Annotated in this window: 52 protein-coding genes and 1 tRNA gene (2 of these 53 only partly in view); 33 read left to right on the plus strand and 20 right to left on the minus strand. The window is 64.3% G+C overall.

The genetic code is table 11. The annotated features are described in order from the left end of the window. The 3 genes from HD842_RS04850 to HD842_RS04860 all read left to right on the plus strand — a co-directional run. Window positions 1–546 carry the 3' portion of a polysaccharide pyruvyl transferase family protein gene (locus tag HD842_RS04850; protein WP_183551654.1) on the plus strand. 396 nt of this gene lie to the left of the window's left edge, so the window shows 546 of its 942 coding nt (coding positions 397–942); its start codon lies off the left edge, out of view; it ends in the stop codon at window positions 544–546. 33 nt (window positions 547–579) lie between these two features. Continuing rightward, window positions 580–2,709 carry a two-component system response regulator gene (locus tag HD842_RS04855; protein ID WP_183551657.1) on the plus strand — a complete coding sequence of 710 codons (2,130 nt, stop codon included), beginning with the start codon at window positions 580–582 and terminating at the stop codon, window positions 2,707–2,709. Between the two features lie 95 nt (window positions 2,710–2,804). Next, on the plus strand, window positions 2,805–3,509 hold the full coding sequence (locus HD842_RS04860; protein WP_183551659.1) for a hypothetical protein: 705 nt from the start codon (window positions 2,805–2,807) through the stop codon (window positions 3,507–3,509). 39 nt (window positions 3,510–3,548) lie between these two features. Here HD842_RS04860 and HD842_RS04865 read toward each other — a convergent pair whose 3' ends face one another. The 8 genes from HD842_RS04865 to HD842_RS04900 form a co-directional block, all read right to left on the minus strand. Next, window positions 3,549–5,252, minus strand: a complete 1,704-nt coding sequence (locus HD842_RS04865; protein ID WP_183551660.1) for a diguanylate cyclase — start codon at window positions 5,250–5,252, stop codon at window positions 3,549–3,551. A gap of 343 nt (window positions 5,253–5,595) precedes the next feature. Next, the gene (locus HD842_RS04870; RefSeq protein ID WP_183551663.1) at window positions 5,596–6,270 is read right to left on the minus strand and encodes a DUF6624 domain-containing protein; all 675 of its coding nucleotides are present in this window, start codon (window positions 6,268–6,270) and stop codon (window positions 5,596–5,598) included. 74 nt (window positions 6,271–6,344) lie between these two features. Further along, window positions 6,345–6,764: a hypothetical protein gene (locus HD842_RS04875; RefSeq protein WP_183551666.1), complete on the minus strand. Its 420-nt coding sequence runs from the start codon at window positions 6,762–6,764 to the stop codon at window positions 6,345–6,347. 189 nt (window positions 6,765–6,953) lie between these two features. Next, window positions 6,954–7,430, minus strand: a complete 477-nt coding sequence (locus HD842_RS04880) for an SH3 domain-containing protein (RefSeq protein ID WP_183551669.1) — start codon at window positions 7,428–7,430, stop codon at window positions 6,954–6,956. Window positions 7,431–7,437: 7 nt separating this feature from the next. Further along, a complete protein-coding gene (locus HD842_RS04885) occupies window positions 7,438–9,003 on the minus strand; it encodes a hypothetical protein (protein WP_183551672.1) in 1,566 nt (521 codons plus the stop codon). Further along, complete coding sequence (locus HD842_RS04890) at window positions 8,964–11,324, minus strand: FtsW/RodA/SpoVE family cell cycle protein (RefSeq protein WP_183551675.1); 2,361 nt, start codon at window positions 11,322–11,324, stop codon at window positions 8,964–8,966. Before HD842_RS04890 ends, HD842_RS04885 begins: the two co-directional genes overlap by 40 nt. Further along, window positions 11,321–12,283 (minus strand): protein kinase domain-containing protein, encoded by a 963-nt coding sequence (locus HD842_RS04895; RefSeq protein WP_183551678.1) that lies wholly within the window; start codon window positions 12,281–12,283, stop codon window positions 11,321–11,323. Before HD842_RS04895 ends, HD842_RS04890 begins: the two co-directional genes overlap by 4 nt. A 271-nt stretch (window positions 12,284–12,554) precedes the next feature. Continuing rightward, the gene (locus HD842_RS04900) at window positions 12,555–13,046 is read right to left on the minus strand and encodes a glycine zipper 2TM domain-containing protein (RefSeq protein WP_183551681.1); all 492 of its coding nucleotides are present in this window, start codon (window positions 13,044–13,046) and stop codon (window positions 12,555–12,557) included. Window positions 13,047–13,243: 197 nt separating this feature from the next. Here HD842_RS04900 and HD842_RS04905 point away from each other — a divergent pair, with 197 nt between their 5' ends. Then, a complete protein-coding gene (locus tag HD842_RS04905) occupies window positions 13,244–14,380 on the plus strand; it encodes a metallophosphoesterase (RefSeq protein WP_183551684.1) in 1,137 nt (378 codons plus the stop codon). Window positions 14,381–14,480: 100 nt separating this feature from the next. Next, window positions 14,481–15,926: a M20/M25/M40 family metallo-hydrolase gene (locus HD842_RS04910; protein WP_183551687.1), complete on the plus strand. Its 1,446-nt coding sequence runs from the start codon at window positions 14,481–14,483 to the stop codon at window positions 15,924–15,926. A gap of 42 nt (window positions 15,927–15,968) precedes the next feature. Here the strand turns inward: HD842_RS04910 and HD842_RS04915 are convergent, their stop codons facing one another. Both HD842_RS04915 and HD842_RS04920 read right to left on the minus strand, forming a co-directional pair. Continuing rightward, window positions 15,969–16,340 carry a DUF1566 domain-containing protein gene (locus tag HD842_RS04915; protein WP_183551690.1) on the minus strand — a complete coding sequence of 124 codons (372 nt, stop codon included), beginning with the start codon at window positions 16,338–16,340 and terminating at the stop codon, window positions 15,969–15,971. A gap of 135 nt (window positions 16,341–16,475) precedes the next feature. Then, complete coding sequence (locus tag HD842_RS04920; protein WP_183551693.1) at window positions 16,476–17,153, minus strand: SOS response-associated peptidase; 678 nt, start codon at window positions 17,151–17,153, stop codon at window positions 16,476–16,478. Between the two features lie 130 nt (window positions 17,154–17,283). Between HD842_RS04920 and HD842_RS04925 the strand changes: the two genes are divergently transcribed. Together HD842_RS04925 and HD842_RS04930 are read left to right on the plus strand one after the other, a co-directional pair. Further along, window positions 17,284–17,691, plus strand: a complete 408-nt coding sequence (locus tag HD842_RS04925; RefSeq protein WP_183551696.1) for a hypothetical protein — start codon at window positions 17,284–17,286, stop codon at window positions 17,689–17,691. A gap of 16 nt (window positions 17,692–17,707) precedes the next feature. Then, entirely contained in the window at window positions 17,708–17,917 is a 210-nt protein-coding gene (locus HD842_RS04930) for a hypothetical protein (RefSeq protein ID WP_183551699.1), read from the plus strand. A 58-nt stretch (window positions 17,918–17,975) separates the two neighbouring features. Here HD842_RS04930 and paoC (HD842_RS04935) read toward each other — a convergent pair whose 3' ends face one another. The 4 genes from paoC (HD842_RS04935) to paoA all read right to left on the minus strand — a co-directional run bounded on the left by paoC (HD842_RS04935) (window position 17,976) and on the right by paoA (window position 24,134). Next, complete coding sequence (gene paoC, locus HD842_RS04935; protein WP_183551702.1) at window positions 17,976–20,177, minus strand: aldehyde oxidoreductase molybdenum-binding subunit PaoC; 2,202 nt, start codon at window positions 20,175–20,177, stop codon at window positions 17,976–17,978. 148 nt (window positions 20,178–20,325) lie between these two features. Further along, complete coding sequence (paoC, locus tag HD842_RS04940; RefSeq protein WP_183551704.1) at window positions 20,326–22,533, minus strand: aldehyde oxidoreductase molybdenum-binding subunit PaoC; 2,208 nt, start codon at window positions 22,531–22,533, stop codon at window positions 20,326–20,328. Window positions 22,534–22,536: 3 nt separating this feature from the next. Then, window positions 22,537–23,490 (minus strand): FAD binding domain-containing protein, encoded by a 954-nt coding sequence (locus tag HD842_RS04945; RefSeq protein ID WP_183551707.1) that lies wholly within the window; start codon window positions 23,488–23,490, stop codon window positions 22,537–22,539. Continuing rightward, complete coding sequence (gene paoA / locus HD842_RS04950) at window positions 23,487–24,134, minus strand: aldehyde dehydrogenase iron-sulfur subunit PaoA (RefSeq protein ID WP_183551712.1); 648 nt, start codon at window positions 24,132–24,134, stop codon at window positions 23,487–23,489. Before paoA ends, HD842_RS04945 begins: the two co-directional genes overlap by 4 nt. Before the next feature lie 247 nt (window positions 24,135–24,381). Between paoA and HD842_RS04955 the strand changes: the two genes are divergently transcribed. The 18 genes from HD842_RS04955 (at window position 24,382) to HD842_RS05040 (ending at window position 44,659) form a co-directional block, all read left to right on the plus strand. Then, a tRNA-Leu gene (locus tag HD842_RS04955) sits at window positions 24,382–24,466 on the plus strand. Window positions 24,467–24,661: 195 nt separating this feature from the next. Further along, window positions 24,662–25,453: a hypothetical protein gene (locus tag HD842_RS04960; RefSeq protein WP_183553612.1), complete on the plus strand. Its 792-nt coding sequence runs from the start codon at window positions 24,662–24,664 to the stop codon at window positions 25,451–25,453. Between the two features lie 30 nt (window positions 25,454–25,483). After that, the gene (locus HD842_RS04965) at window positions 25,484–27,748 is read left to right on the plus strand and encodes a penicillin acylase family protein (RefSeq protein ID WP_183551715.1); all 2,265 of its coding nucleotides are present in this window, start codon (window positions 25,484–25,486) and stop codon (window positions 27,746–27,748) included. Window positions 27,749–27,839: 91 nt separating this feature from the next. Next, a complete protein-coding gene (locus HD842_RS04970; RefSeq protein WP_183551718.1) occupies window positions 27,840–28,391 on the plus strand; it encodes a thymidine kinase in 552 nt (183 codons plus the stop codon). A 4-nt stretch (window positions 28,392–28,395) separates the two neighbouring features. Beyond that, window positions 28,396–28,986, plus strand: a complete 591-nt coding sequence (locus HD842_RS04975; protein WP_229424596.1) for a hypothetical protein — start codon at window positions 28,396–28,398, stop codon at window positions 28,984–28,986. Window positions 28,987–29,167: 181 nt separating this feature from the next. Then, on the plus strand, window positions 29,168–31,519 hold the full coding sequence (locus tag HD842_RS04980) for a carboxy terminal-processing peptidase (protein ID WP_183551720.1): 2,352 nt from the start codon (window positions 29,168–29,170) through the stop codon (window positions 31,517–31,519). Window positions 31,520–31,877: 358 nt separating this feature from the next. Then, the gene (locus HD842_RS04985) at window positions 31,878–32,621 is read left to right on the plus strand and encodes a PEP-CTERM sorting domain-containing protein (protein WP_183551723.1); all 744 of its coding nucleotides are present in this window, start codon (window positions 31,878–31,880) and stop codon (window positions 32,619–32,621) included. Window positions 32,622–32,886: 265 nt separating this feature from the next. Continuing rightward, entirely contained in the window at window positions 32,887–34,590 is a 1,704-nt protein-coding gene (locus tag HD842_RS04990) for a GspE/PulE family protein (protein WP_183551726.1), read from the plus strand. A gap of 18 nt (window positions 34,591–34,608) precedes the next feature. Continuing rightward, a complete protein-coding gene (locus tag HD842_RS04995; RefSeq protein WP_183551729.1) occupies window positions 34,609–35,856 on the plus strand; it encodes a type II secretion system F family protein in 1,248 nt (415 codons plus the stop codon). A gap of 271 nt (window positions 35,857–36,127) precedes the next feature. Further along, a complete protein-coding gene (locus tag HD842_RS24350) occupies window positions 36,128–36,586 on the plus strand; it encodes a type II secretion system protein (protein ID WP_183551732.1) in 459 nt (152 codons plus the stop codon). Between the two features lie 187 nt (window positions 36,587–36,773). Next, window positions 36,774–37,706: an agglutinin biogenesis protein MshI gene (locus HD842_RS05005; RefSeq protein WP_183551735.1), complete on the plus strand. Its 933-nt coding sequence runs from the start codon at window positions 36,774–36,776 to the stop codon at window positions 37,704–37,706. Next, a complete protein-coding gene (locus tag HD842_RS05010) occupies window positions 37,703–38,362 on the plus strand; it encodes a hypothetical protein (RefSeq protein WP_183551738.1) in 660 nt (219 codons plus the stop codon). Before HD842_RS05005 ends, HD842_RS05010 begins: the two co-directional genes overlap by 4 nt. Continuing rightward, window positions 38,359–39,063 (plus strand): hypothetical protein, encoded by a 705-nt coding sequence (locus HD842_RS05015; RefSeq protein WP_221290128.1) that lies wholly within the window; start codon window positions 38,359–38,361, stop codon window positions 39,061–39,063. The genes HD842_RS05010 and HD842_RS05015 overlap by 4 nt, the downstream gene beginning before the upstream one ends. Next, on the plus strand, window positions 39,060–39,410 hold the full coding sequence (locus HD842_RS05020) for a hypothetical protein (protein WP_370660786.1): 351 nt from the start codon (window positions 39,060–39,062) through the stop codon (window positions 39,408–39,410). Before HD842_RS05015 ends, HD842_RS05020 begins: the two co-directional genes overlap by 4 nt. Window positions 39,411–39,431: 21 nt before the next feature. Beyond that, window positions 39,432–41,267, plus strand: coding sequence for a pilus (MSHA type) biogenesis protein MshL (gene mshL / locus HD842_RS05025; RefSeq protein WP_229424597.1), 1,836 nt, complete (start codon window positions 39,432–39,434; stop codon window positions 41,265–41,267). Further along, entirely contained in the window at window positions 41,267–42,157 is an 891-nt protein-coding gene (locus tag HD842_RS05030) for an ExeA family protein (RefSeq protein ID WP_183551746.1), read from the plus strand. Before mshL ends, HD842_RS05030 begins: the two co-directional genes overlap by 1 nt. Then, window positions 42,154–43,218 carry a tetratricopeptide repeat protein gene (locus HD842_RS05035; RefSeq protein ID WP_183551749.1) on the plus strand — a complete coding sequence of 355 codons (1,065 nt, stop codon included), beginning with the start codon at window positions 42,154–42,156 and terminating at the stop codon, window positions 43,216–43,218. The genes HD842_RS05030 and HD842_RS05035 overlap by 4 nt, the downstream gene beginning before the upstream one ends. A 109-nt stretch (window positions 43,219–43,327) precedes the next feature. Beyond that, window positions 43,328–44,659 (plus strand): hemolysin family protein, encoded by a 1,332-nt coding sequence (locus tag HD842_RS05040; protein ID WP_183551752.1) that lies wholly within the window; start codon window positions 43,328–43,330, stop codon window positions 44,657–44,659. 7 nt (window positions 44,660–44,666) lie between these two features. Here the strand turns inward: HD842_RS05040 and HD842_RS05045 are convergent, their stop codons facing one another. Both HD842_RS05045 and HD842_RS05050 read right to left on the minus strand, forming a co-directional pair. Beyond that, window positions 44,667–45,824, minus strand: coding sequence for a pyridoxal phosphate-dependent aminotransferase (locus HD842_RS05045; protein ID WP_183551757.1), 1,158 nt, complete (start codon window positions 45,822–45,824; stop codon window positions 44,667–44,669). Window positions 45,825–45,860: 36 nt separating this feature from the next. Further along, window positions 45,861–46,328, minus strand: a complete 468-nt coding sequence (locus tag HD842_RS05050; RefSeq protein ID WP_183551760.1) for a putative toxin-antitoxin system toxin component, PIN family — start codon at window positions 46,326–46,328, stop codon at window positions 45,861–45,863. A 36-nt stretch (window positions 46,329–46,364) separates the two neighbouring features. Between HD842_RS05050 and yaaA the strand changes: the two genes are divergently transcribed. Beyond that, window positions 46,365–47,144, plus strand: coding sequence for a peroxide stress protein YaaA (gene yaaA / locus HD842_RS05055; RefSeq protein ID WP_183551763.1), 780 nt, complete (start codon window positions 46,365–46,367; stop codon window positions 47,142–47,144). Between the two features lie 101 nt (window positions 47,145–47,245). Here the strand turns inward: yaaA and HD842_RS05060 are convergent, their stop codons facing one another. Further along, window positions 47,246–48,085: an outer membrane protein assembly factor BamD gene (locus tag HD842_RS05060; RefSeq protein WP_183551766.1), complete on the minus strand. Its 840-nt coding sequence runs from the start codon at window positions 48,083–48,085 to the stop codon at window positions 47,246–47,248. 65 nt (window positions 48,086–48,150) lie between these two features. Between HD842_RS05060 and HD842_RS05065 the strand changes: the two genes are divergently transcribed. Further along, the gene (locus tag HD842_RS05065; RefSeq protein ID WP_183551769.1) at window positions 48,151–49,248 is read left to right on the plus strand and encodes an RluA family pseudouridine synthase; all 1,098 of its coding nucleotides are present in this window, start codon (window positions 48,151–48,153) and stop codon (window positions 49,246–49,248) included. Next, a complete protein-coding gene (gene pgeF, locus HD842_RS05070) occupies window positions 49,245–50,030 on the plus strand; it encodes a peptidoglycan editing factor PgeF (protein ID WP_183551772.1) in 786 nt (261 codons plus the stop codon). Before HD842_RS05065 ends, pgeF begins: the two co-directional genes overlap by 4 nt. Window positions 50,031–50,054: 24 nt before the next feature. Here the strand turns inward: pgeF and HD842_RS05075 are convergent, their stop codons facing one another. Next, window positions 50,055–50,300: a hypothetical protein gene (locus tag HD842_RS05075; RefSeq protein ID WP_183551775.1), complete on the minus strand. Its 246-nt coding sequence runs from the start codon at window positions 50,298–50,300 to the stop codon at window positions 50,055–50,057. A gap of 61 nt (window positions 50,301–50,361) precedes the next feature. Here HD842_RS05075 and phaC point away from each other — a divergent pair, with 61 nt between their 5' ends. From phaC to HD842_RS05095, 4 genes are all read left to right on the plus strand, one after another. Then, a complete protein-coding gene (gene phaC / locus HD842_RS05080; RefSeq protein ID WP_183551778.1) occupies window positions 50,362–52,122 on the plus strand; it encodes a class I poly(R)-hydroxyalkanoic acid synthase in 1,761 nt (586 codons plus the stop codon). Window positions 52,123–52,326: 204 nt separating this feature from the next. Beyond that, window positions 52,327–52,893, plus strand: coding sequence for a polyhydroxyalkanoate synthesis repressor PhaR (phaR, locus tag HD842_RS05085; protein ID WP_183551781.1), 567 nt, complete (start codon window positions 52,327–52,329; stop codon window positions 52,891–52,893). A 174-nt stretch (window positions 52,894–53,067) separates the two neighbouring features. Beyond that, window positions 53,068–54,429: a 30S ribosomal protein S12 methylthiotransferase RimO gene (gene rimO / locus HD842_RS05090; protein WP_183553620.1), complete on the plus strand. Its 1,362-nt coding sequence runs from the start codon at window positions 53,068–53,070 to the stop codon at window positions 54,427–54,429. 12 nt (window positions 54,430–54,441) lie between these two features. Continuing rightward, complete coding sequence (locus HD842_RS05095; protein WP_183551784.1) at window positions 54,442–55,602, plus strand: cystathionine beta-lyase; 1,161 nt, start codon at window positions 54,442–54,444, stop codon at window positions 55,600–55,602. 30 nt (window positions 55,603–55,632) lie between these two features. On the opposite strand, the gene HD842_RS05100 is transcribed toward HD842_RS05095, so the two are convergent. Then, window positions 55,633–55,995 carry a DUF4870 family protein gene (locus HD842_RS05100; protein ID WP_183551787.1) on the minus strand — a complete coding sequence of 121 codons (363 nt, stop codon included), beginning with the start codon at window positions 55,993–55,995 and terminating at the stop codon, window positions 55,633–55,635. 75 nt (window positions 55,996–56,070) lie between these two features. Continuing rightward, window positions 56,071–56,508, minus strand: coding sequence for a thioredoxin TrxC (trxC, locus tag HD842_RS05105; protein ID WP_183551790.1), 438 nt, complete (start codon window positions 56,506–56,508; stop codon window positions 56,071–56,073). Between the two features lie 143 nt (window positions 56,509–56,651). Here trxC and HD842_RS05110 point away from each other — a divergent pair, with 143 nt between their 5' ends. Further along, window positions 56,652–57,190: the 5' portion of a DUF72 domain-containing protein gene (locus tag HD842_RS05110; protein ID WP_229424598.1), read on the plus strand. Its footprint extends 268 nt past the window's final position; only the first 539 of its 807 coding nucleotides appear in the window; the start codon lies at window positions 56,652–56,654; its stop codon lies off the right edge, out of view.

Raw genomic sequence — 57,190 nt, forward strand, 5'->3', positions numbered from 1 at the left:
CGCCATGCCGATGTCCACATTTTTGTGCGAGATAAAGCGTCGCAGCAGATTGCGAATCGATTTTCCGAGAATGTGTATCTGGCGCCCGATATGGCGCATCACCTGTATCCGATTGCGAGCAGCGGCAAGGCCAGCGGCGTGCTGCGCATCGAGCGCGTGGACACGGAAAAGCCGGTCGTGCCGGCGTCGCTGAAGGATGCGCAATTCGATACCCGAACCGACTGGATCGAGGTCGTGGGCAAGGATAAGCGATTGATCGATTTTGCCTGGCGCATCCAGGCGGCCTTTATCAAGCGCGGCTGGCAAACCTGCAAGAAGCTGATCGGGCCGTGGTACTGGATACCGGTCGCGCAGCGCTTTTCGTCCAGGGCCGTGGCGCTGTTCGCGCGCCATGACCATATCGTCACCGACCGCCTGCACGGCCACATCCTGGCGTGCCTGATGGACAAGCACCACACCGTGATCGACAACAGTTACGGCAAGAATTCCACATACATCGACGAATGGACCGCCCACAGCGATCTGGTGCGACTGGTGAAGGTCTGATCGCATGCCCGTTTTTTCCAAGGATAGTACCTCATGAGCACCTCCGCCCCGACTGTCCTGATCGTCGACGATGAAGCCAAGAGCCGCGACCGGCTGGCCTGCCTGCTGGCGCCCGGCGGTTACGAGACGACGAGCGCTGCCAGCGGCGAAGAGGCATTGTCCTCGGTCGCATCCGAAGCGCCAGACCTGATCCTGATTGCGCAGACGATGCCGGGCATCGACGGCTGCCAGGTGGCCAGCATCCTCAAGGCCGATCCGGCGACCGAAAATATCCCGATCATCATGGTCACCGGCGTGGAGGATACCGGCATGCGCCAGGCGGGACTGGAGGCGGGGGCCGAGGAATTTTTGAGCAAACCGGTCGATCCCACGGAGCTCGGACTGCGGGTGCGCAATCTGCTGCGCCTGAAGGATATGGGCGATCTGGAAGACCAGGTGCTCGTGCTTGAGCAGAAAATCGCTGCCCGCACCGCCGACCTGCTGCGCTTTCGCACGGCGATGAATGCGACGCCAGACGCCCTCATGCTGGTCAGCCGCGACACGATGCGCTTCGTCGAAGTCAACGACACCACCTGCGCCATGCTGGGCTACACGCGCGCCGAGATGCTGAGCCTGGGCCCGGTGGCGCTGGGCGCGGCGACCCACGACGAACTGGAGGCGATGTTCGAGCCCACGCCGGGTGGCCGGATCAAGCCGAGGCTGAGCGAGGTCACGCTGCACTGCAAGGATGGCGGGGTGGTGGATGTTGAAATCCACCGCCAGGCCCTGTTGTCCGGGAATGACTGGATCATCGTCAGCGTGGTGCGCGACATCACCGAGCGCCGGGTCGCGCAGCAAATCCTGCAGTACCAGGCCAGCCATGACGTGCTGACCGGGCTGCCCAACCGCGCCTGGTTCTACGAAGCGCTTCACGGCACGGTCCGGGCAACGCACAGCGCCAGTCCCAGTGTGGCGGTGGTGTTTCTGGACCTGGATCGCTTCAAGAACGTCAACGACACGCTCGGTCACGCCATGGGCGACGAATTGCTGGTGCAGTTCAGCGCGCGCCTGGCCACCTGCGTGGGCGAACGCGACACCGTTGCGCGCCTGGGCGGCGACGAATTCGGCCTGATCCTGATGCTCGACCAGGACCCGGCGCACGCCGCCACCGTGGCCGGCCGCATCGCCGAGGTGCTGTATCCGCCGTTTAACCTGCGCGGCTTCGAGGTGATCGTCACGGCCAGCGTGGGCATCACGGTCCATCCGCAGGATGGCGCCGACCCCGAGGTGCTGATCAAGTACGCCGACACCGCCATGTACGAGGCCAAGCAGGCCGGGCGCGACACCTACCGCTTCTTCACGGCACAGATGAATGCCGATGCGCTGCAGCGCCAGGATCTCGAGCACGCGCTGCGCAAGGCGGTCGAGAACGAAGAATTCGAGCTGTATTACCAGCCCAAGCTGCTGCTCGGCGCGGACACCATCGTCGGTGTCGAAGCGCTGCTGCGCTGGGACCGGCCCGGGCATGGGTTGGTGTCGCCGGGCCTGTTCGTGCCGGTGCTCGAAGAAACGGGGCTGATCGTGCGCGTGGGCCGCTGGGTGATCGACACGGCCTGCCGCCAGATCAAGGCCTGGTCGCTCCATGCAACGGGGGCGGTGCAGGTGTCGGTCAATATCGCGGGGCGCCAGTTCGCCGAGGGCGACCTCGAAGGCGATGTCCTGCGCGCGCTGGCGGCGCATGACGTGCCAGCCGCGCTGCTGGAACTGGAACTGACCGAGACGTCGCTGATGATCAACACCGAGCGCACGATGCAATGCCTGAGCAATCTGCGCGCACACGGCATCCAGGTCTCGGTCGACGATTTCGGCACCGGTTATTCGAGCCTGGCCTATCTGCGCCGTTTTCCGATCGACAAGCTCAAGATCGATATCGCCTTCATCCGCGACGTGACGACCAATGCCGATGACGCCGCCATCGTCAACGCGATCATCACGATGGCGCACAGCCTGAACGTGCAGGTCGTCGCCGAAGGCGTCGAGACGCCGGCGCAGAAGGCCTTCCTGCTGGCGCATGGGTGCGACCAGATCCAGGGCTACCTGGTCAGCCGGCCGCTGCCGGCGCACCTGGTGACGTCGCTGATGGCGCTGCACGCGGCCAAGGTGCCGGTGTCTGCCGCCGCGTGAGGGGAGGCGGCCGGGCGCGGTGAGAATTGTTGAGTAAGTGACGCCATCGGGGTGGCTATACTGGGGAGATGAACCGGGCCACCTGGCGTTACCGTTTGAATGACCCCCGCAGCGCGGGCCTGGCGGCCACGCTGCTCGTGCATGTGTTGTTGATCCTGGCGTGGCAGATGGCGCGCACGTTGCCGGCGCCGGTTGCGGGGGACGATGCGGCGATGCTGTGGCTGCGTGTGCCGGCGCCGGCGCCGGTGCCCGCGCCGCGCATTGTCGCTGTCCCGCCGGTTCAACCGGAGGCTGCACCAACTCGGAAGCCCGGTACGCCGCTGCGGCCTGTGCCTGTGGTGCAGGCCGAGACGCCCGTGCAAACTCCGGTACCGGCACCAGTGCCGGATGCGCCGCCAGTACCGGTTGAATCGGCTACCACCAGCACGGCCGCCATCATGGACAGCGCACGCCGCAGCATCGGCGACATCGACCGGGCATTGCGCAAGGAACGTCAGCCGACGATCGTGCTCCCGCCGGACAGCCCGCAACTGCGGCTGCGCCGCGGCATCGAGCATGCGCGTGAGATGGCGCCCCCGCGCCTGTGGGAGGCGCCGCGCGTCGTCGAACTGGTCAACAACACGGGCGACGGCGCGCGGCGCACCCGCGTGATCACCGGAGATCGCACCTACTGCTTGACGGACCGCGCGCCGACGACCAACGTCGAGATGATCGAAATGCACGGCAAGCAGCGCTTCACGACCTGTCCGAAGGATGAAGAGCCGGCCCGGCAGCAGGAATGGCGCACTGCGCGTGATTGAGCCGGTCAGCGGCAACGCTGCTTCCCGGCTCGTTGGCGACTAGGCGCCTTCCAGCGCCGGTATGACAACGTCAGCGACCATCACCTGATTGCGCCCACCTTTCTTTGCCGCGTACAGGGCGCGGTCGGCGGCAGACAGCAGAGCCTGTTCGCCATCGCCATGACCGGGCCACTGCGCCACACCGAACGATGCTGAAATACCCGAGATGGTCTGCCCCGCGTGCTCGATGACGATCCCGCCAATCGACGAACGGATGCCCTCGGCGCACTTCTGCGCCTCCTCGGCACTGCAGTCCGGCAGCATCAGCACCAGTTCTTCGCCACCGTAGCGGCACACGACGTCGCTTGCGCGCACCCGCTGCAGGATGGCGTGACTGGCGGCCTTCAGTACCAGATCGCCGCCTTCATGGCCGTAGGTATCATTGACGCGCTTGAAATGGTCCAGGTCGATCATCACCACTGAACAGGCGCTCTGGCTGCGCTGGGCGCGCGCCAGCTCGCGCTTGAGCGATTCGTCGAAGAAGCGCCGGTTGTACAGGCCGGTGAGCGGATCGACCGTTGACTGGTGGCGCAGCGTGTCGCGCAGCGAGACGTTACTGATCGCCAGACTCAGCTGTTCGGCAAGCGCGATGATGTGCATGCTGTCGCTCTGGTTGTCTTCGTGCCGGTCGTCCAGGACCATCAGAACACCCACGACATCGCCTTGAGAGATCATCGGGACGCACGTCTGGGATGCATACTTGCCGATCCAGGGCGTACCGTGATCGCAGAACAGGTCGTGCTGCGCCGTCGCGACGTTCATTTTGCCCAGCCGCAGACACCAGCACTCATCGCGAGCGATGGCAGGGGGCGCCTTGTCGGTCAGATTCCACGACGCATTGAGTTCGAGCGCATCGCGCGAATTGCGGTAGAGATATACCGCGCCAGCCGTGTCCGGTAATAGCTTGCGCAGGAATACCGGCAGCATGCGGGCAAGTTCGGACGGCGCCTTGACGCTGTCCAGCGCGTGCAGCATCTCGGCTGCCACCGACAGGCGCTCTGCGCGCACGGCGGATTGCTTCGCCAGTAATGCATTGTTCTCGGCCAATAACTGCGACTGGTTGGCCACTTCTGCCTGCTTGTTCAAGCTCCTGGTCACGATGAGCACCGTTGCCACGATCACGACCAGGCTGGCCAGGGCGGCGCCGATACCCAGTGCGGAGTTGTAGCCCAGCGTTGACGTCAGTTCGTCCCGCAGCACCTTGCGCTGCTCGGCCAGGACATAAATCTGGCGGCCGAACTGGGTGCGCAGCTCGTCCATCAGGAGCTTGCCTTTCTGGCTCGCCACGGCGTCGATGGCCGCCTGGGTCTTGCCCGCCCTTTTCAGGCGGATGCTGCTGTCCATCTCGAGAACCTTGGCCTGGCTGAGACTGGCAATGCGTGCCACCAGGGTTCGCTCCTGGTCCGAACTGGCGAGTCGATGCAAATCCTCGAGCGCCGCGGGAATGCCCGCAACGCCGACATTGTAGGGGTCGAGGAAGCTTTCGTCGCTGCCGATCAGAAAGCCGCGTTGACCGGTCTCGGCATCCTTCAGCAAGCTGAGCGCGAGGTTGTATGCGCGCTCTTTTTTCGCGCCGTCCTGAAGCGCGTGCAAAGTAGCGTTCGCCTGGTAGCTGCTGATACAGGGCAGCGTGGCGAGGCAGGCAACGATGATGATGATCAGGGCGCCGAATACCTTAAGGCTGGGGTCGAGTCTGGAAAACATGCCTTAGGGAAATAATTGATGATGTGCAATCATAACCCCGCTATGCGCTGGCGATAAGTCAAAGAGCCGCTTGTTTCCCCGTCTGTTTGGACGATGGGGCCACATGTCTGGCCCTGGACGAACCCGAAAGAGATACCGGTAGGCAGCGACGGAGGCCGACTGGCGACACGTCCCGCAACCGGCGACCAGCGTTCGTCCGCTCGCCCAGCCTTCGACATCCTTGCCATCGAGCCAGGCATATGCTTCCTTCTCGATATTGACGAGCAAGTTTCTGGAACGATCGTAGGATGTCGTCGCTTGCTCAAGCGTCGTGGATCGCTTTGCTCTGATAAAGCAGATCGCGTCAACGGTACAAAGGAGGCGGTAACTCAGTGCCGATCGCAACGTGCGGCGTTGGACACCCTTTCTCCTTCAAATGTTTCGTCAGCAAAAACACATAATCTTTTAGCGACGGCCATCCGACAGTCTTCCTGCGCGCATCGGCTTTGGCATAGTCGTCCAGAGGGACGATCACGACATCACACTCTGTTTTGTTTTCAACCTGCGTTCCATATAGTTGGGGTTTTCCTTCATTCAACGCGATGCGGTCAGCAAGAAACGCATAGGTGTAAGCAGGCGAGTCGCCGCTATCTACGGCCTGTTTCAGGTGCTTGAGAAAGGTACGCTGCGCGGTTTGATTCATGTCAGCGTGCTTCGCAATCAACCAGGCGTAATCAACGGCCTTTTCTCCATGGATCTTGGGACGTGGCCAGCCACATTGCTTGACCAGAGAAACGAGCTTCGCTGTATTGGTGCGATCGACCAGAATAATATGCCCTGTTACTTTTTTGATGGTCTTTGCATTGGCTTCTGGAAAACGTGTGAGCTCGCCAATGCGATGCCGCAGTGCTTGGTCAGCAGTCCTCATGGCTTCCAAGCTTCGCTCATAATCATTGCATGGAGGCGGCACATGTTGTGCATGCGCTTTCGTGAAACTGAAATACAAAAGAAGGGTGAATGCGACTGCTATTTTTTTCATCAATCGGGACGTAATCGTAATAACGGTCGCAAGCACCAAGTCGACTTATGGGAGAAATCGACGGTTTAGTCAGGTTACGGCTGCGGCGATACCGTCGTCGCCAAGCTGAAAGCATCGCTGCCGTCGCCAACTTTAATAACAGCTTTTTCGTTAACGTGTGCTGCCAAGGTTGGCGTACTAATCAACGTAGAATCTTTGAAAATCTTACTGGACACCCATACGTCAGTGAGTGTTTCTCCTGGACGCACTGTCATCTCGACTCGCCAGTTACCTGAGGCTACCGCGAATTGTTCTCCCGCCTTGGCCAATACACGCGGAATCGATTTCTCACCATCTGCTTCAAGTGCCATCGATACCATATACGTCGGCGTAGGGGCCACTGGCTCTGCATTGGCGCATATCGCGCCAGTGATGGAGCCTGCGACCAGGATAGCAGCAATAGAACGGGTGCCAACGCGGCGAAGGGTACCAGACGTGGATGGCTGCATATGCATGACGTACTCCTTGGTTAGGTAATCTACATGTCGAAGACCTGGAGTGTACAGGCGGTTTCAAGTGGGAAATGCTTGAATTCTCACTGTCACAACGATTCGATGTTGCGGAAGCCACCTAATTATGATCGGTTGATCTGGATAAGAAAGGCACGATCAGTGGATCGCTTCTGCGGTCGTGATCCGCAAAAATCAGCGTTCGTCCGCGCGCCGCAGCCACAGGCTGCTGGCCCAGCCTTCGACATCCTTCCCATCGAGCGTGGCGCGCACCTGCCACCAGTCGCCATCGCGGCGCCCGGTCGCAATCACGCGTGCACCGCCCGGCACCACCAGCAAACGCTCGGCGCCGATGCCGCCTGCGACGCGCAGATTGAGCGCATCGCGCACGCGGTAGGGCGCGCCGGCCACGGGCACGTCGGTTGCCGGCAGCGGCGCCTCGGCCAGTTCGACCGACGGCGGGATTGTGCCCGGTACGCCAAACAGCGCCAGCAGCAGCGCGCCGCCGGCCGCAGTGCCGGCGGCCAGCACGCCCAGTGCGCGGGCATTGGGCCGGCGCCACCACGAGCGGGGCGTGAGCCACGCGCAGGCGCACAGCGTCAGCACGAGGGCCGCGCCGAACGCTCCAATGTACGTGGCGAAATGCGCCGCGATGTGGGTCGACGATGGCATGCTGGCCTCAGGCGTCAAAGCGCAGCACGTAATGGCCCGCCACCAGGTGGTGGCCCGGCGGGATCAGGTACGGCGCGTCCTGGGTGGCCGCGTCGATCTGCGCCACCAGGGCCAGCTCGGCGTCGAGGTGGTACAACGCCTGGCTCGGCGACAGGCGCACGACGCGCAGGCCATCGGTCGAGGCTTCCCAGCTGAAGGCGCTGCGCGACAGGCCGAGGCGGTCGGCGCTGGCGGTGGCGCCGTCGGCCTGGCGCACGAACTGCGGCGCATCGAGCACGCGTAGCGCGGCCAGTGACGGCATGCCGCGTCCGAACGTCAGGCGCGAGCCGCCGGCCGCCGGTTGCGACGGGCCTTGCGGCAGCACCAACAGGGCGCTGTAGCGCTCCGCCATCGACTGCGGCGCGGCGAGCAGGCCGATGCTGGCCCCGTCCATCGGCGAGAACTGCGACGGCACGGCGATGCGCTGGCGACCGGCCGGGGTGATCGCATGCAGTTCGTCGGCATCGTCGATGGCGAAACGGATCACGTTGTCCTTGCCCGGCGCGGCCGGTACCAGTTGCGCGTCGAGGCCCACTTCGAGCGCCTGCGCGCCCGTGTCGCGGTAGCGGCTCAGGCGCGGCAAGGCCAGCGCGGCCAGCGTCATCCGATGGCGCGCGACGGGCGCGTAGGTGGCGTCGGCTTCCGGCGTCGGTGCGGGCGCCGGGGTGGCCACGGGCGCTGGCGCTGCCAGCGGCATCGCGGTCAGGTCGGCCGGCGGCGTGCTGCTGCGCGACTTCCAGACGGCGGGGCTGCGCTGGGGCGCGGTGGCTGGGGCTACAGGCGCAGCAGCCGCGGACACCGGTGGCTTCAGGCCTGCGCCAGCGCGACTGATTTTGAGCAGCAGACGCTGGGCGCTCGCGCCTTTTCCGCGCAGGACGTAGTAGCCGTTGGCGGCGTCGAAGACGCAGTCGAAACTGTCTTTCGGGCGCACCTGCAGTTCGAGGGGCGCTTCCGGTCCGTCGTTCACGAGCAGCAGCCCGCCGTCCGGGCCGAACGGCCAGCCCGGCACGGCGAACGTGGCGTTGGCCGGGTCCATGCCCACCAGGGTCAGGCGCTGGTTCGGGTAGATCGCGCACACGGGCTGCCAGATGGCGCTGTCGCGCGAGGCGGTCACCGTGTACTGCACCTGCTCGCCCGGCGCCGGCAGGTAGACGGCGTGGCCGAATTTCACCTGCACTTCGCCCGGCGCGATGCGCTCGTCGCCCGAAATGAAATAGCGCACCTCATCGCCGCCGAGCAGGTCGCCGAAGTCCTTCTGGTGCAGCGCGGCGAGCGACTGTGCCAGGTCGCGCACTCGCGCGCCGCGGGTCAGGTGACGGTCGTCGTCGACGTCGTCCTGCGGCAGCACCAGCGTCACGTGCGAGAAGCAGCGAGTGGCGGCGCGGCCGCGCAGTTCGCGCGGCGAGCGTTCGAGCAGGTCGCGCAGCAGCGCGCGGCGCGAGAACAGCGACAGACCGGGCGCCTGCCACAGCGCGTCGGCATTGAACACGTCTTCTACCTTGCCCAGGACTTCGTGTTGGACATAGACCGGCATGATTGAATCTCCTCGTTGAATGGGGTGCTTGCCATGCCAAACGCTAGCAGGGGGCAGATGAAAAACAGCAGGTGCGAGCCGCCGGCCGACAGAAAACTCATCGGCTGGCCCATGATCGGGAACATCGCCAGGTTGGTGCCCCACGCCAGCAGCAGGTGGCCGGCGACGAACGCGGCGCCGCCGCATAGCGCAAAGCACTGGAAGCGGCCCAGCCAGGCGCGCCGGAAATCGTTGGCGGCCAGCGCCCGGCCCCAGGCGCCGGCGGCGACACGCACCAGCGCCACCAGGAACAGCGCCTGCAGCGTCCACAGCGCCAGGCCGGCGGCCAGGCCATGGCGCTGCAGCAGGAAGGCGGGCGCGAAGTCATCCTGGATCGCGGGGATCGCCAGCGCGTCGCCGGCCGCCCCGCCCAGCGCCGCCAGACCGAACGCATGGTCGGCCCCCAGCCAGCCGCCCTGGGCGATGGCGCGCGCGCCGAGCAGCATCTGCTGGCCCGTGTGCGGGTGGACGGTCGGTGCACTCCAGACCTGGAACCGTTCGGGATAAAAGCCCAGCGCGCCGAGGACGGCCCCGCCGCTGCGCATCGCTGCGCCGCCGGCCACCAGCAGGCAGATGGCAACGGCGGCCGTGACGAGGGCGGCGCGCCGGCCACGGCTCGCGCACCAGACCAGCGCCATCGCGCTGCTCCAGACCAGCAGCAGCACCAGCGGCGAATAATCATCGACCCGCACCAGCGCAACGCCCAGCAGGAATACGAACAGCAGCACGGGCGCGGCCATGCGCAGCCAGAAGCGCCAGTTGCGCTGCTGGTGCGTTGCGCCGCCTGCGACCAGCGCCAGGCAGTGGGCGCTGAGTGCTGCCAGCGCAAACTTGGCGAACTCGAACGGCTGGATATCGAACACGCCCGTCTCACTGCCGAAGCAGACCTGCAGCAGCACGCCGACGAGCGCGATCCCGGCGAGAACCAGGAGCACGCGCTCGGTGACGGGGCGCGACAGGTTGTTGCGGCCGACGCTCGATAACAGCAGCAGCATGCCGGGCAAGCCCAGGCCCAGCAGCGCGGTGGAGTTCTGGAAGTGGCGCAGCCAGGCGGTGTCGCTCGCACCCAGGCCCATTTCGAGCTGCACGAGCAGGCCGGCGCCCAGTAGCAGCACAGCGGCGGCGGGCAGCAAACTGATGCGCGCGTAAAAACGCAGCGTCAGCCACAGCGTGGCCCAGGCCAGCAGCAGCGAGACGCCCACGCCAGGCGCGCCGCTACTGCGCTGGGTGATCAGCAGCAGGGTGGCCGTGGCCGCGACCAGCGCCGCGATCAGCGGCATGGCGAGGCGTGCGCCGGCGACGCGCTGGCGCAGCAGGGGCAGTACGCTGACCGCGCCCAGCAGCAGCACGCCAATCGCGGCGGCCCAGGCCAGCGGCGTGGGGGAAGGGAGCGCGAACAGCGTGCGTTCCTGCCACTGCCAGCGCACGGCGTCGGGCAACTGGACCTGCGGCGTGTTCGACAGCGCGACCTGGCCCGATGGCCTCAAGTGCAGCATGTCGCCATTCGGGACCAGCGTGAAGACCGTGCGGCCGACGGCAACCGCATCGGTGTCCGCCAGCGGCTGGTCGCGCTGGGCAGCGTCTTCCCAGCCGTTCTCAGTCGAGACGAGTACCGGCTGGTCGCCCCGTACCGAGAGCGCAATACGGCCATCCGGCAGACGCCCCAGTGACGCCGTACCCGCCTCGAAGGTGCTGCTGGCCAGCCGGTTGCCGCAATACAGCAGGCCGCCCAGGCTGACGGGCCGCGCCAGGCCAAGGGGGTACGGCGTGATCCGGTTCCATAGCGCGAGCGCGCGGCTGGCGAGGAGTGCGTCGGGACAGGCCGGCTGCAGCGCGCCGTCCTGCAGCAGCGTGGCGCCGTCGTAGTGCCAGGTGCGCTCGCCGTTCGACAGCGTCGCGCTGCCGGCATCCTGCGCCAGTACTTCAAAGCGGGCGGCGCCGGCCTGGATTTGCTGGCCACGCACCAGCGGCACGTCGCTGCTGCGCACGCGCGCGTCACCACGGCGCAGCACGATCGGCTGGACCGGCTCCAGATTGCGCAGCCACCACGCACCGGCGGCATCGCGGCGCAGCGTCAACTGGCGCGCGGCGGCGCGCGGCGCGCCAAGCTCCGCGCGGCCCAGCACGATCGATGTACCCGGCTGCAGGGTGACCGCGATCTCGCGCGGGAGCCAGGCGGCAGGTGCGCGAAGAACCGCCAGCAGCTGCACGGCGCACAGCAGCGCGAGCAGGACCGAAGCCGTTGCGGCGCCGAAGGACATGCGCTGGCGGCCGGGTGTCATGCTGCGCTCCTGGCTGGCGCGGGACCGAGCAGGCTGGTCGCTTGCCCCAGCAGGCGGCTGATGTCCAGCGCATGCTGGGGCCGCTCGGCAGGGCTGTCGGCCAGCAAGCGGCGCAGCAGCGCCAGACCCGGCACGGCGGCCGGGCCCAGGTGATTGGCAAACAGCGCCGCTTCATCGAGTTGCAGCACCGGCGGGCGCGCCTGGTGCGTGGCCAGCAGCGCGGCTGCGCCATCGCGGCCATGCGTTTGCCAGGCTTGGCCGCAAGTGCTGCTGTAACGCAGAAGGCGGCCGCAGACGAGGTAATAGAAGAGGGCGCCCAGGGCGAAATAGTCGGTGCGCGCTTCGGTGGCGTAGCCGTCGGCGTCGGGGAAGAATTGTTCCGGCGCCTGCCAGTTTGCGGTGCCGGCATAGGTATGGGCGCGCAAGTCGTCCAGGCGCCGGTTGGTGCCGAAATCGGCCAGTTTGAGGGTGTCGGCGGCGCGGTCGAGCAGCAGGTTGCCCGGTTTCAGGTCGAGGTAGCGCCAGCCGTTGGCGTGCACCTTGGCCAGCGCCTGGTTGACCTGACCTATCCAGGCCAGCGCGCGGCCCGGGGCGATCGTGCGGCCGGCAGCGGTTTCTTCCGCCAGGTAGGCAGCCAGGTCGCCATCGAGCAATTCCAGGGCCAGTGCCGGCAGCCCAAGATGCTCGCCACTGTCAAGCAGGCGCACGATGTGGCGGCCATCCCATGGCGCGAGGCTGCGCAGGAATGCGATCTCGGTGTTGGCGCTGTCCAGCCAGCGGGCGCGCAATGCTTCCGGGGCGCGCGCCATCTGGTCGAGATTGACGAGCTTGAGGGCAACGGCGCCGGTGGCATGCAGGCTGTCGGCGCGCCAGACGACGCCATAGGCGGCCCCGGCCAGCGGTTCGCGCAGGCGGTACTGGCCGCCGGTGAGCGAAATGACGGTGCCTGCGTCGTACATGGTGTCCCCCGAGCATGGCGCAATGCGCCGATGGGGAAGCAGAGCGGAGGGAAGCAGAAAGGACTGGAATAGCGCGGGACAAAAGCGAGGGTCAGGTCTGACATTCGGACACGATCTCGACAGTCGCCCAGTCAAACCTGGCTTGCCAAGGGCCACGCCGATACTGGGAATGACACCGTTGGAAGTGGCTAAAGCTGAGGTCGTGTCCAAATGTCAGACCTGACCCCGGCTGTGGGCAAAGAAAAAGCCGCGCAGTGCGCGGCTTTCGGGGTTAGCGGCCGTAGCCGCGACGGTCATCGCGGTCCCAGCGGTCGTGGCGGTCATAACGGTCGCGGCGGTCATGACGGTCCCAGCCGCGGCCACCGTCACGGTATTCGACGTAGACGGGCCGCGGTTGCACATACACCGGGCGCGATTCCACATACACCGGGCGTGGCTGAACGTACACCGGGCGCTGCTGGACATACACCGGGCGCTGCTGCACGTAGGCCGGTTGCGACTGGTAATACCCGCCGCGATTGTCGTAATAGTTACCGCGATCGCCGTAGTGGCGACGGTCGTCGCGCGAGTGGACCGAGTTGCCCACTGCCGCGCCGATCACACCGCCCGCCACCGCGCCGCCGGTGCCGCCGACCGTGTGGCCGACGACTGCACCGAGCACGGCGCCGATGGCCGTATTCGTACCACGATCGCCGGCCATTGCCGCCGGCGATACGGCGACGGCGGCCAGCAGCACAGCACCAAAGGTCTTCGATTTCAACATGGCTTTTTCCTTTTTACCCCGGCGGAGATCGGAATGATGTTCTCGCTCACCGGGTAGGAATCACTATATTCTTGCTTCTTGATAGTGCCATCTGCTAATACAGATTTTTACAAGTCATGCCCGGTCTGTAACATCCTCGCTTGCATCTCGGCCCATGTGCCCCATGTAGCTTCTATTGCTTTTCATCTATCCCCCTCATGCGTCCAAGCCGAAGCTTCCTCGTTGTTCTGTTCCTCATGGTCATGCTGCTGGTGTATCTCGGCATGCGCCTGTTGCCCGACCTGGCCCTGGGCATGGTCGGCAACCTGATCGCCGGATTGCTGCTCTGCCTGCTGGGCATCCTGGTGCCGGTCGGGCTGATGTCGGCCTCGATGCGCCGGCGCCGCTGGTCCGATGCCGTGGCCTGGGTCGGCTTGCTGTCGATGGGCCTGTTCTCGTCGCTGCTGGTGGCGACGGTGCTGCGCGACCTGGTGCTGCTGGTGCTGATGGTCATTGGCGCAGTCACCGCCCCGGTGCTGTACATCAGCGCGCTGGCCGTGCCGCTGGTCGCGCTGGCGGTGACGCTGATCGGCTATGCCAACGCGCGCCGGGTCGCGCGCATCGTGAAGGTGGACGTGCCGATCCGCGATTTGCCGGAGGCGCTGCACGGCTACACGATCGCGCAGATTTCGGACGTGCACGTGGGCCCGACCATCAAACGCGCCTACCTGAATGCCATTGTCGACAAGGTCAATGCGCTGGAAGCGGACGCAATTGCCGTCACGGGCGACCTGGTCGATGGCAGCGTGCAACGCCTGGCGCCGCACACGGAACCACTGGGCCGCCTGCGCGCGGGCGATGGCGTGTATTTCGTAACCGGCAACCATGAGTACTACTCGGGCGCGCTCGAGTGGATTGTCGAAGTGCGTCGCCTGGGTCTGAATGTGCTGATGAACCAGCACGTGATCGTGCACAAGGGGGACGCGCGCCTGATGATTGCCGGCGTGGCCGACTATCACGCCCATCACTTCCACCCCGAGCACAAGAGCGATCCGCAACGCGCCGCAGCGGGCGCGCCAGCCGGCATTGGTGCGCGCGTGCTGCTCGCGCACCAGCCGCGCAGCGCGACGGCGGCCGCCGCTGCAGGGTTCGATCTGCAACTGTCGGGCCATACGCATGGCGGTCAGTTCTTCCCGTGGAACCTGTTCGTGCCATTGCAGCAGCCCTTCGTAGCTGGCTTGAACCGCGTGCGCGAGATGTGGGTGTACACGAGCCGTGGCACAGGCTACTGGGGGCCCCCAAAGCGCTTCGGCGCGCCGTCGGAAATCACGCTGGTGCGCCTGGTAGCGGCCTGACAGCCGGGCCTGGCGCAGTCCGCGGCATCAGGAAAGTCGGGGCAAAACCTTGTCGGATGCGCTATTGTTTGAATCCTTTCAATACCGCAAGGATTCCCGCATGAACTTCCCCGTTCGCCATCTTCGCCGTCTTCCCATGTTGGGCGCCATCGCCGCCACGCTGATCGTCACACCGGCCCTGGCCGCCAGCCCCGGCAACGATCCTGCTGCGCTGGTCAAGATCCGCGACGCGGCGATGACGAGCGACTACGCCTGGCAACGCACGGAAGACATGACCGACCTGATCGGCCCGCGCCTGTCGGGTTCGCCCGGCGCAGCGGCAGCAGTGACCCAGGTTGCGGACGCCATGCGCAAACTCGGCGCGAAGGTGACGCTGCAGCCGGTAAAGGTGCCGCACTGGGTGCGCGGGATCGAGACGGGCGAACTGGTCGATTACACGGGCCGGCCAGCCGGCATCACGCAGCGCATCGTGCTGACTGCGCTGGGCGGCTCGGGCGCCACGCCGGTCGACGGCCTCGTCGCGCCAGTGCTCGTGCTCAATAGTTTCGAGGAACTCAAGGCGCGCTCTGCCGAAGTGAAGGGCAAGATCGTGCTGTTCGATGTCGCCTTTGACCAGCACATGGCCGATCGCGGCCTGGCCGGGCCGGCCTATGGCGCGGGCTCGAACTACCGCCGCAACGGCCCCCGCCTGGCTGCCGAACTGGGCGCTGTCGGCGCACTGGTGCGCTCGGTCGGTGGCGCTGCTTATCGGTTGCCGCACACGGGCTCGTCCGGCCTGTCGGATGACGCGCGCATTCCGGCGGCCGCCGTGACGGCCGAAGACGCGATGCTGATGGCGCGCCTGGCCAAACGTGGCCCGGTCAAACTCAAACTCGTGCTGACCCCGAAAAACCTGCCCGACGCCGACAGCTTCAACGTGATCGCCGATCTGCCGGGCACGGACAAGCCGGAAGAGATCGTCATCGTTTCGGGCCACCTCGATTCGTGGGACTTGTCACCCGGTGCGCACGATGATGCCGCCGCCGTGGCCAGCGCAATGGCCGTGTTCGATGTGCTGAAAAAACTCGATTACCGGCCGCGCCGCACGATCCGCTTCATCGCCTGGATGAACGAAGAAAACGGTATGCGCGGCGCGAGCACCTATCTTGCTGCCGAACAGGCCAACACCGCCAAGCACTTTGGCGCGATCGAGAGCGACAACGGCGTTGGTCGCCCGTTCGGCTTGCGCGCCAGCGTGACGCCGCAGTCGGTCAAGCTGTTTGCATCCCTGCAAGCGGCCCTGCAGCCGATTGGCGCCGGCGTGTTCCAGCGTCAGGACGTGCTGGCGACGGGCGACCTGGCCGGCCTGGAACGCGCAGGCGTGCCAAGCTTCGCGCCGATCGTTGACACGGCGAACTATTTCGACATCCACCACACGCCGGCCGACACGCTGGACAAGGTCGATCCCGACAGCCTGCGCCGCAACGTTGCGCTGATGGCGGCGACGGCCTGGTATCTGGCTAATATGGAGCAGCCAATTGGCCGCTCCAGCGTGCCGGCGCCGTGACGCTGGTCAGGTTGCAGGTCAGGCCGCGGTTCAGCCCGCGGCTCAGGCCGCCGTACTGATCCGGCGTACTGCGCGCGCATGCCCGCGGTACGGCCGGCCGTAGATGGTCTGGATGCCACTGGCGAAATTCTGGCCCCAGACCAGCTGGGCGCGCGTGGCGTGCGGCTCGCTGGACCAGTACCAGTCGCGCTGGAACGACTCGCGCAGGTTGGCAAACAGCAGTGCCAGCTCGCGCCGCGTGGGCAGGGCGCCGCCCTGGCTGGCGGCCCAGTCGGCGGCCGTGGGCCAGCTGACGTCTGCGCTGTCGCCTGGCAGCAGGACCAGGTGGTAGTCGGGGTCGTCTTTGCCCAGGATGAGACCAGCGTATTCTTCACCCTCTTGCAGCAGGCCCCGGATTTGCATGTATTCGCCCATGGATTCACCTCACGTGTGGTAGCAATCCGGTAAGAGTGGCGAACACGACGTTTGGTTGCATCCCGGGTTCGATCCAGATCAGACAACTGACGGGTTCCACGACATTCTCACCGCCGATTTGCGCGGTGGGACGGCTCAGGCGTCGCTGTCGATGGGTTGCGCGACCTCAGGTCCACCCGCGCCGGCGCGATTGACCTGTGTGCTGACTTCGTGCCAAGCAAACGCATCCGGCGGGAGGGCGGCCGAACGGGCCAGCGCCAATGCTTCTTCGCTAGACAGCGCCGGATCAAGCCAGCGCTCGGCATCCTGCGCGTCGAGCACCACCGGCCGCCGGTCATGGATATCGAGCATACCGCCCGAGGCGTCGTCGGTCACGATGACGAAGCCCGCCTCGGCGCGGTTTTCGGTGAAACTGCCAAAGTTCGCCAGTGCCAGCATGAACAGCGGCGCACCATCCTTGCGGTGGATATGCCACGGCTGCTTGCTGCCTTTTTCGCCCGTCCACTCATACCAGCCCGAGGCAGGTACGAGCGCGCGCCCCGACTTGAGCAAACCGCGCCAGTAGCGGTTGTCCAGCTTGTCCATACGCGCGTTGATGGTCACGGGCACTTTTCCCTTGGCCCAGCGCGCCTGGTAACTCCAGTACACGTCGTCCACTCGCCGTTCGCCGTCCTGCAGGTGCAGCACAGGGCGATACGTGCCGGGCGGCACGTTATAAGCCGGTTCGGATTCGCTGTCATACACGGCGTCGAGCCAGCCGATGACGCTGGCGTAGTAACGGGCCGTTTGGCTTTGGTCAATTCGTCCACACATGGGGGCAATGGTAGCGCAAGGCGGCTGGACGCGGCGCACCGCGTTCTGCCCGCGCGCGACGCGTGTGGTGTTTGGCCGCAGCACGCCGCAATGGTATGCTCAGGAATACAACGATTGATGAGGAGCAGGTATGGCAGCAGGTTGGTGGACAGTATTAAGAACCGTTCCCTGGAGCGACGTAATCAGCGCAGCGCCGCAGGTGGCAAATGGCGCGCGGCGGCTGTGGGACACGGTCAACCGCAACCGGCAGGGCATGCCCGATGAGCCGATGGGCGTGGCGCCCGGGATGGCGGGGCAAGAAGAAGACGTGTTCGATATCCTGATCCGCAGCGTCGAGCGCAATGATGCCGAGATCACCGATCTGCGCAACCAGATGCGTTCGGCCTCCGAGATCATCGCCAACCTGGCCGACCAGAATGCGCAGCTCATTGCCAAGATGGATGCCCAGCGCCAGAAGATGACGTGGATGGGCGCGACTGCAGCGCTGTCCGGTCTGCTGTCGGTCGTGGCGCTCGTGCTGGTGGCCGTGCGCACCTAATCAACCAAAGGCCGTCATGAAAGTCGTCCTGATTTGCGCGACGTTGTTCATCTTCTTCTCGATGCTGATGAACAGCGCACGCAAGCGTGGCAAGCTCGGCGATAACGCCAACCGCGCCGTGACCGGCCTGGCCACGTCGATGCGCATCTTTGTCTACGGCCTGCTGGCCTGCGTCGTGATCCTCTGCTGCGCCATGGCCTGGCACATGCTCGGCCAGCAAGCCTGATCCGGGTGACGACGCCGACGCTGACGCCGGTCCCGGCTGCAGCGTCGGCCCCAGAGCACTACACCGGCAGCGGCATCTTCTCCAGCAGCTTGTCGAGTGTGACCGGATACTCGCGCACCCGTACGCCAGTGGCGTTGTAGACCGCATTGGCAATCGCGGCCGCCACGCCGCACAGCCCCAGTTCACCCACACCCTTGGCCTTCATCGGCGACGAATACTCGTCTTCTTCATCGAGGAAGATGACGTCCTGATGTGGGATGTCGGCATGCACGGGCACCTCATAGGTCGCCATGTCGTGATTGGCAAAGAACCCCAGGCGCTTGTCGACCACCATGTGCTCCATCAGCGCGCCGCCCACACCCATCGTCATCGAGCCAATGACCTGGCTGCGCGCCGACTTGGGATTCAAAATACGGCCGGCCGCGCAGACGGCCAGCATGCGCCGCACGCGCGTCTCGCCCGTGACCGAATCGACTGCGACTTCGACGAAATGCGCGCCGAAGGTCGAGAGCTGGTTCTTTTTCGCCAGCTCGCCAAATTCGATGACGTCCTCGGCCACCAGCTCACCGCTCTCAGCCGCCTTGGCCAGCGGTTGGCTGACGCCGCCAGCACGCACGACGCCGTCGGCAAACACCGGTTCCGTCATGTTCATTTTGGCCGCGATCTGTTCGCGCAACTTGACGCAGGCAGCGTACACGCCGGCCGTCGCACTGTTGGCGCCGAACTGGCCACCCGAGCCGGCCGACACGGGAAAGTCCGAGTCGCCCAGCTTCACCTTCACGCGATCGAGCGGCAGGCCCAGCATCTCGGCGGCCGTCTGCGCAATGATCGTGTAGCTGCCGGTACCGATGTCGGTCATGTCCGTTTCGACGGTCAGGATGCCATCCGTACCCAGGCGCACGCGGGCGGCCGACTTGACCACGGGACTGTTGCGAAAGGCCGCCGCGACGCCGTGCCCGATCAGCCACTGGCCTTCACGGACTTGGGCCGGTTTGGCGTTGCGCGCCTTCCAGCCGAAGCGTTCGGCCCCGGTGCGCAGGCATTCGACCAGGCGCCGTTCGGAGAACGGTCGGTTCGGCTTTTCCGGATCGACCTTCGTGTCGTTCAGGATGCGCAGCTGCACCGGGTCCATCCCGAGCTTCTCGGCCAGTTCATCCATCGCGATTTCCAGCGCCATCATGCCCGGCGCCTCGCCCGGTGCGCGCATTGAATTGCCCTCTGGCAGATCCAGCACGGCCACGCGGGTCGCCGTCATCCGGTGCGCGCCCGCGTACAGCAGGCGCGTTTGCTGCGTGGCGACCTCGGGCCGGCCGCCCGGCAGGTTGCCGTTCCACGTTTCATGGCCGATGGCCTGGATGCGGCCATCGCGGCCCACGCCAATGCGCAGGCGCTGGATGGTCTTGGGCCGGTGCGTCGTGTTGTTGAAGATCTGGTGGCGCTGGAGGGCCACCTTGACCGGACGGCCGGCAGCGCGGGCACCCAGCGCGGCCAGCACGGCGTCGGTGCGCAGGAACAGCTTGCCGCCGAAGCCGCCGCCGATGTAGGGCGCGACGACGCGTACCTTGTCCTTGCCGATGTTCAGCGTCCTGGCCAGATCGGTGCGGCACCAGTCGACCATCTGGGTCGACGTCCAGACCGTGAGCTTGTCGCCGCCCCAGCGCGCGGTGGTTGCATGCGGTTCCATCATCGCGTGCGCCTGGTCGGGTGTCGTGTAGGTGGCGTCGAGCTTGACGGGGGCGCCGTCGAATGCGTGCTCGAAGTCGCCGACGCGGGTATCGGGCGGCGCGTTGCGTTCGCCTTTGGGCGGGGTAGCGCTGTCCTTCACGCTGGCCAGGTCGAAGCTGCCCTTGGCCTCGCGGTAGCTGACCTTGACAAGATGGGCGGCGGCGCGCGCCTGCTCGAACGTCTCGGCCACCACGAGGGCAACGGCCTGGTGGTAGTGCATGACCTCGGGTCCGGCCAGGAGCCGGGCCGTATTCTTCTGGCCCTTGCCCAGTGCGCCGGCGTTGGCGGCGGTGACGACGGCCAGCACACCGGGCGCGCGGCGGGCTGCTGCATCGTCAATACTCACGATCGTGCCCTTGGCGATTGTGGCGCCGACCATCACGCCGTGGGCGGCGTCCGGTACGGCGGCGTGGTGTTCATAGGCATACGGTGCCTGGCCGGTGCACTTGAGAGGGCCATCGACACGGTCGTACGGCTTGCCGACGTGGCGCAGCGTGTCGATGGGATTGGTAGTAGCGGGGGTGTTGAATTTCATGGGCTCGGCCTTTGTTCGCCTCCGCATGGCGCGGGGGAGGGGTTCGGTGCACCGGAAAAAAGAGGGGGCGCCTCATGGCCACGACGGGGCCACGAGGGCAAGGTGGCGAACGGCATCATGCCGCCGCCACTGGCACTTCAGAACAACATCAAACCGACAGCGGCATCTTTTCGATCAGCTTGTCGAGCGTGATCGGATACTCGCGTACACGTACGCCGGTCGCATTGTAGATTGCGTTGGCAACTGCCGCAGCAACACCGCACAGACCCAGCTCGCCGATACCCTTGGCCTTCATGGGCGACGCGATTTCATCTTCTTCCTTCAAGAAGATGACTTCCTGGTGCGGCACGTCGGCGTGCACCGGCACCTCGTAGGTTGCCATGTCGTGGTTCGCGAAGAAGCCCAGGCGCTTGTCGACCACCAGGTGCTCCATCAGCGCGCCGCCGATACCCATCGTCATGCCGCCGATGACCTGGCTGCGTGCCTGCATCGGGTTCAGGATACGGCCTGCTGCGCACACGGCCAGCATGCGGCGCACGCGCGTTTCGCCCGTGACCGAATCGACCGCGACTTCGACGAAGTGCGCGCCGAACGTCGACAGCTGGTTTTTCTTGTCCAGGCCGCCGGAGAATTCGATCGTGTCTTCGCCAACCAGCTCACCACCTGCTGCCGCCTTGGCCAGTGGCTGGCTGTTGCCACCCACGCGCACGGTGCCATCGACGAATTCAGCGTCGGCTTCCTTCACGCCCAGCTTGGCGGCAATCTGCTCGCGCAGCTTGACGCAGGCTGCGTACACGCCTGATGTCGAACTGTTCGCGCCCCACTGGCCACCCGAACCGGCCGATGCCGGGAAGTCCGAGTCGCCCAGGCGCACATCGATGCGATCGAGCGGCACGCCCAGCATTTCAGCCGTGGTCTGCGCGATGATTGTGTAGCTGCCGGTACCGATATCGGTCATGTCGGTTTCCACCGTCACGCGGCCATCCGTGCCCAGCTTGACGCGGGCGCCCGATTTCATCACCGGGCTGTTACGGAAGGCGGATGCCACGCCATGACCGATCAGCCAGCGACCTTCACGGACCTGGCCTGGCTTGGCATTGCGCTTGGCCCAACCGAACTTGTCGGCGCCCATGCGCATGCACTCGATGTAGCGGCGCTCCGAGAACTTGCGGATCGGCTTTTCCGGATCGACCTTGGTGTCGTTCAGGATGCGGAACTGGACCGGGTCCATGTTCAGCTTTTCGGCCATCTCGTCCATCGCGATTTCGAGCGCCATCATGCCCGGCGCTTCGCCCGGTGCGCGCATCGCGTTGCCTTCCGGCAGATCGAGCTCGGCCACGCGGGTGGTGGTCATGCGATCGGCACCCGCGTACAGCAGGCGCGTTTGCCCGGTTGCCGTTTCGGCGCTGCCTTTTGGCAGGTTGCCGTTCCAGGTTTCGTGGCCGATGGCCATGATGCGGCCGTCACGGCCGGCGCCGATGCGGATGCGCTGAATGGTCGCTGGACGGTGCGTCGTGTTGTTGAAGATCAGGTGGCGGTGCAGCGAGACCTTGACCGGCCGCTTGGCCGCGCGCGCGCCCAGTGCTGCCAGCAGTGCATCGGCGCGCAGGAACAGCTTCGAGCCGAAGCCGCCGCCAACGTATGGCGAGACCACGCGCACTTTTTCTTTCGGGATGGCCAGCGTCTTGGCCAGGTCGCTGCGGCACCAGGCGATCATCTGGTTCGACGTGTAGACCGTGACCTTGTCGCCTTCCCAGAAGGCGGTCGAGGCATGCGGCTCCATCATCGCGTGTGACTGGTCCGGCGTGTGGTAGGTGGCGTCGAGCTTGACGGGCGAGGTCTCGAAACCGCGCGCGAAGTTGCCCGTCTTGGTATCCGGCGGATCCTGTTCACCGGTCGGTTTGACGGCGTTGCCTTTTTCGGCCTCGAGGTCGAAGCGGCCCTTCTGGGCCGTGTAGTTGACCTTGACCAGGTGCGCAGCAGCGCGCGCCTGTTCGAACGTCTCTGCCACCACCAGCGCGACCGCCTGGTGGTAGTGCTGGATGTTCGGGCCGGCCAGCAGGTGGGCGGTGTTCATGTCGCCCTTGCCCAGTTTGCCGGCGTTCTCGGCCGTGACGACGGCCAATACGCCCGGTGCGCGGCGCGCAGCCTCGATATCGATCGATGCGATGCGGCCCTTGGCGATGCCGGCGCCGACAACGAAGCCTTGGGCGGCGTTCGGTACTTCCTTGTGGTGCTCGTACGCGTACGGCGCGGTACCGGTGGTCTTGAATTTGCCGTCGATGCGGTTGGTCGGCTGACCGACATAGCGCATGCGGTCAATCGGATTGGTGGTCGCTGGAGTCAGGAATTTCATGGCTTAGGCTTTCTTTGCGTCTTGCATTGCTGCGGCCAAAATACGGTGTACCAAAGGAACCTTGAAGGCATTCTCTTCGGTGGTCTTGGCGCCGGCCATCAGGCGGTCGGCCACGGCCTTGGCGCCCGCGCCCATCTGCTGCTCGGCGGCTTCGACGCGCCATGGCTTGTGGGCCACGCCGCCAACGGCCACGCGGCCGCTGCCATCTGGCAGGATGACGGTAGCAACCGACACCAGCGCGAACGCATACGATGCGCGGTCACGTACTTTCTTGTACGCGTGCACGCCGCCCAGCGGTTTTGGCAGGGTGACGTAAGTGATCAGTTCACCTGGTTCGAGTACCGTTTCGATGTGCGGGGTGTTGCCCGGCAGGCGATGGAAGTCGGCGATCGGAATCGTGCGCTTGCTGCCATCGGCGCGCACCGTCTCGACTTCAGCGTCCAGCAGGCGCATGGCCACGGCCATGTCGCTCGGATGCGTGGCGATGCAGGCGTCGCTCGTACCGACAACGGCCAGGTTGCGCGTGAAGCCGCCGATGGCGGCGCAACCGCTGCCCGGCTGGCGCTTGTTGCACTTTTGCGCGGTGTCGTAGAAGTACGAGCAGCGGGTACGCTGCAGCAGGTTGCCCGACGTCGTTGCCTTGTTGCGCAACTGGGTCGAGGCGCCCGACAGCAGGGCGCGCGACAGCACGGCGTAATCCTTGCGCACGCGCGGATCGGATGCCAGATCGGTGTTGCGCACGAAGGCGCCGATGCGCAGGCCGCCGTTGGCGGTGGGTTCGATCTTGTCGAAGCCCAGTTTATTGACGTCGACCAGGGCGCCCGGGGTTTCGATCTCGAGCTTCATCAGGTCGAGCAGGTTGGTGCCGCCGGCGATGAAACGTGCGCCTGGCGTGCGGGCGACGGTCTGCGCGGCCTGTGCAGGCGTGGTGGCGCGTTGGTAAGTAAAGACCTTCATGCTTTGACCCCTCCGACTTCCTTGATGGCGTCGATGATGTTGGAGTAGGCGCCGCATCGGCAGATATTGCCGCTCATGCGCTCACGGATTTCTTCCACGGTCATCTGTGGCTTGGCGTTGAGGTCGGCCGTAACGTGGCTCGGCATGCCGGCGCGAATTTCTTCGATCACCGACACGCTGGCACAGATCTGGCCCGGGGTACAGTACCCGCACTGGTAGCCATCGTGCTTGACGAAGGCAGCCTGCATCGGGTGCAGCTTGTCCGGCGTGCCGAGTCCTTCGATCGTCGTGATCTTGGCACCGTCGTGCATGATCGCCAGCGACAGGCACGAGTTGATGCGGCGGCCATCCATGATGATGGTGCAGGCGCCGCACTGGCCCTGGTCGCAACCTTTTTTCGAGCCGGTCAGGTGCAGGTGCTCACGCAGCGCGTCGAGCAGCGTCGTGCGCGTGTCGAGTTCGAGCGTGACATCCTTGCCGTTGACGTTGAAGGAGACGCCGACCTTGACCGGCTCCGGGTTGGCGGCCGGGGCGTTGGCGGCCGTCTGCGCGTTTGCGCCCGGCATTGCAACGGCTGAGGCCGATACTGCGCCGGCGATCAATACATCGCGCCGGGACAGCTTGATTTCCCTGAATTGTTCCATGTTTGGAAGTTCCTTCTATACAGTACGTTGTTCACCGTAGCGTTGGCGTCGATACGATGGCGCCGCCCAGGCGAAAAGAAATGACAAGATAATGAATTGATTTTATGTCAGCTCGCGTGAAGGCCGCGCTCCCTTGAAACCTGAAGCATTTTGGTCTGATAGCCATGTTGAGAGTGGGTGTTTATATTCAGCGGCGCAGCTCAGCCACTAACACCCGTGTTGCTCCACGTAGTACAATCCGGGCGGCGCGGGCATGGCGAAATTGGTAGACGCATCAGACTTAAAATCTGCCGCCGTGAGGCGTGCCGGTTCGATTCCGGCTGCCCGCACCACGAATTATCCTGGCGCTCCACGCCGATCATGGCGCGACAGCGCCGATGCACTCGCTCCGATGTGCGACTGTCCATACGTTCCGTCATGGCAAGTGCAGGTCAGCGGCCTCGGCCGGATGGTGTAGCATGCCATTCGGCACCTCAATGCCGCCGCCGCACCACGACACTCCCCAGCACGACATGCAAGGACCCGAATTGAATATCACGATCAACGACGAATTGCGCTCTTTCGTCGATCCACTCAGCCCGATCGAACAAGCCGCGCTCGAGCGCAGCCTGCTTGCCGAAGGTTGCCGCGATGCATTGGTACTCTGGCGCGATACGCTGATCGACGGCCACAACCGCTACGAGCTGTGCCAAAAGCATGGCATACCGTTCCGCACCGTCCACAACAACACGTTCGAGTCGATCGAGGACGTCATGCTGTGGATGATCGATAACCACCTGGCGCGCCGCAGCGTCTCGGACTTCCAGCGCGGCGTGCTGGCGCTGAAGAAAAAAGAGATCGTCTCGGCCCGCGTGGCCGAACGTCCTGCCGATGAGGCAGGCGATGCCGACGCCGCGCCCGATGCCGGATCGCCGCCATGGAACACGCGCGAAGACGTCGCGCGTGCGGCGCGCGTGTCGAGCAATACGATCAGCCAGATCGAACGCATCCAGAAAGCGGCCACGCCCGAGCTGCGCGAAGCCGTGCGCACCGGCACCATCTCGATCAATGCCGCCGCCAACGTGGCGCAGTTGCCCGAGTCGGCGCAATTGGCCGCCGTGGCCGGTGGGCGCAAGGAATTGCAGCAGGCCGCGCGCCAGGTGCGCGAACAGAAAAGTGCGGCCCGCCCGCGCAAAGAGAAAGAGGTGGTCGATCCGGCCGACGAGCTGGCCACGCTGCGCAGCGAACGCGCAGCGATGAAAGACCGCCTGGCCACGCTGCTGACCGAAAACGAACGCCTCAAGCAACGCCTCGTCAACGCCGGTCTCGGCGCCGACTGAACCTCCCACGTCCTCAAGGAGCCAGCCCCCATGCCCACGTCACGTTCGTTCACGCCGGCATTGCTCGGCTTGCTCCTGATCGGCGCCGCCGCGCCATCGGTCGCTGTTGCGCCCAAGAAGACACCGATCGCGGCCACCAGCGCGCAAGCTGCGCCGAGCGCGACCACGGTCGCGCGCTGGAAAGCAACGGCCGAGCGCGTGACGATCATGCGCGACAAATGGGGCATTCCGCACGTCTTCGGCCGCACCGATGCCGACACCGTGTTCGGCACGCTGTACGCGCAGGCCGAGGACGACTTCAACCGCATCGAGCTCAATTACATCAATGCGATGGGGCGCCTGGCCGAAGTCGAGGGCGAGGCCGAGATCTGGCGCGACCTGCGCATGAAGCTGTACGTTCAGCCGGCCGCCATGCAGGCGCAATATGCCGCGAGTCCTGCCTGGCTGCAGAACCTGATGAAGGCGTTTGCGGATGGTCTGAACTATTACCTGTACACGCACCCCGAGGTCAAGCCGAAGCTCCTGACCCACTTCGAGCCGTGGATGGCGCTCACGTTCAGCGAAGGCAGCATCGGCGGCGACATCGAATCCATTGAGCTGGCTGACCTGGCCGCGTTCTATGGCAAGCGCCCGGCAGTGGCGCAACTGGGTGCGAAACTGGATGCGCAGCGCCATGACCCGCGTGGCTTCGCCCCCGAACCGCGCGGCTCGAACGGCTTTGCCATCGCGCCGAAACTGAGCGCCAATGGCCACGCGCTGCTGATGATCAACCCGCACACGTCGTTCTACTTCCGTCCCGAAGTGCACATGGTCAGCGAAGAGGGCCTGAATGCCTATGGCGCCGTGACCTGGGGCCAGTTCTTCATCTATCAGGGTTTTAATGACAAGCTGGGCTGGATGCACACGTCCGGTGGCGGTGACGTCATCGACGAATACCTGGAAACGGTCGTCGACCGCAATGGCGAGTACTTCTATAAATACGGCAAGCACGAGGCGCCGATGCGCAAGGTCGCGATCGCGCTCCCGTACAAGATGCCCGATGGGACGATGGCCAGCCGCAGTGTCACCGCCTACTTCACGCACCACGGCCCGGTCGTGCGCGCCGAGGGCGGCAAGTGGGTGTCGGTCAAGCTGATGGACGACCCGCTCAACGCGCTGACCCAGTCGTACACCCGCACCAAGGCGCGCGACTACAGCGCCTTTTACAAGGCCATGGAGCTGCGCACCAATTCGTCCAACAACACGGTGTACGCCGATGCGAAGGGCAATATCGCTTACTTCCACGGGAACTTCATCCCGAAACGCGACCCGCGCGTGGACTGGACCCGCCCGGTAGACGGCAGCAATCCCGCCAACGAATGGCAGCGCCTGCACGAGATCGACGAGACCATCACGCTGTTCAACCCGGCCAGCGGCTACATCTTCAACACCAACAACTGGCCCTGCACGGCGGCCGGCCCAAGTAGCCCCAAATGCGCGAGCTACCCGTCGTACATGTGGTCGCTGCCCGAGAATGCGCGTGGCCGCAATGCCGCGCGTGTGTTCAAGGATGCCAAGGGGCTCGACATCGACGGCCTGATCGCGGCTTCGTACGACACGCGCCTGCAGGCGTTCGAACCGCTGGTGCCGGCGGTCATTGCCGACTACGACGCCTTGCCGCCGGAAGACCCGCGCAAAGCGGCGCTTGCCGAGCAGATCGACGCACTGCGCAGCTGGAACATGCGCTACGCCATCGACTCGATCCCCACGTCGCTGGCCGTCTACTGGGGCCAGGACCTGGTGGCGCAGCACGGCGCGCGCGCCAAGCTCGAGACGATCCCGCCGGTCGACTACATCGCACAGCGCTTGAGCCCGGCGGACCGGCTCGACGGCTTGATGCGCGCGTCGGACAAACTGACGGCCGACTTCGGCGACTGGCGCACGCCATGGGGCGAGATCAACCGCTTCCAGCGCCTGTCAGGCGCGGTCGACCAGCAATACGATGACAGCAAGCCGAGTATTCCGGTGCCGTTCACATCGGCCAACTGGGGTTCGCTGGCATCGTTCGGCATGACGGCCAAACAAACGACGAAGCGCATCTATGGCGACCGCGGCAACAGCTTTGTCGCTGCCGTGGAGTTCGGCCCGAAGGTGCGCGCCAAGAGCATTCTGGCGGGCGGCCAGAGCAGCGATCCGCGTTCGCCGCACTTCAATGATCAGGCTGCCATGTATGCGCGCGGCGAGTTCAAGGACGTGCTGTTCTACAAGGAAGATATCGAGCGCCATCTCGAGCGGAAATACCATCCGGGCAAGTGAAAAGCCGATGGCGATGGCGCTGGCGATCCAGGTTGCCGGCACGCTATAATCGCAGCCTTCGTCGCATCGGATAGACAGGCAGGACAGGGCAGTGGCCAAACTTTATTTCAGGTACTCGGCGATGAACGCCGGCAAATCGACGGCCCTGTTGCAGGTCGCGCACAACTACGAAGAGCAGGGCCAGCAGGTCAAGCTCTACACGGCAGCAATCGACAACCGCTACGGCGTCGGCGTGATCACGTCGCGCCTGGGCGCGCAGCGGCCAGCCGAAGTCTTTCACGCAGATACGAACTTTCTCGACCAGGTCGAGAACGTGGCGTGCCTGCTGGTGGACGAGTCGCAATTCTTGACGGCGGCCCAGGTCAGCCAGTTGCACCAGCTGGCCCAGCTGCGCGGCGTGCCCGTGATCTGCTACGGCCTGCGCAGCGACTTTCGCGGCGAGCCGTTCCCCGGCTCGGCCTACCTGCTGGCGCTGGCCGACGATATCGAGGAAATCAAGAACATCTGCACCTGCGGCAAGAAGGCGACGATGAATATCCGCGTCGACGAGCAGGGCCGCCGTATCCGCGAAGGCGAGCAGGTCAGTATCGGCGGCAACGAAAGCTACCGCCAGGCGTGCGGGCGCTGCTTCTACGCACGCTGACACGATGCTCGCCGGCTGCAGCGCCTGGCTTCCCGCCGCCGCCTGCGCCATGGCAGCCGCGTCGCTCGACATCCTGATCTACCTGATTCCGTCGGCCGCGCTGGCGTTCCTGCTGTGGATCGCCTCGGCCGCGCACCCCGTCTTTTTCGTGTTCACCGCTGCCGGCACGCTGTGCCACGAACTGGCGCATTTCTCGGTGGGCCTTCTCACCAATGCCGAACCCGTCGGGATGAGCGTGCTGCCGCGCCGCATCAAGCGGGCCAAGGGTAGCAAGGCGGGCGGGCACAACTGGGAACTGGGTTCCGTGACGTTTGCCAATCTGCGCTGGTACAACGCAGCGCCGGCTGCGCTGGCGCCGCTCCTGGTGCTGTTCGTGCCGCTGGGTGTGGCCTGGTGGCGCACGCGTCATGGGCTGGCCTTCGAACCGGTCGACCTCGCGCTGATGGTGTTTCTCGCGCCGCAGTTCCTGTCATTCTGGCCGTCGCCGGTCGACTGGAAGCTTGCTGCCCGCTCGTGGCCGTGGGCGCCGCTGCTGATCCTGCTCGCCGTGCTCTGGGTTTACGGCGACGCGTTATTGACGCTTGTCAAAGGGTAAATACATGTGTGTGAGCAGGCTTACGGCAACCTTAATTGTCAGCATTTGCGGCGCCGCAAGCGGGTCAGGCCGGCGCTAACACGCTGATCTACCTGTAGAATGAACCGAAAAGCGCGGTATGGCAGGTTTGCCTTGCGCCATGCCGCAACCGCAACAGGAATCCCGTTCGGAGAATCGCAGAATGAAGAAGCACGTGCTCCTCGCCGCCATGGCGTTTGCCATGTCCGCCCATGTGGTGACCGCGCAGCCCGAGAAATCCGCTGCCGTCGCAACGCCACCGGCTCCGGCCAAGCCCGCCGATTCGGCGAAGTCTGCTGCCAAGCCCGCCGGCAAATCCGCCACCCCGGCCATCGCCACCGACATGAAGCCGATCGCCGCCCAGACCCAGGCCGCACTGTGGGCCTCGCGCGTGCTGGGCCGCTATCACTACAGCCCGGTCCCGCTCGACGACGCGATGTCGGCCAAGATCTTCGATAAATACTTCGAAGGCCTCGACAGCGAAAAGCTGTACTTCGTCCAGGCTGACCTCGACAGCTTCGGCGCCCTGCGCACGAAGATGGACGACGCCATCAATAACGAAGATCTGAACGCGCCGTTTTCGATCTACAACATGTACCAGAAGCGCTTCGGCGAACGCATGGCGTACGCGCGTAGTCTGCTCAAAGGTAACTTCGACTTCTCGACCGAAGAAACGATGCAGCTCGACCGCGAAAAAGCAGCGTGGGCCAAGAGCGAAGACGAAATCCACGATCTGTGGCGCAAGCGCGTCAAGAACGACTGGCTGCGCCTGAAGCTCGCCGGCAAGGACGATAAATCGATCCGCGAAACGCTCGACAAGCGCTACGAGAACTACGTCAACCGCATCGGCAAGCTGAACAACGAAGACGTGTTCCAGATGTTCATGAACGCGTATGCCACCGCCATCGAGCCGCACACCAACTACCTGGGGCCGCGCTCGGCCGACAACTTCGATATCGCGATGCGTCTGTCGCTCGAAGGCATCGGTTGCGTGCTGCAGTCGCGCGACGACTACACGATCATCCGCGAAGTCGTGCCCGGTAGCCCGGCGGAAAAGTCCGGAAAGCTCAAGGTGGGCGACCGCATCGTTGGCGTCGCACAGGGCAATGCACCGTTCACCGACGTGCTCGGCTGGCGCCTGGACGACGTGGTCGCGCTGGTGCGTGGCGAGAAGGGCACCACGGTCCGCCTGGACGTGATTCCGGGCGACGGCGGCGTCGATGCCAAGCACGTGAGTGTCTCGATGGTCCGTAACAAGATCAGCATGGAAGAGCAGGCCGCCAAGAAGTCGATCATCAAGGTCAAGGAAAACGGCGTCGAGCGCCGCATCGGCGTGATCGCGCTGCCGACCTTCTATCAAGACTTCGAAGGCCGTCGCAAGGGCGAAAAAGACTTCCGCAGCGCCACGCGCGACGTCGAGCGCATCCTGGTCGAGCTCAAGAAAGACAAGGTCGACAATGTCCTGATCGACTTGCGCAACAACGGCGGCGGTTCGCTGACCGAGGCCGTCGAACTGACGGGCCTCTTCATCGACAAGGGCCCGGTTGTCATGCAGCGCACGGCGGAAGGCCGCGTCGAAGTCGAAAGCGACGTCAAGGCCGGTCTGGCGTGGGATGGCCCGATGGGCGTGCTGATCAACCGTGGTTCGGCTTCGGCGTCCGAGATTTTTGCGGCAGCGATCCAGGATTACGGCCGCGGCATCGTCATTGGCGAGCCGAGCTTCGGCAAGGGCACGGTCCAGACGCTGATCGACCTCGACCGCTTCGCACCAGGTGAGAAAGCCCGCTACGGCGAGCTGAAGATGACGATCGCCCAGTTCTTCCGCATCAATGGCGGCACCACGCAGCTGCGCGGTGTGACGCCGGACATCAAGCTGCCGGTCATGACCGACCTCGACAGCTTTGGCGAATCGTCGTACGACAATGCGCTGCCATGGGTGGCGATCAAGCCGGCCAACTACATGCCGGCAGGCGACCTGAAGGAACTGGTGGCGCCGCTGCAGCAACGTCATGAAGCGCGTATCGCCAAGGACAAGGACTTCCAGTTCCTGCAGGAGGACATCGCTGAAGTGCTCAAGCTGCGCAAGGAAAACGTGATTTCGCTGAACGAGACCATCCGCCGCAAGGAGCGTGATACGCAGGATGCCCGTTCGAAGCTGCGTGAAGCCCGTCTGGGTGGCACGTCGGCGACGCCGGACGAACCTGCCAGCGGTCCGGGCAGCAAGGAAAAGCGCGCCGAAGCGCCGGATCCGACCAAAGCCAAGAAATCGGTCGTCGCCGTGCGCGGTACGCCGCGTCAGGATGACGGCCTGCAGGCCGACGAGCGCAATCTGCAGTCCGAGCTGGCAGCAGAGAAGGCAGCCAAGGATGCCAAGGATGTGATGCTGCAAGAGGCGGCCAACATCCTCGCCGATGAGGTGGGCATGCTCAAGACAGACACACGCATGGCATCGCGCGTGATGCCCTACATGGTCGTCGCACCAGCGGGCAGTGCCGTCAGCGCCAACGTCAAGTAAGCGTTGAACTTCTGGCGCGACGCTGTCCGCCATGCAAATAAAGGCTGCACCTTTCCGGGTGCAGCCTTTTTTCTTTCACACCGGCGGCCTGATACCGAGTGGTGACAAAATAATACGAGAATTGTCAAAAAATTATCTAGGTTGCTTTGCGGATGCACGTCATTTGTTTTTTGTTTTTTCACATGAATTCAAGGTTTCATGCTTAAGTAAAATCTTAATTGGGATGAATCAACCGTTTACGGGCGATAGGTAGTACGCACGATTTGATTGGAACTAAGAGTTCCCTTTCTGAAACGCATGCTAGGATGGCTTCGTGCTTGTAAAAAGAATAATCTTTAATTTCCTAGGAGTTACTTTCATGTCAATTCGCCACCTCGTTGTTGCATCGCTTCTGATCTCCGCAGGCGCAGCCCAGGCTGATGTCGTGTCGTCGGCTTCGCAACCTGCATTCCAAACCGGCTGGACCTCGGGTAATGGGTCCAGTGTCATTGGCTCCGGCGTGTTCGGTAGCGGCGTCAGCCTCGTCGGTGGCATTGCACACAATGCCAACAAGGACCTGACATCCGCTCTGGTCGGCAGTGCCAGCGCCAGCCTGTCGCAGTCGGAGGCCCAGAAGCTGTTTGTACAGCAAGGCATCGACGCCAGCTACGTGCTGAGCGCCGGTAACGGTTTGTTGGCAGCACGCTTCGGTAACTCGGCAGCAGTCATCAACGATGGCGACGGCGTCAAGATCGTGCAAGGGCAAACCGGCCAGAGCGGCAGCGGCGCAACGTCGCCAGCGGCTGGTGGCGCTATTGGCGGCGGCGCGGCAGTTGGTGGTGGCAGCGGCGCTGGCACCGGTTCGGCTGGCGGCGGCAGCGCGCCAGTTGCCGGTGGCAGCGGTAGTGTTGACGTGAGCCTGCCGCCTGTGACGGGCGACACGGGTGGCGGCAATGCGACCCAGCCATCGACGGATGCGGGCGCAGCAGCACCAGTCGCCGCTGACCCGAGCCTGATCCTGCCAAACGACATCAACGAAGTGCCTGAGCCAGGCACGATTGGTCTGATGCTGGCTGGTCTGGCTGGCGTGGGCATGATGGGTCGCCGTCGCAAGGCCAAGTAAGTCTCTTGACATGGGATGCAGGGCAGCCTTACTCGCTGCTCGATCGATATGGCGCCAGCCTGGTCTGGCGCCATCTGCATTTTGGCGCTGGGGAACGGTGCCGGGTTTGTCAGCCTGGAATGCTGCAAACCCACGTTTTGATAAGATTTTGTCATTGTTTGGCAGCAGGCGTGAGGCCAAAAGCCGACACATTTTAATTCCTTGAGTCAATTTTTATTCTTTCTGGCATAGAATCTACGCTGCAAGAATTTGACCAAGGAACGGTATGGCACGGCCAGAGAAAGTGCGTCTCGGCGAAGTATTGATGCAACAAAAGCTGTTGAGTGAAGAACAACTCCAGCAAGCCCTCGCGGATCAGAAGCGCACTGGCCGCAAGCTCGGGCGTGTTTTCGTTGAAAGCGGCTTTGTCACCGAGGATCAGATTTCCGGCGCACTGGCGCGCCAGCTCGACATCCCGTACATCAACCTCAAGTTCTACAACATCAATGCCGACCTGGTGCGGCTGTTGCCCGAGACGGCTGCACGCCGTTTTCGCGCCCTCGTACTGGAAGACCGCGGCGACGCCATGCTGGTGGGCGTGTCGGATCCGACCGACCTGTTTGCTTACGACGAAATCGCACGCCTGATCAAGAAGGGCGTCGAGCTGGCCGTGGTCAACGAGACCGAGGTGCTGGGCGCGATCGACCGTATCTACCGCCGCACTGGCGAGATCACGGGCCTGGCGCGCGAGGTCGAGGCCGACCTGGGCGACGTGTCCATCGACTTCGGCGCGCTGGCGGCCAACCCGGGGCTCGAAGAAGCCCCGATCGTCAAGCTGCTGCAATCGGTGTTCGACGATGCCGCCCAGGTGCGCGCATCGGACATTCACATCGAGCCGCAGGACGGGCGCCTGCAGATTCGTTTTCGCATCGATGGTGTGCTTCACCTGCAGACCGAGGCCGACCTGAAAGTGGCCACGCCGCTGGCGCTGCGCCTCAAGCTGATGGCCGACCTGGACATCTCCGAAAAACGCCTGCCGCAGGATGGCCGCTTTGCTGTCAAGGTGCGCAACCAGCGCATCGACGTGCGTATCTCGACGATGCCGACGCAGTATGGCGAATCGGTCGTCATGCGTCTGCTGAACCAGGGCGGGACCAATCTGCGTCTGGACGCCATCGGCATGCCGGCGCGCCTGGTGGAGCGCTTCCGCGCGATTGTCGCGCGCCCGAACGGGCTGGTGCTGGTGACCGGGCCGACCGGCAGCGGCAAAACCACGACGCTGTATAGCGCGCTGGCCGAACTCAATTCAGTCGAGAAGAAGCTGATCACGGTCGAGGACCCGGTCGAGTACCGGCTGTCGGGCATCAACCAGGTCCAGGTCAACGACAAGATCGAACTGTCCTTTGCGCGCGTGCTGCGCTCGGCACTGCGGCAAGACCCGGACATCGTGCTGGTGGGCGAGATGCGCGACCAGGAAACGGCGCAGATCGGTCTGCGCGCCGCAATGACGGGTCACCTGGTGCTCTCGACGCTGCACACGAACGACGCCGCCAGCACGCCGCTGCGCCTGATGGACATGGGCGTGCCGCGCTACATGGTCGGCGGCTCGCTGCAGGCCGTGCTGGCCCAGCGCCTGGTGCGCGTGATCTGCGAGAGCTGCACGGTCGACTACCAGCCGGCCGCGAACGAGGTCGAGTGGCTGCGCTCCGAACTGAAGGAACTCGCTGCGAGCACGCGCTTCTTCCACGGCAAGGGCTGCTCGCACTGCAACGGCACCGGCTACCGGGGCCGCACCGGCGTCTACGAATTGCTGGAAATGACACGCGCCGTGACCGAGGCCGTCAACCATCCGGACCCGGGCCACTTCCTGAAAGTGGCGCAGGCCGAGATGCGCGGCGACACGCTGCGCCGCCATGCGGTGAGCCTTGCCGTACAGGGACGCTCGACGATCTCGGAAGCAATGCGGGTCAGTAACCAGTTCGACGACTGAGCCAGGGACCAATAAACGATGCCATTCTTCGCCTACAAAGGTCGCGACGGACGCGGCGAGCTGCTGCAGGGCGTGCTCGAAGGCGCCGATAGCGGCGCCGTCGCCGACCAGCTGTTCGGCAGCGGCGTGACGCCCCTCGAGATCAGCGTGACCAAGCGCCGCGCGACCAGCGGCAGCGCTGGCAGCAGCAGCGTGGGCTGGCGCGAGCGCTTGTTCGAGAAAAAGGTGACGTCGATGGACGTGCAGCTGTTCAGCCGCCAGATCTATACGCTGCTGAAATCAGGCGTGCCGATCATGCGCGGACTGGCCGGGCTGCAGGAATCCGCCATCAGCACGTCGTTCGCGCGCATCATCAAGGACCTGCGCGAGTCGCTCGACGCCGGGCGCGAGCTGTCGATCGCAATGGGCCGCTACCCGGCCGTGTTCACGCCGTTCTACCTGTCGATGGTCAAGGTGGGCGAAATGACGGGGCGCCTGGAAGAAGTGTTCCTGCGCCTGTTCGACCACCTCGAGTTCGATCGCGACATGCGCGAGCGCGTCAAGACGGCGCTGCGCTATCCGACCTTCGTTGTCATCGCGATGGTGCTGGCGATGGTGGTCGTGAATATTTTTGTGATTCCCAAGTTTGCCTCGGTGTTCCAGTCGTTTGGCGCCGAATTACCACTGATGACGCGTGTGCTGCTGACGACTTCGCAGTTCACCATCGCCTGGTGGCCGGCACTGGCTGGCGTGACTGTCGCGTCCATTGTCGGCTTCAAGGCCTGGAACCGCACGGTGAATGGCCGGCTGGTCTGGGACCGCGTCAAGCTGCGCCTGCCAGTTGCCGGCAAGATCATCCATAAAGGGACGATGGCACGCTTTGCACGGAGCTTCGCGCTGTCGCTGCGCAGTGGCGTGCCGATCGTGCAAGCGCTGACGGTCGTATCGCAGACAGCGGACAACGCCTATCTCAGTTCGCGCATTGACCAGATGCGCGATGGCGTCGAGCGCGGGGAGAGCATCCTGCGCACGTCGAGCGCTGCCAACGTGTTCACGCCGATCGTCCTGCAGATGATCGCAGTGGGCGAGGAAACCGGTTCGATCGATGACCTGATGGATGAAATCGCCCTGATGTACGAGCGCGAAGTCGATTACGAGCTCAAGACACTCTCGAGCCAGATCGAGCCGATCCTGATTACATTTCTGGGCGTGATGGTGCTGATTCTGGCGCTGGGCATTTTCCTGCCGATCTGGGATCTGGGACAGGCGGCATTGCATCCGAAATAACGCGGGGTCGCAGCCGAGTGTTGCGTAATGGCACCAAAATAAGGCTTGCCGGACGGAAAAGTCGCATTAGCTCAAAATACTTTGTGGAAAGTTCTTCCTGGATATCGAAATTTCCTAGGGTCAATGTAGAATTCTTTATGCGCTCTCTGCCGTCAGGCCTGGATGAGGGCGAAGATATCAGGAGGATTGGTCCACGGCGTGCCTTGGTGCACCGGTCCTCGATCAACCAGTCGGAAGGAATTTCATCCTTTCAATCATACGGAGAGTAGCGATGAACAAAGGTTTCAACAAAGGCGCGCAAGGCGGTTTCACCCTGATCGAACTGATCGTCGTGATCGTCATCCTGGGCATTCTGGCAGCAACCGCGCTGCCGAAGTTCGCGAGCCTGAGCGGCGATGCACGCGGGGCCTCGCTGAAAAGCGCGAAGGGCGCGATCTCTGCCGCGTCGGCGATGCTGCACGGTAAGTGGCTGATCAGTAACGCGACCCCAATCGCCGTTGAAGGGGCAAGCATCGACATGGTCTTTGGCTACCCAAGCCAGGGCACGATTGCATTGGCAGCCGGCCTGGATCCGAAAGAATATGTGGCGACCCCGAATGGTCAGCAAATGACCTTCAGGCCAATCAACATGCCGGCAGCGCTGAATGCAACGTGCTTTGTCTCCTATAACGAAGCCACGGCTGCCGTGCCGACGCCAGTCATCGTCGTCAATACCGACAAGTGCGAATAATTCGCCAGTAGCCGATCGAACAGGCGCTGCCATGGCAGCGCCTTTTTTATCGCTGGTGGCATGGTTGCCACACGCTGCATAAGAACATCACTGATACTGTGATTTTTTGTGATTTCTCCCAATCACTCTTGTCTATAATCAAGACATTGTCGGTGACGACCCTTACTGCTACCAATCAGCCGCCTGCATGCGTTTGTTGAAGAAATCCAGGAAGAAAAACGGCTGGCTCGCCTTTGCCATCGCCGGCGAGCACGTGCTTGCTGCCAGTGTCGAGCGCATGCCGGACGCCAAGCCCGTTGTGCGTCTGGTTTCGCCGGTAACTGCCCCGTCGCTCACCGAGGCCATCGACAAGGCTGGCCGCGACGGCCAGGCCGGCCTGCGCCATTGCAGCACCTTGCTCACCGGCGGCGACTACCAGATCCTCAACGTCGAAGCGCCCAGCGTGCCGCGCGAAGAAATGAAAACGGCGATGCGCTGGCGCCTGAAAGACGTTCTCGACTTTCCTGCCGCCGAAGCGACCATCGACGTGCTCGATATCGCGCTGGACGCCAACTCGCGCGCCCAGCAATCGGTGTTCGTCGTCGCGGCGAAAAACAGCATCATCGCGCCGCGCCAGAAACTGTTCCTGGACGCCAAGGTCGAACTGACGGCGATCGATATTCCTGAGATGGCCCAGCGCAATGTGTCGGCCATGCTCGAGCCGGAAGGCCGCGGCATCGCCATGCTGTCGTTCGGCGATGATGGCAGCCTGCTCACTGTGTCCTACCGCGGCGAGCTGTACCTGTCGCGCCGCTTCGACGTCACGCTGGCGCAATTGCTCGAACCCGACCACGACCGCAAGCATGCGAGCTTCGACAAGATCACGCTCGAGCTGCAACGCTCGCTCGACCATTTCGAGCGCCAGTATTCGTTCATCAGCGTCGCCAAGCTCATCCTCGGCCCATCGGCCGTGACGGGACTCGACGAGTACCTGTCCAGCAATCTGTACACGCCGGTTGAAACGCTGAACCTGGCGAGCTTGTTCGACCTGTCGCGCACGCCCGAGCTGGCCGACCTGGCCCAGCAGCAGCGCTTTTTCCTGGCCATTGGCGCTGCGCTGCGGGACGGGGAGGGCGCATGAGCCAGCAAATCAATCTGTTCAATCCGGCGTTCCAGCCGCAAAAGCACGTGCTGTCGGCAGCGCAGCTGGCGCTGGCCGCCGGCGTGGTCGTCGTCGGCATCGCTGGCCTGGCACTGCTGGGGAGCATGCGCACGGCCGAACTGCAGCAGAAGGCCGATGCCGGTGCGGTGCAGCTCGACAAGCGGCAAGCACGCCTGGCCTCGGTCAACACCGAATTTGTGCCGCGCGCGAAAGACGCGACGATGGCGGACCAGCTCCTTGACGCCGACCGCAAGCTGGCCGCCATGCGCCATGTATCGGGCGCGCTGTCACGGGGCGAACTGGGTGACACGAACGGCTTTGGCGGCTACTTCAAGGCGCTCGCGCGCCAGAGCATGCCGGGGTTGTGGCTGACCGGCGTGACGGTTGGCGCGGGCGGCGCCCAGATCGGCATCCGCGGCCGCGCGCTGGACCCGGCCATGGTGCCTGGCTACCTGAATCGCCTGACGAGCGAGCCCCTGATGCAGGGTAAGTCGTTTGCCAGCCTGCAAATCGGCGAAGCGGCGTCGCTGCCGGTGCCGGCAGCCGCGCCTGGCGCGGACGGCCAGCCCGCCACCCGCGCCGCGCCGTATGTCGAATTCAGCCTGCAGTCGGTCGCCACGGAGCCGCAGCCATGAGCGCGTCCATCAAGCAGCGCGTGCTCGACGTGGCGGCGCGCATGGACGCCCTGTCGCTGCGCGAGCGCGGCATGGTGTTCGGCGCCACCATCGCCGTGCTGGCGTTCGCCGGGCACACCCTCGTGCTGGCGCCGCAGGACGCAAAACAGGCAGCCCTGCGCACGCAGATCGAGCAACAGCAGGCCGCGAGCGCCGCCATCGATGGCGAGATCACGGCGCGCGTGGAGGGGTCGCGGATCGACCCGGACGCCCAGTCCCGCACGCGCCTGAACTCGATGCAGCAAGAGATGGGGCAACTGGGCAGCGAGCTGCTGGCGCTCGAACATGGCCTGGTGCCGCCCGAGCGCATGGGGCCGCTGGTCGAAGGCATCCTGCGCGCCAACGGCCGCCTCAAGCTCGTTTCGATGCGAACGTTGCCGGCCGAACCGCTGGCCGCACCGGGCGCTACGACCGCCCCGGCTGCCGCAGCAGGCGCTGCGCCTGTCGCGGGGGGCGACGTGCCCCTGCTGTACCGGCACGGCGTCGAAGTCACGGTGCGCGGCAATTACCTCGACATGGTCGACTACATGAGCACACTCGACGCGATGCCGACGCGGATGTTCTGGGGCCGCGCCCAGCTCGACGTCGAAACCTATCCGACCGCGCGCCTGACGCTCACGCTGCATACGCTCAGCCTGGACCGACAATGGATGAAGCTGTGAAACACCTGACCAAAACCGTGCTGGCCTGCGTCGCGCTGTGCGGGCTGCCTGCCGCCGCGCAGCCGTTGCAGGACCCGACCCGCCCGCCGGCCGGCATGGACCGGATCGCGCTCGATCCGGCCGTGCAGCGCGACGTCCCGCGCCTGCAATCGGTGCTCATCGCGCCGCATGCGGGCGGGCGCCACGTGGCCGTCATCGATGGCGAAACGCTGCGCCTGGGCGAGTTTTACAAAGGCGCACGGATCACGAGTATCAAGCCTGGCGAGGTCATCCTCATGCGCGGCAACGCGCGCCAGGTGCTGCGCATGGATGCACCGCTGTCCGGCATGACGCCGGTTGCCCGCTAACCGATGAAGTACGTACCCACCATGACACCCAAGTTTGTAATGGCGCCGCGCGCGCTGGCCGTGGCGCTTGCCGTCACCGTGCTCCTTGGCGGTTGCCAGAGCGCGCCGCAGAACGCCACCTATGACGCGATCACGAAAGAGCTGACGAAAGCCAGCACCCAGCAGGGCGCCCGCCCCGCGGTGGTCGACGCGGTGGCCAATGCGCTGCTGCCGCCGGCGGCAACGCTGGCCAGCCAGTTGCCCAAGGCGCGCCCGGCGCTGGAAGAGCGCTTCAACGTCGCCTTCAACAATGTCCCGGCGCAGCAGTTCTTTCGCTCGATCGTGGCCGGCACCCGCTACAACATGCTGGTGCACCCGGACGTGACGGGCAATATCAGCGCCAACCTGAAGGATGTGACGCTGGTCGAAACGCTGGAAGCGGTGCGCGACATGTATGGCTACGACTACAAGATCGACGGTGCCCGGATCGCGATCCGCCCGCTGACGATGCAGACCCGCATGTTCCATGTGAACTACCTGACAGCGCAGCGCAGCGGCAGTTCCAATCTGCGCGTGTCGTCCACGTCGGTGGCCGATGCAGGCAATGGCAACAACAATAGCGGCGGCGGCGGCGGCGGCGGCGGCGGTGGCAACAACAACCGCAGCCAGAACAACAATAACCAGAACGGCAATAACAACAATAACAATAACAACAGCAGCAACGGCCAGACCCAGACCAACAGCACCGACGTGCGCACGCATTCGGACAACGACTTCTGGGGCGATCTGAAACTGTCGATCGCCGCCATCGTCGGCTCGACCGAAGGCGGTCGCAGCGTCGTCGTCAGCCCGCAATCGGGCGTGCTCGTGATCCGCGCGATGCCGGACGAATTGCGTAACGTCGACGCTTACCTGAAGGCCACCCAGCTGTCGGTCGACCGCCAGGTGATCCTCGAAGCCAAGATCCTCGAGGTGGAACTGAACGACAGCTTCCAGAGCGGCATCAACTGGGCCTCGTTCGCGTCGTTCCGCGGTTCGCATCCCAACCGCGTTTCGGGCGGCCTGATTTCGCCCGGCGCCAACCTCGCGCCGTTGCCTTACACGGGCGGCCAGCCGCCTGTGATCAACAGCGGCCAGGGCCTCGCGGCCAGCACCGGCTTCTCGCTGTCGAATGCTGCCACGGCGGCCGGCTCGCTGTTCGGCTTTGCGTTCCAGACGAATAACTTCGCGGCGCTGATCACGTTCCTCGAATCGCAGGGCAGCGTGCACGTGCTGTCGAGTCCACGCATTGCGGCGGTCAACAACCAGAAGGCCGTGCTCAAGATCGGCACCGATGAATTCTTCGTCACCGGCGTGACCAACAACATCACGACCGGCGACAACGGCAGCATCGTTAGCCCGAGCGTGACGGTGCAGCCGTTCTTCTCCGGCGTCGTGCTCGACGTGACGCCGCAGATCGACGCCAGCGGCAACATCCTGCTGCACGTGCACCCGTCGGTCAGCCAGGTCACCACCGTCAACAAGGATGTCGACCTGGGCTCGGGCGGTACGCTGCGCCTGCCGCTGGCGGCATCGAGCACGTCGGAACTCGACAGCATCGTGCGCGGCCGCAATGGGCAAGTCGTCGCCATCGGCGGCTTGATGCGCCAGGCGTCCACCGGCGACACCGACCAGTTGCCGGGTGCGGACAAGATCCCGCTGCTGGGCAACCTGTTCCGCAACAAGAACCGGACCAACCAGAAGCGCGAGCTGGTCGTCCTGATCAAGCCGACCATCGTCGAAGGCGCCAGCGACTGGAGCGAAGACATGATGGACGCGAGCCGCCGCATCGAGCAGCTCGATCCCCGCCGCCGTGCGCCTGGCTTGGGCGTCGACTGATGTACGCGGCACATTTTGGCCTGCGCGAGCTGCCGTTCGGGATCACGCCGGACACCAGCTTCTTCTTCGGCAGCCCGCGCTCGCAGGAAGCCCTCAACACGCTGCTGGTCGCGGCGCGCGGCGGCGAAGGCTTCATCAAGATCACGGGCGAAGTCGGCACCGGCAAGACGCTCCTGTGCCGCAAGTTCATGGCGACGCTCGGTGAAGGATTCGTCACGGCCTACATCCCGAACCCGTACCTCGAACCGCGCACCTTGATGCTGGCGCTGGCCGACGAACTGGAGATCGTGCTCGAACGCGACGTCGACCAGCATCAGCTGCTCAAGGCGATCAACCTGCGCCTGCTGCAACTGGCCGCGCAGGATTTGCGCGTCGTGCTGTGCCTGGACGAAGCGCAAGCCATTCCTGTCGACAGCCTGGAAGCCCTGCGGCTGCTGACGAACCTGGAAACGGAAAAGCGCAAGCTGCTGCAGATCGTCCTGTTCGGCCAGCCAGAACTGAATCGCAAGCTGCAGCTGGACTCGATCCGCCAGCTGGCCCAGCGCATCACGTTCCATTACCACCTCGGCCCGTTGAACCGCGACGACATCGATTTTTATGTGGCGCACCGGCTGCGCGTGGCCGGCTTCACCGGCGCGCGGCTGTTTTCCAGCGCCGCGATCCGCAGCCTGTACAAGGCCAGCGGCGGCGTGCCACGCCTGGTCAACATCATGGCGCACAAGGCGATGATGCTCAGTTACGGCCAGGGCAAGCAGCAGGTCGCAGGTGGCCATGTCGCCATCGCCGCGCGCGATACGGTGGGCGTGGGGCGCGCGATCCGCCAGTGGCTGACGGGCGGCGCGATCGTCATGGGCGCCCTTGGCGTGTTTGCCTGGGTGGTGGCGCCATGAGCCTGATTAACAAGATGCTCAAGGACCTCGACGCGCGCGCAGGGCAGCCTGGCGCGGCGCCGCTGCCGGCCGACGTGCGGCCCGTGGCTGCACCCGAGCGGCGCGGACCGGTGCTGCGCGCGGCGCTGGTCGGCGGCGCGCTGCTGGCGGTCGGCGCCGGTGTGGTTGGCTGGAAGACGATGCAGACGGCGCCCGCGCCGACACCGGCTCCTGCCGTGCTGGCGGCTGCGCCAGTCCCGGCGCGCACGGCGGTGGTGGTGGACATGCCGGCGGCAGCGCCGGTGCAGGTGGTTGATGTGGCGCCAGCCGTGCCGGCGCCCACACCGGAACCAGAGCCGGCACCGGAACCAGCACCGGCACCGGCACCAGCACCAGCACCAGCAGCCAAGCGTGTCACGCCGGTCGCTTTGGCACCAACCGCCAGGCCTGCACCACGCACGGTTGCCGTGGCGAAGACTACAGCAGCTGTACCGGCTACGGGTCGCACCGACACGCCATCGCAACGGGCCGAAAACGCCTATCGGCGCGCGCTCGGCGTGCTCGAAGACGGCCGCGTGACCGAGGCGATTGCCACGCTGCAGGCGGGTCTGCAGATCGATCCGCGCCATGAAGCCGCGCGCCAGACGCTGGTCGGTCTGCTGATCGAGGCCGGCCGTCCGGACGATGCGATGCGCCAGTTGCAGGCCGCGCTCGCGATCGACGCGCGCCAGCCGGCGCTGGCGATGCTGCTGGCGCGCCTGCAGCTCGAACGGGGCGGGCCGGCCATCGACACCCTGATGCGCACGCTGCCCTATGCGGCGGGCAACGGCGAGTACCACGCATTCCTGGCCGGCGTGCTGCAGCGCGAGGGTCGTGTACATGAAGCGGCTGACCATTACCAGGCTGCGCTCAAGCGCTCGCCCGGCAATGGCGTGTGGTGGATGGGTCTGGGTATCGCGCTGCAGGCCGACAAGCGCGACGCCGAAAGCCGCGCTGCCTTCATGCAGGCGCAGGCCAGCGGGACGCTGTCGCCCGAACTGCAGGCCTTCGTCGAGCGCCGGCTGGGCCAACTCGGTCGTTGAGGCCGCCGCCGGGGAGGGCGGGCATGGTAAAGTGTCATGCCTGCGCAGGTACCCCTGCGCAGCTCCCCGGTCAACGAGCGTGACCCAATAACAGTACCCCGGGTGTCCCATGAACTTGTTCGAACATTTGGCCTTGCTGGCCGTGCTGGTGCTTGCGGCGGGCTTCCTGTCGCTCACCGAAATCTCGCTGGCAGGCGCCCGCAAAATCAAACTCAAATTGCTGGCCGAGGCGGGCGACGACCGTGCCCGCAAGGTCATGGCCCTGCAGGCGCATTCGGCCGACTTCTTCGCCGCCTCTCAGCTTGGGCTGAACGCCATTGCGATCCTGGGCGGTATTCTGGGCGAAGGGGCCTTGCGCCCGTTCTTCCTCGAGTGGCTGTCCGTCTTCTACGCGGGGCCAGGCCGCGAAAACATCGCCTTCACGCTGTCGTTCGTGTTCGTCACCACGCTGTTCGTGCTGTTCTCGGACCTGATGCCCAAGCGCCTGGCCTTGATCTCGCCCGAGACGACGGCGATGGCGGTGATCCGGCCGGTGCTGTTCGTCATCCGGCTGTTCAAGCCATTCTCGTGGACGCTGAACGTGATCGCCAACGGCTTGTTCAAGCTGTTTGGCATCAACATGACGCGCGAAGACCGCATCACGTTCGATGAAATCTCGGCCGTGGTCGAAGCCGGCGCGCAGGCCGGCGTGCTGCAAAAGCAGGAGCAGCACTTCATCGAGAACGTGTTCGAACTCGAGTCGCGCGCCGTGACGTCGACGATGACGACGCGCGAGAACATCGTGTTCTTCGACCTGACCGAGCCCGAAGAAAGCGTGCGCCAGAAGATTGCTGCGCATTCGCTATCCAAATTTCCGGTCTGCGATGGCGTGATTGACCGCGTGGTCGGCTATGTCGACACGCGCGACATCCTGGTGCGCCTCTTGAACAACCAGTCGCACTTTCACCTGAGTGAATCGACGGTCCGCACGGTCTTGATCATCCCCGACAGCCTGACGCTGTCCGAGCTGCTGGACCGCTTCCGCTCCAGCAAGGAGACCTTCGCGGTGGTCATCAACGAGTATGCGTTTGTCGTCGGTGTGATCACGCTGTCGGACATCATGGTGACGGTGATGGGGCGCTGGGGTAGCCCGCTGGAAGCCGACCAGCAAACGATGCAGCGCGAAGACGGCTCGTGGCTGATCGACGGCAGCACGCCGGTGGCGGAGATGAAGCGCGTGATCGACCTGCAGTCGCTGCCCGAAGAAGAGCGCTACGAGACGGCGGCTGGCTTCATGATGTTCATGCTGCGCAAGGTGCCCAAGCAGACCGACAGCGTCGAGTACGAAGGCATGCGCTTCGAGGTGCTCGACGTCGACCATCACCGCATCGACCAGATACTGGTCAAGCGCCTCGACCCGGGGCAGAAGGCGCTCGGGGCGGCGACGCCTGCCGCCCACTAGGTTTCTTTTACAACTGTGCGAGACGCTCCAGCGCAAGCTGCAGCGTCTCGTCTTTTTTCGCGAAGCAGAAACGCACCACGTGCGACTCTTTCAGCTGGCTGTAGAACGCCGAGACGGGAATGGCGGCGACCTTGATCTCGCGCGTCAGCCATTCGGCGAATTCCGCTTCACTCAAATCCGAGATCGCGTCGTAGCGCACGCACTGGAAGTAGGTGCCGTCCGATGGCAGCAGCGTGAAGCGCGACGCCGCCAACCCGGCGCGGAACAGGTCGCGCTTGGCCTGGTAGAACGCCGGCAGGTCGCGCCACGGCGCCGGGTCCTGCAGGTAGCCGGCAATCGCGTGCTGCATCGGCGCATTGACGCAAAAGACGTTGTACTGGTGGACCTTGCGAAACTCGACCATCAAGGCTGCCGGCGCGGCCACGTAGCCGATCTTCCAGCCGGTCACGTGGAAGGTCTTGCCAAAGCTCGACACGACGAATGCGCGTTCGGCCAGCGCCGGATGGCGCGCCACCGACGCATGCGGCTCGCCATCGAACACCATGTGTTCATACACTTCGTCCGACAGCACCAGGATCTGCGTGTCCTGCACGATCGCCACCAGCGCGTCAAGATCGGCCTGGCGCAGGATCGTGCCGGTCGGGTTGTGCGGCGTGTTGATGACGACCATGCGCGTGCGCGGCGTGACCGCTGCCCGCACGTCGGCCCACTCCACACGGTAGCCATCGGCGTCCAGCCGCATCGTCACCGGCACCACCACACCGCCTGCCAGCGCAATGGCCGGCGCATAGCAATCGTAGGCGGGCTCGATGACGATCACCTCGTCGCCCGGATGCACGACGGCCAGGATCGCCGACTGGATCGCCTGGCTGGCGCCGGCGGTGACGGTGATGTCGGTATTCGCATCGTAGCGATGGCCGTAGGTGGCCTCGATCTTGGCCGCAATCGCCTGGCGCAGCGCCGGCAGGCCGGTCATCGGCGGATACTGGTTATGCCCGGCGCGCATCGCGTCGGTCACCAGGTCGACCAGCGCCGGGTCGCACGCGAAATCGGGGAAACCCTGGCCCAGGTTGACGGCGCCATGGTCGATGGCCAGTTGCGACATGCGGGTGAACACGGTGGTGCCGACGTGCGGCAGGCGGGAGACCAGCGGTGGAAGGCTCATGAATGCATCCTGATCGAAAGCAAATGGGGGGAAGCCTTATTTTAGCGCGCCTTCGGCCTTGGCCTGGCGCCACGTGGCGACCCACACCTCGGGCAGCATGATGCGAAACAGCCCCGCCTGCGCCGTCTTGCGTCCCAGCTTGAGCAGTGCCTTGTCCTTGCTGATCAGGATCGACGCGCCGGCATCGCGCGCGAGCTCCATGAATTTCTGGTCGTCGCGGTCGGTGCACACGGGCAGGCGGATCGCTTTCGAATCGACGTCAACGAGGCGCAGCAGGGCATCGAAGCGGGCGGCGGCCGCCAGGCGGCTGTCGTCGTCCAGCGGCAGGTGCTGGTAGTGCAGCACGGCCAGGTATTCGGCGCGGCAGTCGGCGCGCGTGATGGCGTCGATCTCCTTCGCCTCGATGGCGGCGAGCAGGTCGGCCCAGCGCGGATCGTGGAACACGAACAGGTCGAGCAGCACATTGGTGTCGATGACGATGGTTGGGGCTGGAGCGGTTATCATGTCGGTTGTTTATTTATGGAAAAGTTTCGTACGGCCATGCTGATTGTCCTGTCTCCCGCCAAGTCCCTCGATCTCGAATCGCCCCTGACCACGCCGCACCAGTCCACGCCCGACTTCATTGCCCATGCGGGCGAACTGATCGAGGTCTTGCGCGGCCATTCACCCGCATCGATCAGCGAATTGATGGACCTGTCCGACGCGCTGTCGATGCTCAACGTCGGGCGCTATGCCCACTGGGAAGCCGATCATGGACAAGCGCGGCCGGCGATCATGTCATTCAATGGCGACGTGTACACGGGGTTCGACGCGCGCACGCTGAACACGGAGGCGCTGACGTTTGCCCAGCGCCACGTGCGCATCCTGTCAGGCCTGTACGGCGTACTGCGCCCGCTCGACCAGATGCATCCGTATCGCCTGGAAATGGGCACCCGGCTGGCCACCCCTCGCGGCAAGGACCTGTATGCGTTCTGGGGCGAGACGATCACCGCCGCCCTGAATCAGCAACTGGCCGAGAACGGCTCGACGGCGCTGGTGAATCTGGCCTCGACCGAGTACTTCAAGTCGGTCAAGCCGAAGCTGCTGGCCGCGCCCGTCATCGAGCCTGTATTCCAGGACTGGAAGAACGGCCAGTACAAGATCATTTCGTTCTATGCCAAGCGGGCGCGCGGGATGATGGCGCGTTATGCCACCGAGAACGGCATCACGGATCCTGAGGAGCTCAAGGACTTCGATGTCGACGGCTACGCATTCGAACCGGCGGCGTCAAGCGAGCGCGCGTGGGTATTCCGGCGTCGCAACGCCGACGCTGTCGGGTAAACGTCGTAGGGTGGGCGGGTACCCCGCCCACGCGTTCAACCCGCCTTCGCATACCACAACGCGAGGTTGGTGTGAACGCGTGGACGGCACAGCCGTCCACCCTATTGGACCGCATCCTTCGGCGCCGCCTTGGCGCCACCCTTGGACCAGAACTTCCACCACGGCGCATCGCCGCGGGCGTTCGGGTTCAGGAAGTAGCTGTCCGGATAGTTCAGCGCGAACACACGCTGCGTATCGTCGCGCAGCAGCGGCATGCCGAGCTTGTCGTACGAGCGGATCATGATGAACAGCGCTTCTTCGCGTGCCGGCGCATCGGTGTAGTTGGTCACCGCATCCTGGGCACGATTGAGCGCCGCCAGGTACGAGCCGCGGCGGTAGTAATAATTCGCCACGTGCACTTCGTACTGGGCCATCGCATTGATCAGATAGCTCATGCGCTCGGTTGCGTCGGCCGCGTACTTGCTGTTCGGGTACTTGTCGACCAGCGCCTTGAACGCCGCAAACGCTTCACGCGTTGCACGCGGATCGCGCTCGGTCGGGTCCTGCGAGTACACGAAGCTGAAGAACCCGAGCTGATCGTTGAAATTGATCAGGCCACGCAGGTAGTACATGTAGTCGACCTGGGGGTGGTTCGGGTGCAGCTTGATGAAGCGCTCGACCGCCGCCAGCGCTTGCGCCTGGTCAGCCGACTTGTAGTGGGCATACGCCACTTCCATCTGCGCTTGTGTTGCGTACACGCCGAATGGGAAGTTGGTTTCGAGCCGCTGGAACAACGGGATTGCGGCTTCGTAGTGCCCACCTGCCATCTCTTCGCGCGCCTCAGCGTATAATTTCTCCGCCGACCAGTTTTTGGACTCGTCCTTGGCCTTTGGCAGCATACTGCATGCCGACAGACCGACGAGGGCGCAAGTAGCGACCAACACAGACAATTTTTTTTGCATAGCTTTTTGCAAGAAATGTTTTACCTAGATTCAACGAACGGCTGATTATAGCCGATGGGACTCACGTGATATTAACTCCTGCGCCGAATCCGGCGGATTTACCGATTGACCCTGATTTTGACGATGAACTGGAGATCGGGTTCGTCCCGTTACCAGGCACCGATCTGTCGCCCATTACCCTGGCGCTGCAAGAGGAACACTGCGGCCAGCGCCTCGACAAGGTAGTGGCCGGCCTGGTGCCCCAATTCTCGCGCAGCCGCTTGCAGCAATGGTTCGAAAGCGGCCACATCACGGTGGACGGTAAACCGGCCCGGGGCAAGGACACGGCCTATGGCGATGAAGCCATTGTCGTCGTGCCACAAGCTGCGCCTGAAGACACGGCGTTCGCGCCGGAAGCGATGGATCTCACCATCGTGTACGAAGACGACGACATCATGGTCGTCAACAAGCCGGCGGGCCTCGTCGTGCACCCGGGTTCGGGCAACTGGACCGGCACGCTGCTCAATGGCCTGCTGCATCACTGCCCGCAGCTGGTTGGCGTGCCGCGCGCCGGCATCGTCCACCGTCTCGACAAGGATACCAGCGGCCTGATGGTCGTCGGCAAAACGCTTGCCGCGCAAACCGATCTCGTACGCCAGCTGCAGGCACGCACCGTCAAGCGCGAATACTTTGCGCTGGTATGGGGCACGCCGCGCCTGTCGGGCACGATCGACAGCCCGATGGGGCGCGACGCGAAAGACCGCGTCAAGATGGCCGTCTCGAGCAGCCCGTTCGCCAAGCCGGCGATCACCCATTACGAGCGCGTCATTTCGGGCGAGCTCGATCGGCGTCCGGTCACGCTGGTGCGTTGCCGCCTGGAGACTGGCCGCACACACCAGATCCGCGTGCACATGCAGTCGCTGGGCTTTTCGCTCGTCGGCGATGCCGTCTATGGCAAGCGTCACCTGACGCCGGTGTTCCCGCGCCAGGCGCTGCAGGCGCGTCGCCTGGGCCTCGTGCATCCGGCCACCGGTGAGCAATGCGAATGGACCGTGCCGCTGGCCGACGATTTCGCCGAGCTGATCGCGCGTGCAGGCATCGAAGAGCCGGAGCTGGGCGAATTCGGCACGGCGATCGAGGATGCCGCGGACGACGACAACGGCGTTGTCACTTACCGGGCATGAGTACGCTGGCACGGTCGGCTCTGGTCTGGCCCGATTGGCCTGACTTGCCGGCGACCGTCGGCGCACTGGCGACCAGCCGCGATGGCGGCGTCTCCGTCGGTCCCTACGACGACGGCAAGGGTGGCGGGGGCCTGAATCTGGGCCTGCACGTGAACGACGCGCCAGACGCCGTCGCTGCCAATCGCGCCTTGCTGCAAGGCTGGTTGCCGGGCCGCCCGGCCTGGATCGCCCAGGTGCATGGCGCCGACGTCGTCGACGCCGGCACCGTGGGCGCCGACCAGCCCGTGCGCACGGGCGACGCCAGCATCGCCACGATGCCTGGCGTCGTCTGCGCCATCCTGACTGCCGATTGCTTGCCGGTGCTGTTTGCCGATCTGGATGGCAAGGTGGTCGGCGCGGCGCACGCCGGCTGGCGCGGGTTGGCCGGTGGGGTATTGGGCGCGACCGTGCGCGCCATGCGTGCGGCCGGCGCGGGCGAGATCACAGCGTGGATGGGGCCGGCAATCGGTCCCGATGCGTTCGAGGTTGGCGACGATGTGGTGGCGGCATTTGCCGCGGCGCTGCCGGGTGACGCAACACGTGCATGTTTCACGGCTTACCCGGGTCGCCCCGGCAAATACCTCGCCGACATGTTCACGCTTGCACGTTTGATGCTGGCGCATGATGGCCTCGAACGCGTGCATGGTGGCGGGCTGTGTACGGCCAGTGCGCCGGAGCGCTTCTATTCCTATCGCCGCGATGGCGTCACCGGCCGCCAAGCCAGCGTCATCTGGTTTAGATAAAGCCTGTGCGTGATGCGGTACGGCTCAGTCGCCGTCACCGCCGCCGTCATCCATGTCGTCTGCCGGCGACTCCCGCCGTGGTCTGACCTGATGCCGGGACTGCTGTGTTCGCCCGCGCTGTCGGCGCCGTTTCGCGCCAGTGATATAAAAAAGTATGGATAATGGCAGTGCGCAATAAAACGCGAACGTCATGATGCCGGCCACGACGGTCGGCTCGGTCGCCGCCATGAGCACCACAACGTATATCCAGGCAATGGCAACGATCCACATGCAGTAGTTCCTTGTTGTAGTTCCTGGTTGAAGAGACGCGATTCTAACAACGGATGCCCACATGAACATGCCTGATCCACAAGCGCTTGCCGCTGCCTGGTTGTCCCAATGGTCCGATCCTGCCGCCTGGCAGCCCTGGATGACGATGATGTCCACCATGCCTGCCATGCCAGCGATGCCCGCCCCGGGCGGCGCCAGTCCGCTGGCCGGCTTCCTCAAAGATGCCGGCGCCGGCATCGATACGGCCCGCATGGAAGCGATCCGCGACGATTATCTCAAGAAAGCAACTCAGCTGTGGCAAGACGTCATGCTGGGCAAGACGCCCGAGTTGAGCGACCGGCGCTTCGCCGCAGCCGAATGGCGTGGCAATCCACTGTCGGCGTTCTCGGCCGCTTCCTACCTGCTGAATGCCGAATGCATGATGGCGATGGCCGATGCGGTCGAGGTCGGGCCGCGCGAGCGCCAGAAGCTGCGTTTCTCGGTCCAGCAGATGATCGACGCGATGTCGCCCGCCAACTTCCTGGCCACCAATCCGGAAGCGCAGCAGCAGATGATCGAGACCCAGGGCGAGAGCCTGACCAAGGGCTTGACCAACATGCTGACCGATCTGCAGAAGGGCCGTATTTCGCAATCGGACGAAACAGCCTTCGAAGTGGGCCGCAATGTCGGCAACACGGCCGGCCAGGTCGTGTTCGAAAACGACTTGTTTCAGCTGATCCAGTACACGCCGACCACGGCGAACGTGCACACCGTGCCGCTGGTGATGATCCCGCCGTGCATCAACAAGTTTTATATCCTCGACCTGCAGCCCGAGAATTCACTGGTGCGCTACGTGGTGGAGCAGGGCCATACCGTGTTCATGGTCTCCTGGCGTAACCCGGACCGCAGCCAGTCGCACCTGCGCTGGGACGATTACGTCGAAGACGGCGCGATCCGTGCGCTTGACGTCGTGGCCCAGATCACCGGACAAGAGAAAGCGCACGTGTTCGGCTTCTGCGTCGGCGGCACCATTGCCGCCACCGCGCTGGCCGTGCTGGCGGCGCGTGGGCGCCAGCCGGCGGCCAGCCTGTCGCTGCTGACCACGCTGCTGGACTTTTCGGATGCCGGCGTGCTCGAAGTATTCATCGACGAAACCCAGGTGGCGCTGCGCGAGCAGAAGCTCGCCGCTGGCGGCCTGATGCCGGGCCGCGACCTGGCGACGACGTTCTCGTCGCTGCGCCCGAACGATCTGGTCTGGAATTATGTCCAGCAAAACTACCTGAAGGGCAAGGAACCACCGGCCTTCGATCTGCTGTACTGGAATGCCGACAGCACCAATCTGCCGGGCCCGATGTTCTGCTGGTACTTGCGCAATATGTACCTGGAGAACAAGCTCAAGCAGCCGGGCGCGCTCACGGTGTGCGGCGTGCCGATCAATCTGGGCGCCATCGACGCGCCGGTGTTCGTGTACGGCTCGAAGGAAGACCATATCGTGCCGTGGACGGCGGCGTTTGCCTCGATGCAGTTGCTCAATCCTGGCAACCCGAAAGCGAACCGCTTCGTGCTGGGTGCGTCGGGCCATATCGCCGGCGTCATCAACCCTGCCTCGAAAAACAAGCGCAGTTATTGGGCCAACGACAAGGGCGGCAAGTCGCGGCCCAAGACGGATGCTGCCTGGTTCGAGAGTGCTGCAGAGCACAAAGGCAGTTGGTGGCCTGAGTGGGCAAAATTTCTGGCGGAGAACGGCGGCGCGCAAGGGCCGGCCCCAGGCGTCGCTGGCAGCAGCGACTATCCGCCAACCGAGCCCGCACCGGGGCGCTATGTGCAGGTCAGGGCCGACTAGCAGTCGATGTCATGTATTGACATAAAAACCATACTTGTGATGCATCTGGTAATTGCTGCAACCGCCACAATTGCATGGTAAGGTGTCTGTTATCCCCCACGGTCGATCCGGCCGTGGGTCGGGTGGAGACGGGCCGGCCACGCTGGCCAGAATAATCATAAGTGCGCGGCTCACGAAGCGGCGCCGCAAACCATGGAACCAGAGATGAGCAGTGTGAAGAAGAGTGCAGAACGCCTGATCAAGAAATACCCGAACCGTCGTCTGTACGACACGCAGACCAGTTCCTACATCACGCTGTCGGACGTCAAGCAATTAGTGCTCGACGCTGACGATTTCACCGTGGTCGATGCCAAGAGCAGCGAAGACCTGACCCGCGCGATCCTGCTCCAGATCATCCTCGAAGAAGAGGCGAATGGCGTGCCGATGTTCTCGAGCTCAGTACTCTCGCAAATCATCCGCTACTACGGCCACGCAATGCAGGGCATGATGGGCTCGTATCTGGAAAAGAACGTCCAGGCCTTTACCGACATCCAGCACAAATTCACCAGCAACGCTGCCGGCGCCATCGAGGGCAAGCCTTTCAGCCCCGAGATGTGGACCCAGTTCATGAACGTCCAGGGTCCGATGATGCAGGGCATGATGAACAACTACATCGACCAGAGCAAGAACCTGTTCATCCAGATGCAGGAACAGATGCAGAGCCAGAGCAAGGCGATGTTCGGCGTGTTCCCGTTCCCGGGCATGACGCCCCCGCCGACCGACAAGAAATAAACCCCTCAGTATTGGGGCAGCAGGGCCTCACCTTCGAGGCCCGGTTCAGGTACAATCGCGGATTGCCCAAACACTTTTCCGCTGCCCATGACTGAACTTCGTCGTAGTCCTTCCGCCAACTCTAGCAGCCTGGCTGCCGCAGCCAAGGCGCCTGGCGTCATCATTCCGGCACCGATGCCTGGCGTGATTGCGCCGAAGGTCGGCTTTGTCTCGCTTGGCTGCCCGAAAGCGCTGGTCGATTCCGAGCAGATCCTGACCCAGTTGCGCGCTGAAGGCTATCAAACCGCCAACTCGTACGACGGGGCGGACCTCGTGATCGTCAACACCTGCGGCTTCATCGACGCCGCCGTGCAGGAGTCGCTCGACGCCATCGGCGAAGCGCTGGCCGAAAACGGCAAGGTGATCGTCACCGGCTGCCTGGGCGCCAAGAAGGATGCTGCAGGCGACGACATCATCACCAAGGTGCACCCGAAGGTGCTGGCCGTGACCGGCCCCCATGCACTGGCCGAGGTGATGGACTCGGTCCACTTGCACCTGCCGAAACCGCACGATCCGTTCATCGACCTGGTCCCTGACCACGGCGTGAAACTCACGCCGAAGCACTACGCCTACCTGAAGATTTCCGAAGGCTGCAACCACCGCTGCAGCTTCTGCATCATCCCGTCGATGCGCGGCGACCTGGTCTCGCGCCGCATCGACGAAGTGCTGGTCGAAGCCGAGAACCTGTTCAAGTCGGGCGTCAAGGAGCTGCTCGTGATTTCGCAGGACACCAGTGCCTATGGCGTGGACGTCAAGTTCCGCACCGGCTTCTGGAATGGCCGCCCGATCAAGACGCACATGACGCAGCTGGTCGAAGCGCTGGGCCAGCTCGCGCGCCAGTACGACACCTGGGTGCGCCTGCACTATGTCTATCCGTACCCGCACGTCGATCACGCGATCCCGTTCATGGGCGATGGCCACGTGCTGCCATACCTCGATATTCCGATGCAGCACGCGCACCCGGATATCCTGAAGCGCATGAAGCGCCCGGCCAGCGGCGAGCGCAACCTCGAGCGCATCCTGAAATGGCGTTCGATGAACCCGGACCTGACGATCCGTTCGACCTTCATCGCCGGCTTCCCGGGCGAGACCGAGGCCGAATTCGAGTATCTGCTCGACTTCCTGAAAGAAGCGCAGATCGATCGCCTGGGCTGCTTTGCCTATTCGCCGGTCGAAGGCGCGACCGCGAACCTGCTCGAGAATCCGGTGCCGGAAGAAGTGCGTGAAGAGCGCCGCGCGCGCGTCATGCTGCTGCAAGAAGAGATCTCGGCCAAGCGCCTGCAGGCCAAGGTCGGCAAGACGCTGCGCGTGCTGATCGACGAAGTCGGCGCCCGCGAAGCGATCGGCCGTTCGAGCGCCGATGCGCCCGAGATCGACGGCGTCGTGCACATTAAGCGGCCACTCGTGCCGGGCAAGAGCAAACTGGTCGTCGGCCAGTTCGCCGATGTCGTCATCACGAAGGCCGATGCGCATGACCTGTGGGCCAATCCCGTCTAAGCCATTGACGCCATGAGCGCCAAGTCGATCCAGACCACGCTGGTGCATAGCGACTATGTCGCACCGGCGGGGTTCGATGCCTTCCCGCCGGCGACGCACCGCGCGTCGACCGTGCTGTTTGCGAACACGGCGACAATGCGCGCGAGCCAGTGGAAAGACAAGACCGCCTACACCTACGGCTTGCACGGCACGCCGACCACGTTCACGCTGGAAGGCAAGCTGGCCGAGATCGAGGGCGGCAACCATTGTCTGCTCACGCCGTCGGGCCTTGCCGCGATCGCGATGGTCGACTTTGCGCTGCTCAAAAGCGGCGACGATGTGCTGTTGCCCGAGAACGTCTACAACCCGAACCGTGAACTGGGCCGCTGGCTCAGCGCGGATTTCGGCGTCACTGCACGCTACTACGATCCGATGATCGGCGCCGGCATCGCTGCGCTGATCCAGCCAAACACCAAACTGCTGTGGGCCGAGGCGCCGGGTTCGGTGTCGATGGAAGTGCCGGATCTGCCGGCGCTGTGCCATGCGGCGCATGAGCGGGGCGTGCTGGTGGCACTCGACAATACGTGGTCGGCGGGCCTGGCGCTGCGCGGGTTCGATCTTGGCGCCGACATCGTCATGCACGCGCTGACCAAGTACCAGTCGGGTGGCGCCGACCTCTTGATGGGCGCCGTGATCACGCGCGACCGCGCGCTGAACGATCGGCTGGCGTTGGCACACATGCGCCTGGGCCTGGGCGTGAGCCCCGACGATGCGTATCTGGTGCAGCGCGGTTTGCCGACGATGAAGATGCGCTTCGAGCGGCACGACGCCAGCGCGCGCGAGCTGGCCGCCTGGTTCAAGGCACGGCCCGAGATCGCAAAGGTGCTGCATCCGGCATTCGAGGACTGCCCGGGCCACGCGTTCTGGCAGCGCGATTTTACCGGGGCAGGTGGCCTGTTTTCGGTGGTGTTCGACGCACGCTTCGACGAGGCGCAGGTCGATTGCATGGTCGATGCGCTGACGCTGTTCGGCATCGGCTATAGCTGGGGTGGACCCAACAGCCTTGTGATGCCGTACCGGATCAACAGCTTGCGGGATCAGTGGGAGGGCGGGGTGCTGGTGCGCTTCAATGTCGGCTTGGAAGACCCGGCCGACCTGATCGCCGATCTGGCACGGGCCTTCAATGCGTTGTGACATAAAAATGGGGCCGCTGGCCCCATTTTTTTACACCGGCATCGCGCGGTTGTTGTTCAAATCGATGAAGCCGCGGATCAGGCGATACGCTTTCCAGATCCATGCCACCGGCCACACCACCCACGCGGCGGGAATGCCGATGATGGTGGCGAACAGCACCGCGCCAACGGCCATCCACACCACGTACCACCAGAACGAGCGGATCATCCACGTGTGGTGGGTGTAGACCATCGTACCGGCCGTGTCCGGGCGTTTGACGTAGTTGACGATCACCGGCACGATCGACAGCATGCCGAGCGAAAAGAAGAACGTCAGCGCATGGATCACATACAGGATGCGCGCCCAGTGCTTGTTGTCTTCGACGCCTCGTTCCAGAATCAGTTCTTGCGACATACCGTCTCCTCGTGCGGGGACAACCCCCTTTGTTGCCATTGTAGCAGCACAATTCGCAATACTGATTCTGCCGCTTTATCCGATGTGCTGGCGCACCCAGGCGGAAAGGCGCACCGCATCCATCGCGCCGGACTGGCGCGCGATTTCACGGCCGCCCTTGAACAGCGCCAGCGTCGGGATGCTGCGGATCGCAAAGCGCGCCGACAGATCCTGCGCACGCTCGGTGTCCACTTTCAGCAGGCGTACGGCGGGCTCGAGTTGCCCGGCGGCTTGCGCATACGCAGGCGCCATCATCTTGCACGGGCCGCACCATTCGGCCCAGAAGTCCACCAGCACGGGAATATCGTTGCGACCGATGTGGCGCTCGAAGCGCGCGCTGTCGACGTCCAGCGGACGCCCCGTGAACAGGGGCTGCGTACATTTGCCGCAAGTGGGCGCGTCCTGCAGGCGCGACTGCGGCATGCGGTTGACGGCGTCGCAGTGCGGGCAAACGATGTGGGTTGGTTCGGTCATGCTGGCTTCCTCCGTTCGATACGATGTTCTTATTGTAAGCGGGGCCTGGTCTGCACGTCGCCTGCACGTCGCCAGCGCTTCCATGCGCCGCCCGCCGCCTCCGCTCGCTAGAATGGTTGCAATAATATAAATGAGACGATCGTATGCCTGAGCAGAATATGCTTGGCCGCCTGCTGGTCGGTTGTGCTGGCTGGAGCCTTGGGAGCAAGGACTTCGCCGCGTTTCCGGCAGAGGGAAGCCACCTCGAACGCTACGCCGCCGTGTTTCCGGCCGTGGAAATCAACTCATCCTTCTACCGGCCCCATAAACCCGAAACCTATGTGCGCTGGGCCGCCAGCGTGCCCGAACATTTCCGTTTCGCGGTCAAGGTGCCGCGCGCGATCACGCATGACGCCCGTCTACGGGATGTCGATGCATTGCTCGACCGGTTCCAGGGCGAAGCCGGCATGCTGGGCGACAAGCTGGGCTGCCTGCTGGTCCAGCTGCCGCCGCGCTTCGGTTTCGATGACGTGCTGGCGCATGCATTCTTTGGGCAGGTGCGTGAACGTTTCGGCTGCAGCATTGCGTTCGAAGCGCGTCACGCCAGCTGGTTTTCTGAGTCTGCCACGGCGACGCTGCGCGAGTGCGGCATAGTGCGCGTCATCGCGGATCCTGCCGCCGGCCAGCCCGGGGAGCACCAGCC

The sequence above is a fragment of the Massilia aurea genome (genome assembly GCF_014200505.1).
In the GTDB taxonomy this organism is placed as follows: Bacteria; Pseudomonadota; Gammaproteobacteria; order Burkholderiales; family Burkholderiaceae_D; genus Telluria; species Telluria aurea_B.

Excerpts from the sequence above, each read along its gene's own strand:
- HD842_RS04855 (WP_183551657.1), top strand. The coding sequence starts at position 580 with ATGAGCACCTCCGCCCCGACTGTCCTGATCGTCGACGATGAAGCCAAG.
- HD842_RS04865 (WP_183551660.1), bottom strand. The coding sequence starts at position 5,252 with ATGTTTTCCAGACTCGACCCCAGCCTTAAGGTATTCGGCGCCCTGATC.
- HD842_RS04870 (WP_183551663.1), bottom strand. The coding sequence starts at position 6,270 with ATGAAAAAAATAGCAGTCGCATTCACCCTTCTTTTGTATTTCAGTTTC.
- HD842_RS04875 (WP_183551666.1), bottom strand. The coding sequence starts at position 6,764 with ATGCATATGCAGCCATCCACGTCTGGTACCCTTCGCCGCGTTGGCACC.
- HD842_RS04880 (WP_183551669.1), bottom strand. The coding sequence starts at position 7,430 with ATGCCATCGTCGACCCACATCGCGGCGCATTTCGCCACGTACATTGGA.
- HD842_RS04885 (WP_183551672.1), bottom strand. The coding sequence starts at position 9,003 with ATGCCGGTCTATGTCCAACACGAAGTCCTGGGCAAGGTAGAAGACGTG.
- HD842_RS04890 (WP_183551675.1), bottom strand. The coding sequence starts at position 11,324 with ATGACACCCGGCCGCCAGCGCATGTCCTTCGGCGCCGCAACGGCTTCG.
- HD842_RS04895 (WP_183551678.1), bottom strand. The coding sequence starts at position 12,283 with ATGTACGACGCAGGCACCGTCATTTCGCTCACCGGCGGCCAGTACCGC.
- HD842_RS04900 (WP_183551681.1), bottom strand. The coding sequence starts at position 13,046 with ATGTTGAAATCGAAGACCTTTGGTGCTGTGCTGCTGGCCGCCGTCGCC.
- HD842_RS04905 (WP_183551684.1), top strand. The coding sequence starts at position 13,244 with ATGCGTCCAAGCCGAAGCTTCCTCGTTGTTCTGTTCCTCATGGTCATG.
- HD842_RS04910 (WP_183551687.1), top strand. The coding sequence starts at position 14,481 with ATGAACTTCCCCGTTCGCCATCTTCGCCGTCTTCCCATGTTGGGCGCC.
- HD842_RS04915 (WP_183551690.1), bottom strand. The coding sequence starts at position 16,340 with ATGGGCGAATACATGCAAATCCGGGGCCTGCTGCAAGAGGGTGAAGAA.
- HD842_RS04920 (WP_183551693.1), bottom strand. The coding sequence starts at position 17,153 with ATGTGTGGACGAATTGACCAAAGCCAAACGGCCCGTTACTACGCCAGC.
- HD842_RS04925 (WP_183551696.1), top strand. The coding sequence starts at position 17,284 with ATGGCAGCAGGTTGGTGGACAGTATTAAGAACCGTTCCCTGGAGCGAC.
- HD842_RS04930 (WP_183551699.1), top strand. The coding sequence starts at position 17,708 with ATGAAAGTCGTCCTGATTTGCGCGACGTTGTTCATCTTCTTCTCGATG.
- paoC (WP_183551702.1), bottom strand. The coding sequence starts at position 20,177 with ATGAAATTCAACACCCCCGCTACTACCAATCCCATCGACACGCTGCGC.
- paoC (WP_183551704.1), bottom strand. The coding sequence starts at position 22,533 with ATGAAATTCCTGACTCCAGCGACCACCAATCCGATTGACCGCATGCGC.
- HD842_RS04945 (WP_183551707.1), bottom strand. The coding sequence starts at position 23,490 with ATGAAGGTCTTTACTTACCAACGCGCCACCACGCCTGCACAGGCCGCG.
- paoA (WP_183551712.1), bottom strand. The coding sequence starts at position 24,134 with ATGGAACAATTCAGGGAAATCAAGCTGTCCCGGCGCGATGTATTGATC.
- HD842_RS04965 (WP_183551715.1), top strand. The coding sequence starts at position 25,484 with ATGCCCACGTCACGTTCGTTCACGCCGGCATTGCTCGGCTTGCTCCTG.
- HD842_RS04975 (WP_229424596.1), top strand. The coding sequence starts at position 28,396 with ATGCTCGCCGGCTGCAGCGCCTGGCTTCCCGCCGCCGCCTGCGCCATG.
- HD842_RS04980 (WP_183551720.1), top strand. The coding sequence starts at position 29,168 with ATGAAGAAGCACGTGCTCCTCGCCGCCATGGCGTTTGCCATGTCCGCC.
- HD842_RS04985 (WP_183551723.1), top strand. The coding sequence starts at position 31,878 with ATGTCAATTCGCCACCTCGTTGTTGCATCGCTTCTGATCTCCGCAGGC.
- HD842_RS04990 (WP_183551726.1), top strand. The coding sequence starts at position 32,887 with ATGGCACGGCCAGAGAAAGTGCGTCTCGGCGAAGTATTGATGCAACAA.
- HD842_RS04995 (WP_183551729.1), top strand. The coding sequence starts at position 34,609 with ATGCCATTCTTCGCCTACAAAGGTCGCGACGGACGCGGCGAGCTGCTG.
- HD842_RS24350 (WP_183551732.1), top strand. The coding sequence starts at position 36,128 with ATGAACAAAGGTTTCAACAAAGGCGCGCAAGGCGGTTTCACCCTGATC.
- HD842_RS05005 (WP_183551735.1), top strand. The coding sequence starts at position 36,774 with ATGCGTTTGTTGAAGAAATCCAGGAAGAAAAACGGCTGGCTCGCCTTT.
- HD842_RS05010 (WP_183551738.1), top strand. The coding sequence starts at position 37,703 with ATGAGCCAGCAAATCAATCTGTTCAATCCGGCGTTCCAGCCGCAAAAG.
- HD842_RS05015 (WP_221290128.1), top strand. The coding sequence starts at position 38,359 with ATGAGCGCGTCCATCAAGCAGCGCGTGCTCGACGTGGCGGCGCGCATG.
- mshL (WP_229424597.1), top strand. The coding sequence starts at position 39,432 with ATGACACCCAAGTTTGTAATGGCGCCGCGCGCGCTGGCCGTGGCGCTT.
- HD842_RS05030 (WP_183551746.1), top strand. The coding sequence starts at position 41,267 with ATGTACGCGGCACATTTTGGCCTGCGCGAGCTGCCGTTCGGGATCACG.
- HD842_RS05035 (WP_183551749.1), top strand. The coding sequence starts at position 42,154 with ATGAGCCTGATTAACAAGATGCTCAAGGACCTCGACGCGCGCGCAGGG.
- HD842_RS05040 (WP_183551752.1), top strand. The coding sequence starts at position 43,328 with ATGAACTTGTTCGAACATTTGGCCTTGCTGGCCGTGCTGGTGCTTGCG.
- HD842_RS05045 (WP_183551757.1), bottom strand. The coding sequence starts at position 45,824 with ATGAGCCTTCCACCGCTGGTCTCCCGCCTGCCGCACGTCGGCACCACC.
- HD842_RS05050 (WP_183551760.1), bottom strand. The coding sequence starts at position 46,328 with ATGATAACCGCTCCAGCCCCAACCATCGTCATCGACACCAATGTGCTG.
- yaaA (WP_183551763.1), top strand. The coding sequence starts at position 46,365 with ATGCTGATTGTCCTGTCTCCCGCCAAGTCCCTCGATCTCGAATCGCCC.
- HD842_RS05060 (WP_183551766.1), bottom strand. The coding sequence starts at position 48,085 with ATGCAAAAAAAATTGTCTGTGTTGGTCGCTACTTGCGCCCTCGTCGGT.
- pgeF (WP_183551772.1), top strand. The coding sequence starts at position 49,245 with ATGAGTACGCTGGCACGGTCGGCTCTGGTCTGGCCCGATTGGCCTGAC.
- HD842_RS05075 (WP_183551775.1), bottom strand. The coding sequence starts at position 50,300 with ATGTGGATCGTTGCCATTGCCTGGATATACGTTGTGGTGCTCATGGCG.
- phaC (WP_183551778.1), top strand. The coding sequence starts at position 50,362 with ATGAACATGCCTGATCCACAAGCGCTTGCCGCTGCCTGGTTGTCCCAA.
- phaR (WP_183551781.1), top strand. The coding sequence starts at position 52,327 with ATGAGCAGTGTGAAGAAGAGTGCAGAACGCCTGATCAAGAAATACCCG.
- rimO (WP_183553620.1), top strand. The coding sequence starts at position 53,068 with ATGCCTGGCGTGATTGCGCCGAAGGTCGGCTTTGTCTCGCTTGGCTGC.
- HD842_RS05095 (WP_183551784.1), top strand. The coding sequence starts at position 54,442 with ATGAGCGCCAAGTCGATCCAGACCACGCTGGTGCATAGCGACTATGTC.
- HD842_RS05100 (WP_183551787.1), bottom strand. The coding sequence starts at position 55,995 with ATGTCGCAAGAACTGATTCTGGAACGAGGCGTCGAAGACAACAAGCAC.
- trxC (WP_183551790.1), bottom strand. The coding sequence starts at position 56,508 with ATGACCGAACCAACCCACATCGTTTGCCCGCACTGCGACGCCGTCAAC.